The organism is Mesorhizobium sp. M0598 (assembly GCF_040320865.1).
GTDB lineage: Bacteria > Pseudomonadota > Alphaproteobacteria > Rhizobiales > Rhizobiaceae > Mesorhizobium.
Window position 1 is genome coordinate 111,898 of the sequence record NZ_JAMYQL010000012.1, and the last position, 55,389, is coordinate 167,286.

Sequence of the window (55,389 nt, forward strand, 5' to 3'; positions counted from 1 at the left end):
CAAAGCCGCATTCCGAGCTTGTCGGCGAGCTGGACGAGCTGGTTCTGCAGGCGGAAGAGGCAGGATTCGAGACTGCCTGGATCGGCGAGCATCACGGGATGGAATTCACCATCTCGCCGAACCCGTTCATCAACATCGCCTGGCTCGCCGCCAAAACCAGGCGCATCCGGCTCGGAACAGGAACCATCGTCGCGCCGTTCTGGCACCCGATCAAGCTTGCCGGCGAAGCAGCGATGGCCGACGTCGTCACCGGCGGCCGTCTCGACATCGGCATTGCGCGCGGCGCCTACGCTTACGAATACCAGCGACTTTTCCCAGGCCTCGAGGCCTGGGGTGCCGGCCAGCGTATGCGCGAGATGGTGCCGGCGATCCGGGGCCTTTGGGATGGTGATTTCGAACTCGCCGGCGAGTTCTGGTCGTTTCCTTCAACCACCTCGTCGCCCAAGCCGCTGCAAAAGCCTTATCCGCCGATCTGGGTGGCCGCACGCGATCCGAACTCGCACGACTTTGCGGTTTCCAGCGAATGCAACGTCCAGGTGACGCCGCTTGCCTCCGGCGATGGCGAAGTGGCCAGCCTGATGGAGCGTTTCAATGCAGCGTGTAATGCCCACTCCGACGTACCAAGGCCGGAGATCATGCTGCTGATGCATACTTTCGTCGCCGAGGATGCCGCGGAGGCTGACCGGCTCGCGCAGGATCTATCGCAGTTCTACTGCCAGTTCGGCGCCTGGTTCCAGAACAAGAAGCCGGTGCACCAGGGCATAATGGAGGCGCTGACCGAAGACGAGATCGCGGCCATGCCGCAATATGCGCCTGACAAGATCAAGCAGAACCTGGTCATTGGCGAAGCCGACGAGGTGATCGCCAGGCTGAAGGCCTACGAAGCGCTCGGCTACGATCAGTATTCGATCTGGATCGACAGCGGCCTTTCCCATCGGCGCAAGAAGAAATCGCTGCAGCTCTTCATCGACAGGGTGATGCCGGCCTTTTCCGAGCCGAAAGCTGGATTGCGATGAGCACCACTCAATTCAGGAACTATATTGACGGCAGCTTCGTCGAAGTGGCGGCGACCTTCGACAGCATCGATCCCTCGACGGGCGCGCCATGGGCGAAGATGCCCGCTGCATCGTCTGATGACGTCGACCGCGCCGTCGAAGCTGCTCACCGGGCGCTTGGCTCCGGCACGTGGCCGGCAATGACGGCAACGGCACGCGGCAAGCTTCTGGTGCGGCTCGGCGATCTGGTGGTCGCCAATGCCGACCGGCTGGCGGAACTCGAGACACGCGATACCGGCAAGATCATCCGCGAGACCCGCGCCCAAATCGCCTATGTCGGCGACTATTACCGCTATTATGGCGGGCTGGCTGACAAGCACGAGGGCTCGTTTGTCCCCATCGATAAGGCCGACATGGAAGTGACCATCCGGCCGGAGCCAATTGGCGTCGTCGCCGCCATTGTGCCGTGGAACTCGCAGCTCTTCCTGTCCGCCGTCAAGCTCGGGCCGGCGCTGGCGGCCGGCTGCACCATCGTTCTGAAAGCATCGGAAGACGGCCCTGCCCCGTTGCTGGCCTTCGCCGAACTCGTCCATGAGGCGGGATTTCCCGCCGGGACCGTGAACATCCTGACCGGCTTCGGCCACGATTGCGGTCACCGGCTGACCAGTCATCCGCTCGTCGCCCGCGTCGCCTTCACCGGCGGTCCCTCGACCGCTCGGCAGATCGTCAGGAATACGGCGGAAAACCTCGCCTTCACGACGCTCGAGCTCGGCGGCAAAAGCCCGGTCGTGGTGTTTGCCGATGCCGATCTGGACAGCGCCGCCAACGCGGTCGTTGCCGGCATCTTCGCTGCCACCGGCCAGAGCTGCGTCGCCGGCTCGCGGCTGCTGGTCCAGCGCTCCGTCAAGGACGAATTCCTCGCCGCGCTCAAGCGCAAGGCCGAGGCGATCAGGATTGGCGATCCGCAGGATCCCGCGATCGAAATGGGACCGCTCGCCACCTCGCGCCAGCGCGAATGGATAGAGAAGATCATTGCTGAAAGCCTGGCCGCGGGCGGGCAACTGGTCACCGGCGGCATTCGCCCCGCGGGCATGGCGGACGGCTTCTATTACGCGCCGACGATTATCGACGCGCCTGATCAGACCCTTGCCTGCGTGCGCGAAGAGCTCTTCGGCCCGGTGCTCTGTGTGCTAGCCTTCGACGGCGAAGCTGAAGCGCTTTCGCTCGCCAACGACACGAAGTTCGGTCTGGCGTCCGGCGTGTTCACCACCAATCTGGCAAAAGCCCACCGCATGGCGCGCGGCATCCATGCCGGCGTGGTCTGGATCAACACCTATCGGGCGGTCTCGCCGCTGGTTCCGTTTGGCGGCTACGGCCAATCCGGGCTCGGCCGCGAAGGGGGCCTCGATGCGATCCGCGACTACACGCGTTCGAAATCGGTGTGGATACGCACCTCCGACGACCCGATTCCCGATCCTTTTGTCATGCGGTAGCCGCCGCTGGCCGGAGATGCGCGATCAAGGCGAAAACGACCGATCGCGAACAGACAACAACGAAAACAACAGAGGAGAACGACATGAAACTGATCATCACCGGCTTCCTTGCCGGATTTATTGCAACGACAGTTCTGGCAACGACGGCCGCAAAGGCCGAGGACATGGTGTTCACCAGCTGGGGCGGGACGACCCAGGAAGCGCAGACCAAATCCTGGGCCGAGCCGTTCACCGCTGCATCCGGCATCAAGGTCATGCAGGACGGCCCGACCGACTACGGCAAGCTGAAGGCGATGATCGACAGCGGCAGTGTCAACTGGGACGTCGTCGACGTCGAGATGGATTTCGCCATCAAGGCGGCCAAGGACGGTCTGCTCGAGCCGATCGACTTCAAGACCGTGCCGAAGGCCGACCTCGATCCGCGCTTCACCACCGATCACGCCGTCGGCAGTTTCTACTATTCCTTCGTGCTCGCCTGGAACAAGGGCGCCGTTTCGGGTGAACCGGCCGGCTGGGCCGACATGTTCGACCTGACGAAGTTCCCGGGCAAGCGGACCTTCTACAAATGGTCGGCGCCCGGTGTCATCGAGATCGCGCTGCTGGCCGATGGTGTTCCGGCGGACAAGCTCTATCCGCTGGATCTCGATCGCGCCTTCAAGAAACTCGACACCATCAAGTCGGACATCGTCTGGTGGGGCGGCGGGGCGGAGTCGCAGCAATTGATCGCATCCGGCGAAGCAACGTTCGGCCAGCTGTGGAACGGCCGCGTCTTCGCACTGGACAAGGATGGCGCCGATGTCGGCGTCTCCTGGAACCAGAACCTGACCGCAGCCGACGTTCTGGTGGTACCGAAGGGTGCCAAGAACAAGGATACGGCGATGAAATTCCTCGCCGCGGCGAGCAGCCCCGCCGGTCAGGCCAAATTTGCCGAAGCCAGCGGTTATGCGCCGATCAACACCAAGGCCAAGGCAGAGATGCCGACCGATGCCGTGAAATCGCTGCCGGACGCTCATGTCGACGGACAGATCAATCTCGACATGAACTACTGGGCCGCCAATCGCGACACCATCGCCGCGCGCTGGTATGCCTGGCAGGCGAAATAAGCCCGCTCTTGAACCGCAATGGACGAGACGGTTCGCGCCGTCTCGTCCCGTAGCCGGGTCGCTGTCATGTCGGTCGAAACACGCCGGAACTTTGGAACGGTGCGGGTGCCGGCAGGTCTCAATGGCCTGCTGCCGGCCCTGATTCTGATTATGCTGTTCTTCGTCGTCCCCGTGCTGGCGCTGCTTTTGCGCAGTGTCACGGAGCCCGAGCCAGGCTTGCAGAACTATGCTGCCCTGCTTGGTGACGGCACCTATGCGCGGGTGTTCTTCAACACATTCCTGGTCGCGGCGTTGGTCACCATCGTCACGGTCCTTGTCGCCTTTCCGGTCGCCTGGATGCTGGCGATCATGCCTTCGGGACTGGCCTCGATCATCTTCGGCATCATCATTCTGTCGATGTGGACGAACCTACTCACCCGCACCTATGCCTGGATGGTGCTCCTGCAGCGTACCGGCGTGATCAACCGGACGCTGATGACCATCGGCGTCATCGACCAGCCGCTGCCGCTCATCAACAATCTCACCGGCGTCACTATCGGCATGGTCTATATCATGCTGCCCTTCATGATCCTGCCGCTGGTCGGCACGTTACGGGCGATCGATCCGATGACGCTGCGTGCGGCGTCGCTGTGCGGCGCAAGCCCTTTCCAGGCGTTCCGCCGCATCCTCGTGCCGCTGTCGCTGCCCGGCGTCGCGGCCGGCGGCCTGATGGTCTTCGTCATGTCGCTCGGCTACTTCGTAACGCCGGCACTGCTCGGCGGCACGTCGAACATGATGCTTGCCGAAATGATCGCGCAGATGGTTCAGTCGCTGCTCAACTGGGGGCTCGGCAGCGCCGCAGCCTTCATCCTGCTTGTCGTCACCATGGCTCTCTACGCGCTGCAGCTGCGCCTTGCCGGTGCCAGGCGCATGAGCGGAGGCATCTGAGATGCTGCTCGACTATGACCGCATGGGTGGACTGCGGGTTGCCCTGCTCGGCTTCACCGCGCTGGTCGCCGGCTTTCTTCTGTTGCCGGTGATCTTCATTGTCCTGCTCTCCTTCGGCTCGTCGCGCTGGCTGGCTTTTCCGCCGCCCGGCTGGACGCTCAAATGGTACCAGGAGCTTTTTGCCGATCCGGCCTGGCTCGACGCCGCGCTGACCAGCGCCCGGATCGCCACCATGACGGCGATCCTGGCAGTAGCGATCGGCCTACTCGCCTCCTTTGCCCTGGTTCGCGGAAGGTTTGCCGGACGTGAGATCCTGCGCGGCCTGCTGCTGACGCCGATGGTGCTGCCCGTCGTTGTCTTCGCCATCGCCATCTACGCCTTCTTCCTTCGCCTTGGCCTCGGCGGCACCACCATCGGCTTCGTCATCGCCCACACCGTGCTGGCGCTGCCCTTCGCCATCATTCCGATCGCCACCGCGCTCGAAGGATTCGACAAGTCGATCGAGGACGCGGCAATCGTCTGCGGGGCAAGCCCGCTCGAGGCCAGGCTCAGGATCACCTTGCCGTCGATCCGGATCGGCATCTTCTCCGCCGCGATCTTTTCCTTCCTCGCCTCGTGGGACGAAGTCGTGGTGGCGATCTTCATGGCCAGCCCCAGCTTGCAAACCTTGCCCGTCAAGATCTGGGGCAGTCTGCGGTCGGACCTCAGTCCGGTGATCGCCGCTGCCTCCAGCCTGCTGGTCGGGCTGACGCTCGCCCTGATGGTGATGACGGCGCTGCTGCAGCGAAAGTTCCGGACATGACCCACCCTTTCCTCTCCATCCGCAATCTGCGCAAGGCGTTCGGCGCGATCGTCGCCGTGCACGACGTCACGCTGGACATTCCCAGGGGCGAGTTCCTGACCTTCCTCGGGCCCTCCGGTTCGGGAAAATCGACGACGCTCTACGCGATCGCCGGCTTTCAGGACCCGACTTCCGGCGATGTCTTGCTGGAAGGAAAATCACTGCTTGCAGTGCCTTCGCACAAGCGCAACATCGGCATGGTCTTCCAGCGCTATACGCTGTTTCCGCATCTGACGGTGGCCGAAAACGTCGCTTTTCCGCTGCGGGTTCGCCGCCGGCCGGACGCCGAGGTGAAGAAAAAGGTCGCCGACATGCTGGCCCTGGTGCGGCTCGAAAGCTTTGCCGGACGCTTACCCGGTGCGCTGTCGGGCGGCCAGCAGCAGCGCGTCGCGCTGGCCCGGGCGCTGGCCTACGATCCTCCGATCCTTTTGATGGACGAGCCATTGTCGGCGCTCGACAAGAAGCTGCGCGAGGAAATCCAGGGCGAAATCCGCCGCATCCATCGCCAGACCGGCGTCACCATTCTCTACGTCACCCACGATCAGGAAGAGGCGCTGCATCTGTCGGACCGAATCGCCCTGTTCAAGGATGGCCGCATCGAGCAGACCGGCACCGGCGAGGATCTCTATCTCAGGCCGGCGACCGATTTCGTCGCCGGCTTCATCGGCAATTCGAATTTCCTCGCCGCCGAACATCTCGGCACCACCAACGGCACGACAACGATCCGCATGACAGACGGTTCGGTCATATCCGGAGTCAGGGCCAACGGCACGTTCGGCAAAGGCCAGAAGACCAGGCTGATGATCCGGCCCGAAGCCTTTAGCATGGAGCGGAGCCCGGCGAGCGCGGAACTGAATGTCGAGATCGTCGACATCGCATTTTACGGCGAGCGCCGGCGGATCGTCGCGCGCATCGCCGCTGGACAGGAGGTTGACATCAGGCCGACCTCCGCCGCCATGCAATCGCAGGATGTGTGGCCCTGCAGCCGGCAGGTCTTTTTCGATCCCGCTGCTGCATTCCTGTTTCCGGCCTGACCAAGCCGCGGTGGATCGCCGCCCTTCAACGCTTCGCAGCGATGGAAGCGTGCTTGGGAACAAGCTGCGGTTAGGTCCATCATCAGCTTCGGTCAGCAAGCGCGCAACGTGATCGACGCTGCAGTCGGCTGATTGGATGGCGGGCGCAACTCCCGTATCCATTGACAGTCGTCATGCTCGGTTGGAAGATGAAGAAGGTCAGCGGCGATAGCCATACGGGAAGGCAATGGTCCAACCGCCAGATACCGGACACCATCCTGGCAGCGTCGTCGCGGTCATCGTCATTTGTTTGATCATCGTTGCTTTGTTCTTCATAGGCTTCAGATACTCAAGGCCAGGCCAGGGTACCCTCGTTATTCCCGGCGGTACGCTGCAGCAACCGTGAATCCGACCCTTTGGCGCTGACGCGAAGCCGTTCTCAGGCTGCCAAACGTGCCCGGCGGGACTGGGGGACGCCGCAGAATGGGCCGGCGGTTCGCAGCCGGTCTTTTGCTTCTCGCCGCGGCATTCCTTTCCCACCTAAACAACCGAGCCTGACCGGTGTGAGGTCGACCATACTAGGAGACGACGAGCGCTCAGCCACTAGGCACTAGACGGCCCTGATCAGCCGGAGCAGAGAAAGCGCTTCGAAAAAGGTCCCCTTGCGAAAGGCAAGATAGGTCGGCTCTTCGACACCATGGAACCGGCGCTTGAAGGCCGCCTGCCCCTGCAGATTGAAGCGGGTGCGATTGACCCAGGGGGAGTCATAGGCACGCTGGAAGGCGTGCCGCCAGAAATCGCTTTCGGCAAACCCGCTAGGTCCGATTTCGACAAGCGGCGACAGGCCTAGGGTGACGACGGAAACACCTTCATCGCGAAAGCGGTCGACCGCGAACTTGGTCAGGCCGATCTCGGCATGCGCCGAGGCATCGATGTGCTTGCGCTTGAACGAGGTGGTGTAGCCGATGACCTTGCCGTCGCTGAACAGCGGATCGAAATCCAGCAAGGCCACGAGCCCCCCATCCGGACCGTGCAGGACGAAACGGCGCATATCGACGCCAAGGTGATCGGCAAAGGGCCTGTTGAGAAATTTCATCTCCCAGCGCTTGACGATGCGGTCGGCCCGCCAATTCTGGGAGAGTCTGGCAATCTCGTCGAGGAAGACAGTCCCGTTGTCCTCTGCGAAGGAAAAACCCTTCTTCAAGAGCCAGCGTTCGGAATAGCGCACTGTCTCATTGCGCTTTCCGGAAAAGTCGTGTCTGGGCAGGACAAGCCTGGTGTCGACGCCGAGGCGGTTGACCTGATAGCCAAACCCGGCAAGCACGCGCGCCGTCTGGTCGCCGATCTGCACGAACCACGGGCTGCCGGCAACCTCGATGAAACGTCTGATATAGTCGCGCCGATCGGCCGGGGCAGCCACTGGATCACCGAGCGCGAAATGATGTCGCGTTTTGCTGCCGTAAGCGATGTAGCCCTGGGCATCGCCGAAGTAGTGAAGCCCCTTCTGCACGGCGGTCGAATAGGCAAGGGAAAAATCACCATGGCGACGGACCAGCGCCAGGCGCTCGACATAGTTCAGCTGCAGCCGCGGTATTTTAGGCCCGCGGTTCTCCAGGAAACGATCGAGGCGTCTTCGCAGTGACGGCATGGTCGACTTTCGCGTGCCGGCTAAGCCGATGAAAGAGCTGACGGACCCCAAACCGATCATATTGCCGCGAGCTGATCCTTATCTCAGCGCGGCATGTTTACCCGGCCGGAGCCGCCAGATTCGTAGGCGCAATCTGCCCCGGTCCCGCCCCCAGACGGCAACACGCATTGTTATCGACGCCCAGCGCCTGACGGCTGGTTGCTGCGCCCTTGGCGACACGAAAATCAATGCCACTTTCGGAAGCACCCAGATCACCTGCCAAACACGATGTTCTTATCGAACGGCGCTCTGAGAAGATTCCGCTTGATCGGAAGCCAGGAACTCGTCGCGTTCTGCTATCCACAAATCGGCGTAGTCGACATTCTGCCATTCGGCAAACCACGGGCCGCCGCTGGTATAGTGGACCGCCTTAGGTGTGCCGACCGCAGGCTTTTCATTCCAACCTTCGAGCCAATTCCACTCTACCGGCAATGAGCCCAAATCTTTGTCGGCAACCCACTGCATTCGGTGAAGATAGGCGCCACTTTCCCGATTCACGACCTCTGGCGTGAGCGATCTGACCGAAGGATGCGCGCAATTGAACAGCATCAGCGACGACCAGTTTTTCCGAGGATAGGACGTCTGGACCACACCATCCATCTTGGTTGTGGCCTTCGGCGCATAGTCATGCTGGACGCAATAGACCGCCTTGTCCGAGTCCGTATATTTCAGCAGGCCTGCGACGTCACCAAGCCACAGGAAATCACAATCGCAAAACAGGGCCCAACCCGTGTAGTCGGCGAGAAAGGGCGTGAGGAAGCGCGTGTAGGTGAACTCCGTTGAGGCGAGCGGATCTTTTTCCCGCCAATATAGCCCGCGGGCACGCATCTCGTCCTGTTTGATCGGAATGACGGAGACAGGCGCCGACGCATGTTTGAGCAGCGAGTGTCGCGCGACGTCGTACGCGATCGGCTCACGGCTGTCCCATCCGATAAATACCCTAAACGCATCAGTCATATTCACTACCCTGGCTTTCGATTTTTACGGTCGTACACTAACTAGTTGGCGATGGCTCGGCAACAATTGCGGTCAACCAAGCCGGTTTCTCACAGATTTGTCCTGGCCTCAGCGTTGCTTTTTTGGGTGGACCGGGCCTCGCATTCCCAATGCGACACGGGCCCATTTCTGATAGGTGTAGCTGGCCGAATACGCGGCCACCATCGCACCAATGGAACCGTCCAGAAATCCCAGCCGGAAAATATAGCTGCGCACATAGGCCCAGACCGAGCGCAAAACCGCCTTGCCTATCGAGCTTTTTTTGCCCTCGGCAAGCAGTTGCGCGGCGGACGCTTCTGCGTACCGGCCGATCTTGTCGTGGGCATCTGCCAAGTCGGTAATGGAATCGTGCTCGATCGGCTGGGACAATCGGCTGACCTTCCCGTTCACCAATACCTTCTCGTGCACGGTGTCGTCGCTGAACCGCCCGGAGCGGCGACGGAAGAGCCTGAGCACCAGATCGGGCGACCAGCCGCTATGGCGGACAATGTGCCCGCAAAAGCGCGATCTTCTCGGTATTTCGAAGCCGTCATTGGCTTTTGGGTCGGCGATTGCGGCCCTTATTTCCGCGCCGAGCGGCGCCTCCACCCACTCATCGGCATCCAGCGAGAGGATCCAATCCCCCGTTGCCGCGGCCAGCGCACGGTTTTTTTGCGCGCCGAAACCGGGCCAATCAACGGTCATCAGAACCTTTGCCCCCAGAGCACCGGCAATCTCCCTGGTTCTGTCGCTGCTGTTGTTGTCGAGAACGACGATCTCATCGGCAAAATGGACCGACCGAAGGCACTGCGCGATGGATGCCTCCTCGTTGCGGGTGATGATAATGACCGAGAGCGCCGGCACGGTCAGAATGTTCCGGCATCAAAGCTGCCACTGTCATTCGAATGCATCTGCAGCATCGGCTCCCGCTCCGTTGGCACACTGAGGGTACTGACCTAATTCAACAAAGTCGAAAATCATTTCAGATCAAGGCTTTCATAAAGCGCCATCATTCGCTTGATCATGACATTGAAATCATAGTGTTCGGCGGCCGCTCTCACCCGGGCTGCGGTCTCAGGTCGTGACGACAACTGCAGCGCGTGCGCGAGCGCTGCAGCGAGGTCGCTTTCGCTGGCCGCATCGCAAACGAGCGTCGGCTCGAACCGCTCGACAAGCTCGCGCGCTCCACAGCCGGTGCTTACCAGGGCGGGCAAGCCGCTGGCCATCGCTTCGATGACCACTGTGCCGAAAGGATCATAGATGGAAGGCAGCACGGCAATATCGGCCGCGCCGTACCACGGCAGCATGTCTTTCTGCGGCCCCAGCATCTTGAGCCGTGCGCCGAGACCGAGCCTGTCACCGACCTGCCTGAAGGCGTTGGCGCGCGAATCATGGCCGATGACCCACAATTCAGGCTCGCCATCGAGCCTGGCGACCGCCTTCATCAGTGCAAGAAGTCCTTTTCGCGCAAAGCCCGAGCCGACAAACAGGACGACCGGCCTGTTTTCGTCAACGTCGAGCCGCGCGCGGATTGTCGCCCGATGCTGCTGGCGCAGCTGCGGGTTGAAGCGGTCGAGATCCACCCCGTTGGGAATATGGTGCACATTTTCCGCCGGATAATCGTAGTGACGGACAATGTCCTCTGCCACCATCTTCGAAATGGCAATGACAGCTTTGAGCCTCGGGCTGGCGTAGGTTGCACGTTCAAGGCGCAGCGTCTGGCGGTGAAAGGGGCTCAGCGCCATTGCCGCCCTGCCAAGCCGCGTCTCGAAACGCCGCCGCTCGGCAAGGTAGGCGGCATGAACGCCCTCCCCGGCCCGGAAGACATCGCAGCACGGGAGGCGATCGTTGCTCTGCACCAGCGCCGGCGGCATCTCGGCGATCTTGCGGCAGGCGGCTTGAGCAAAGGACGTCGCCCGCAGCGAACGCGGAAACCGGCGGCCGGCACAATGGATGAACTCGATGCCTTCATAACGCGGCCAGTCGCCGGACAGCACGGCCACCCGCCGCTGACGCGCGGCGAGTGCGGCCATGATGTTTTCCAACATGATCTCGCCGCCACCGAAAGGCGCATAACGCTGGCGCACGAACAGGAGCGGCCTGTCGAATTGATTTTCGGTGCCACGAATGCCGGCGTGCATGGGGTCTGGGCTCCGGCCTTGTTGCCATCTGACGATGTCTATAGAGGCCAGCGCGCATCGGCAACAGTTGGAAAGCTCACCCGCCGGAACTCAGAACAGGCCTGTGTCCATTGTCCGCAACTGCTTGCGATTTGCCTAACGGTGCTGCATGTAGAAATTAACTGCAAACAGCGGATCAGCGCCAGCTCCAGCCGGGCGGTGACCGCCATGAGGGGAATCGATGGCTTGAGCAAAGCAACCTGGCCCGCCATTGTCCGCCGGACGATTACCGACACCGCCATATATCGGCTGAGACACACTTTCGGAAGACGGGCAGAAGTGTCATCGCTGCGGCCGATAACGCCCCTTAAAGCGAATGACCTGCCTTTGATCCTCGTGATCCGCAACGAGGCGGACAGGCTACGCCCGTTCCTGAAGCACTATCGCGAACTCGGCGTCACCAGATTCGCCGTCCTCGATGATCGCTCGACAGACGGAACAGCTGAGCTTCTGGCCGAGCAGCCAGATGTCGATCTATTCAGCTCGCCGATCACCTATTCGCAGTCGGACCTGGGAAACCTTTGGCGTCAGGGGATTGTGCAGATCTATGGTCAGCCTCGCTGGTATCTGACCGTGGATGCCGACGAATATCTTGTCTATGACGGTATGGATCAGCATCCGCTCGGTGCGATGGCCGACTGGCTCAAGCGGCGCGGAATGACACGCCTGCTGGCGCCGATGATCGACATGTATCCGAGCGGAAACATCTGGGACGTACCCTTCGATCCCATCGTGCCGCCATGGCAAGTTGCGGACCATTTCGACGGCAGCGGCTATGAGGTGACGAGGAGCCCCCGGCATCTCAAGATCACAGGCGGCCCGAGAACCCGGCTTTTCGCCAGGCAGCACAAGTTGACCAAGTTTCCTCTGATATATGTTGATCGCCAGACGATTTTTACGTCGATTCACTCACCGCTGCCCTACTGGCGAAACTATATAAAGGGATTGGCTGGCCTGCTTCATTTCAAGTTCTTCGCCGATTTCAACGACAAGGCGCAGGTCGCGGTGGCGGAAGGTCAGTATTGGAACGGCGCTTCCAAATATCGCCAGTATCATGAGGTATCGAGCGGTAAAGCCGCTCTCAGCGCGATGAGCGAACAGTCAATGCGGTACGAAGGCGCTCACAGCCTGTTCAAAACGGGTTTGATCGACAAAATTGATTGGTAGACGGCATTTCAAGCAGATGCCGAACCGACATCATGCATAACCGAATGCTTTCATAAGCTGGGCACCTCGTCCTTGTACCAGGTCCTGTAGCTCGGCGTTTCCAAGTTCGGAGCGCCATCTTCCGCTCCCGTCATAGATCGGCTGATTGACCTGTTGGTTCCGGAGCACCGCATGTGGCGTCTCGCCGCTGGCGTCGGTCGGCTTGAACCACTGCTGCGGGTTCTTGTGATAGTCGAGGAGATCCGGGCTGAAGGTTACATCGAGAAAGCCGCATATCTGCTCGACGACTTTGGCCGGATTCTCGACCAGGTCCTCATAGCGATAGATCAGCACATCCGGCTTTCCCCGTTCCGCAAGAACCAGCGCGTTGTCGTTGATCCAGCGGTCGAGAGCCTCCGTTGGGTCGCCAAGTCGTTTGATCAGGGACGCTACGACGTCGCGCCCATCTCGCACCGGCATGACGAAACGCGCGCCGGGCACGAGCCGGCGAATGCGGGCGACACGGCGGATATGCCGCGGTGTCTTTTCAAGCAGCACGTTCTTTCCAGCATCGAGCGCCGCCCGCTTCAGTTTCCAGAAGCGGAACATCGCCAGTGGCGTCCACTTGAAGAAAATGTTGGTTTCCTGGAGCGGCAGGTAGACGTCGGGATTCGACGCAAGGATCGTCGCAATCAACGTCGTCCCGCTATGGCCGCAGCCGCAAATGAATCCGGTCCGCATCACCATGTCGGCAATGCTCCCTAACCCAAGGCGACCCGGGCGCGGTTATCGACGCGAGCGTAGCACAAGCCGTTCGTGCTAAAAACCTTGTCCAGCTTCTCCCAATATTCGAACTTAGCCAACTGCTCGTCACAATAGGCCACGTCGTCCTCGGAAAGATATTCGCCGTAACCGCCTATCTTGCCCTTGCGCACCTTGAAGCTTTCGGGATCATTCGCATCGCGCGGCTGTAATATCTTGCCGTATCGATCGGACAGATCACCGGTCGATTCACTCACTTTCATCTTGTCGAACGTTCGGTTGTTCGCCACCTCGACAAGCGTCCGATCGTCAGCCTGCTGGTTCAGGAATCCAAGGATCGCGCGAAGGACACCAGCCGTATCCCGATGCATATCTTCATATTGAAGATACCGGATTTCGCGCATCCGGGGCATGGCCGCGAACCAATGCAGATTAAATCTGATGATCTTTTCAATCCCATGATTGTCGCTTCTGATAAAATCGCTGAACGATCCCGCTGGAAGCATGTGGCGCTTCTGAACCTGAAAGTACCCTGAGACCACCGTATCTCTTGGATCGCGAACAAGCATTATTGTTCTTCTCTTCTTGTATCGGGATTTATTCTCCTTGAGGCCCGATATCGGTCGAAGTAACTTGTGGTCGGTTCCGTCGTGAATGTATTGAACTTCAACTCCGAGATCGTCCAGCATGACACGTAGCCACGTGCGCCCCGATTTTGGAAAGGATACGATAAGAGGAAGAGGCGGCGCTTTGGCCTGGAAAAATTTTAGAAAGGACATGTTTAGAAAGGACATGGAGAGACCTCCTTTAGATTATCAGAGCTGGCGCCCGAACCGCTGCCGGCCAGACCAACCCCATTACTGGGCGCCTAAGCCTACGGCTAATTCGAACACAAGGCAGAAATGCCAGCAAGAATTGCGATCCTCTGCGGGGCGAATTGGCCTTTACTATATCCCGGTTCGGAATGCCTTATGTTTTTTGGCCTGTTGCGACGACTGTTCGACACGGGCGCTCCATTCCGCGGTCCGTCGGCCGAACTCCTTAATGCGCATCGCGTCGAAGCGTATTCAGTGACGCGCTTTTGGACGACATGCATTAGCCACTCACTTTTGTGAGCCATGGCGCCAGAATGGACTCGGCCTCGCCCATCACCACGGACCAGGGGCGTTCCCGTTTCGAGACCAGCACGGCCGATGGATAGTAGGGCGTGCGGTCGCCCTCGACCGGCCAGGAGCGCTTGAAGCCGTCGCCCAGAATGAAAACCGAGGGGATGCCGAGCGCGCCGGCCAGATGCGCTCCGGTATTGCTGATGGTCACCACGGCGTCCATCGCGGCAACCTGCGCGGCGAAAAGATCCATGTCGACGAGCTGATCGACCGATCTGTCATGAAGAATTCGCTCCGGCTCACCGTCGGTCAGGATCTTCAGATCGGTCTCGATCTGGCCGTACTGCAGCGAGACGAACCGGAGGTCCGGTCGGCCGATCAGGTTTCGCCAGGCGGCAAGCGGCGGCAGGTCTTTGCCGGGATTGGAGCTGCCCCATGCGATACCGACCAACGGCCGTCCTTCCTTCCGGTAGCGGGCGCGAAGTTCAGCGACCCGGGCCGGATCCGGCTTAAGGGGCACGAAATGCTCGCGGATCGTCGCCTCGTCGGTTTCGAAAACGGCAGTCAGATGCTGGACGCCGGCGAAGGCCTGCGCCTCGGCATAGGCGGCCTTGCCGCCAGCGCCGACCGGCCGCACATCGGCGGTCGGAAAAGTGCGCTGAAAGAGCGGTACCAGGCGGCGCTCGACCAGCACGATCGAGCGGGCGGCGCGCGCCAGGGCACAGCCGACGGAACTCGCATGATGGATCGCGGTGGCCAGACCCTGCTTTTCGGTTTCCATCAGATCAATCAGCAGTGTCTGGCCAGAAATATCCTGGCCCAGCCACTCGCCATCGACGCGGCCGTTGACGATGTGGCGTCGGGCGATCCTGAGTTCGGCGGCTGCGCCATAGGCGCCCATCCGCATCAGCGCCTTGCTGAGCTCGTCGATCAGGTGGACCTCGCCCCTCGACTTCGCAATGGATCCAAGAGCCAGGGCTTTCGGCAGTGCCGCCGGCCAATCGCGGGACTCGACGCTCCGCCGATAATCCGCCATCTGATCGGCAATGTCGCCGTCGCGCCAGCGAAGGAAGAGCTGCCGCCGGTGACGTCGGAACCAGACCTTGTATTTGTAACCTGCAAGCGCGACAGCGCGGCGCAACCGGCCGAGAAGTTGGCTACCCTCCATCGCCAGCTCCGCTGATGATTTGCATGACCCGTCCGCCTGCTTCCTGCACTGCCGACGCCCAGGCTCGGCCGCCTTTTCGGACCAGTCGAACGCTCGGATATGCGGCGACGGTCTCACCGAAAGCAGGCCAGGACAGCCGAAATCCATCGTCGAGCATGACAATCGTCGGCACGCCGAGCGCTCCGGCGAGGTTGGCGCCGGTATTGCTGATCGTCACCACCGCGTCGAGCGCCGCAATTTGGGCGGCAAAGCGGTCCATGTCCGTCAACTGGTCGACGGAAGCGTCATGGATGATGCGCCCCGGCGCGTGGCGCTCGAACTCGGAGAGGGCCGGCCCGACATCGCCATATTGCAAGCTGACGAGGCGCCCCGGCAGGCTGCTGAACAGCGTCCGCCAATCGTCCAAGGCCGGCAGATCCTTGCTCTTGTTGAGGCTTCCCCAGGCAAATCCGATCAGGGGACCTGGGCCGCTATCGAGATAGGTGCCGCGCAGCTCGGCAACCAGTCGCCGGTCCGGCTCCAGCGGAACGAAGGGCGCGCGTGCCGCCGGGTCGTCCGGCCAGAAATGCTTTGCGAGTGTCTCGAAACCGGCAACGACATCGGCGTCCACCGCCGCCATGTCCTCTTCCCCTTCAATCCTGACATCGAGCGCAGGATATGTTCTGCGATAAAGCGGTGCCAGTCGCGGCTCGACGAAGACGATGCATCGACCGGCAGCCGCAGCTGCTGGACCAAGCAAAGACGCGAACTGGAAAAAGATCGCCAGGTCGCCTTCGCGACGATCGACGAGAAGCGTGCGACCCGCAAGATCACTGCCATCCCAATCGGGCCTGCCGCGCAGCTGCTTGCTCGCCGCCATCAACTGCCAGATGCGATTTCCTCCGTCGAGACGCCTCAGTCCGCGCCCCGCTTTCTTGATCAGGCCGAGATCGTCAAGCTGCTCACCAAGCGCGCCAAGCGCCAGTGCATGGTCGCGAGCAGTTTGCCAGTCACCACGCTGCACGCTTTCCTCCATCAGCCTCATATGCCGTTCGGCGCTTTCGTCGGCGTGGCGCGAGGGACGTCTAAGAAGTTCCTTTGCCCGCTCGAGGACCTTCTGCAGCCGCTTGCCGACGGCGCCCTGCGGGCGCAGGTCGGCGGTTTTTGCCTTCTGAAGGATGGTTCGTCTGTTCTGCACGGCGATGTTCTATCGTCCCCGGGGAGCGTCGGAAAGCGTCGTCAGGATCGACGAGAGCCGCCGGCCGGCCTCGTCGAGCACCAGCGACCAAGGGCGCCCCTCCTTGCGAATGACAATGCCCTTCGGATACCAGGGTGTCCGGTCGCCGGTCACTGGCCATGCCGTCTGAAAATTATCGTCGATGAGGAAAACAGTCGGCACGCCAAGGGCTCCGGCAAGATGGGCCGCCGTATTGCTGATCGTCACGACAGCATCGAGTGCGGCGAGCTGTGCGGCGAAACGGTCCATGTCGACCATCTGGTCGACGCTGTCGTCAAAGATCAGACGCGCGTCGTTGCCGTTGCGAAGGCGCCGCAACGCCGGCTTGATCTGTCCGTACTGGAGCGAAACGAATGTCGCTTGTGTCTGGGCGATGAACCGTGCCCATTCAGAAAAATCAGGCACGTCCTTGGTGTGGGATTTGCTGCCCCAGGAAAGACCTGCCAGCGGCAGATCCGTCATCGAGCGATAGCGCTTGCGGAATGTCTCGACGAGTTCAGGATCTGCCCGCAGCGGCACGAAGTCGGCAGCAAGTTTTTCGGCATCGCGTCCGAACACCCAGGCGAGATCTTCGAACGTCGCACGTTTGTTGCCGACCACATCCTGCTGCGCCGGGACCACGGTCGCCTTCGGGAACGTTCGCTGCAGAATTGATACCAGGCGCGGCTCGACCCGAATTGTTGCGCTTTGGGCATAGGCAGCGGCAGCGCCGGCCAGTCGCGCGTGGCGGATAACCCGACCAAGGCTGCGCGGGTCATCCTCCACAAGATCGATCAGCAGTGTATCCGATCCGAGATTCTCGCCGGTCCACTCGTTGGCGCTTTTCCCTTTCCGCAGCCGGCGAGCGGAAAGCCGAAGCTCAGCTGCCCGCGAAAAGTTGCCAAGGCGTTCGAACGCCTGGCCCGCCTTCTGCATCAGCTCCGGGTCGCGATTATGATCGGCCGTGACAGCCATCTCATTGGTACCGGCTTCAAGGCCTTTCCAGTCCCTGCGCACGATCAGGGCCTCAACCTTGGCCTGCAGATCAAGAATGGAACGAGGCTGCTTGGGACTAAAAAACAACCTGCGCACCGCCTTTTTGTACCGGCGCACCTGAAGGCCCAGTCCACCAATCACATACCGGACATAGGAACCGTGATAAAAGCTGGTCATCGGCCTTCAGCGCAATACGCTCTGCCGCAGCTTTTTGCCGCTTTCGACCATCGGATCGGGCGTCTCCAGGTGGAATATCGAACGATAGATCTCGCTGTGCTTGGCAAGCTGGTCATGCGTTCCAGCATCGACAAGCTGTCCGGCGTCAAACACGAGAATACGATCGGCCGCCTTGATTGTAGACAGCCTGTGCGCAATGCAGATCACCGTGCGCTGAAATGTGTTGTCGAAGGCTGCCTCCATAACCGCCCGTTCGTTTTCACCGTCAAGCGCGGATGTCGCTTCGTCATAGACGATTACCGCAGCATTCTTGAGCAGGGCGCGCGCGATGGCAACGCGTTGTTTCTGGCCGCCGGACAGGTTGGTGCCGCTTGGCCCGACAAGCGTGTCGAGCCCGTTTTCGAGCGCCGAAGCAAAGCTGGTGACCCGGGCGAGGTTTGCAGCGGACTCGATTTCCTGATCCGTGGCATTCGGGCGGCCGTCGCGAATGTTTTCGCGGATCGAGCCTTCGAACAGGAAGACGTCCTGGGATACCAGTGCGATGTTATCGCGAACGTCGGCCAGGCTGATCTTCGAAATGTCCTTTCCGTCGATCAGGATCCTGCCCTTGTCCGGCTCCATCAGGCGCAGGATCAGATTGACGATGGTGGTCTTGCCGGCGCCGGAGCGGCCGACGATCGCCAGCTTCTCACGAGGTCGCACGTCGAAGGAAACACCCTCGAGCGCGGGGCTGTTGCCGTCATAGGAAAAGGCCACATCTTCAAAGCGGATACCACCATCGACGTCGGTCAGACGCTCGCCCGCGATCGCGAGTCGCCGCTGCTCGGGCGTGTCGATCAAATCATACATCTGCTCGACGGCGACCATTTGCTTCTGGATGTCGACATTGACCCGGGCCAACCGCTTGGCAGGCTCATAGGCAAGCAGGAACGCGGTAATGAAGGCCATGAATTCGCCGGGCGTCTTGCCGTTGCCGAGGGTCTGCCAGCTGGCGTACATAACGAAAAGCCCGATGATCACGCCGCCGCCGGTCTCCATCAATGGGCTCATCAATGCTGACGTCCGGTTGATCTGGATGCCACGTCTTTCCATCTTGCGGACGGCCTTTGCAAAGCTGGCAACCGCCTTGTCCTCGAGCTGGAAGGACTTGATGGTGCGGATGCCTTCGACGGCTTCCGTGCCGATCGACTGGACTTGTGCGGCCAATTCCGTCTCGCCCCTCGCCAGCGCCTTGAGCTTCCTGGTTATCGCGCCGACTGACAGGAACAGCATCGGCAGAACCGCCACGGATATCAGCGACATCACCGGGTCCTGCTTGACCATGACGCTGGCCAAGGCAATCAGGGTCAGCAGATCAGAGACGGCGCTGCTCGTGAGGGTGAGAATAACGGTCGCCCCGGCGCGCGCGTTGAACATGATTTTGGAGATGAATTTTGCCGGATGCTGGTTCGCGAAACGGCTGATGTCGAAATACACCATTCGGGAAAATTGCCGGTTTTGCAGGTCCGAAACGATAGCCCGGCGAATCTTTCCCGTCGTGATGGTCTGGCAGTAGGCAGCTATGCCCTTGACCAGGAAAATGCCGATGATGACGGCGCTGATACCCGATACAGCGGCAGCGTCTCGCTCGACATAGATGGTGTTGATCATGACTTTCATGATCCAGGCCGCCGCGCCGGTCGCCGCAGCAGCGGCGATCGAGCACAGCAAACCTGTCACATACAGCATCTTGTGCGGCGGCAGATTTTCGCCAATCAGACGCTTGATCAGCGGATATGCTGGGGCCGTTGACACTCGTTTCTTTGTAATCATCTCGTCGCCGCCCGTTGCGATCCCGTCCGGTCTTCGCGTTATCTTGAAGCGCGAGACGGTTTCGATCACCTGTCTGTGGCTTCGTTCCCGACCGCAGTCAATGCCGAACCGGATCCTTGCACGTCATCGGCTTATGACCGTCGGTTCCTCGCATGCGAGCATAGCGGACCCCAGCCACGCGGCTCTTGCGCCATTCGTCGTCGGCCGCGCTATGCCTGGTCAGTGTTTCGCGAGGACCATGAGATGGCTTCCAAGAGGCGATGTGTGATTGCTTTTGATTGAAAAGCCCACATCCGAAAGCACCGCGATCATCTCCTTATCCTTGCCAGGAGGAACGCGGGCAACGATCGTTTGAGCACGCCCGGCGATATCGCACAGCACGCGTCGCGCCTTGTCCTCGCCGAGGCTCCACTGCATGTGATGGTAGACCGCCAGCAGCATGACGATGTCGTACTGCGGTTGGAGAACATTTTGCAGCTTCCGGCTGCCAAGATCGAGACAATCGAACCGGCTTTGGACCGGACAACCCAGGAAGATCATCTTGGCCGTCTCGATATGCGGCTTGAGAATGTCGATCCCATGGATCGAACTCGGTCCTAGCTTGGATATCTCATAGGCGACAACACCCATGTTGCAGCCAACATCGAGAATGGATTTCCCGGCGTAGTCGACCTCTGCTGAGAATAGGCCGTCCAGTCGGTCGTCCCACGTTCCCTTGAATCTCTTTTGCTTATTTGACCACCACAAATCATTGTTCTCCAAAAACGGCGCCGGACTGGTTTCCTTGACGGAGGGGGACTGTGCGCCCGGCCTAACTCGGTCCAGTTGCTGGCGCGCAAACGACACTGTCCTGAGCGTCCTGTAAACGCAACCGCGGGAGAAAGGAACTCCTGATCACAGCATCCTGCGAAGACGTTTCGGTAAGTTGACGAACACCCGGCCCGACAAATCGACATATTGGTTGGAAATGGCAACGTCGCTTGGCGCCCCCTACCCGTGCCTGCCCTCGAGTTCCTGAAACGCACGATAGCCCGGGCCGGCACACGCAGGGACATAAGTAATGCCCCGTCGGCAAGGCAAGCCATATTTGTTCTTGCTTTGTGCCGGCAGCTATGCTATTAATTTGCCTATGGTGCTGATTGCACCAACGACCGTCTTGCGCGACATGCGGTTTTTCAGCCAGGCTCGATCAAAGCTCGCCCGCATCGCCGGGCTTTTTGGCCAATCAAGGTCGAGCGCCGGCCTTTTCGGCAGCTTCCGAGAATGGAAATCGGAAAAGCAGCTTCCGGTTCTCGTCGCAGATTTCGAAGGAAAGGCCTGTCAGGACTGGGCCGCCGCTGAGCAAGCCCTCGGCCAGGATTTCCTTGGCCGAAGCCATTGCGTTATCCTGAGCCGCGGACAAACCGTCCAACTCCTGACCCTCGAAATCTTCCGTCAAGCGGCCGTCATTGTTTCGGAAATGAAAAAAATATCTCGGCATGCCTGCTCCGGTTGGTTGGTTTATCTAGTCGCAAGCGGTCTCAGGAACAGCGTCGGATTTGTGCACGACAGCACCGTGCGATTTTGGCGGTGGGACTCATGGCGTTCAGGCCTTCATGCGTCAGGTCGATCGAACAGCACCCCCAGCCCGTGTTCGAACGCACATGCCGCAATCATGTCGTCCAGGACTTTTCCGGAGGCCGGGCAATTCGGCATGACAGCCCTGATCGCGATCTCAGCCGCTGCGGTGGAAACCGCATCGTGGCGCCTCTTCCTGGTCTCCATGTACTGCTCGAGCAGAATTTTCAGGCGCCGCGCGGCAATCTCGTCAACGACCATCGTTCTCCCTCGATTCGGCACAATGTCCGTCTTCCGGGTCTGTCCTCCGGATGAAGGTCCGCTGCCATTGGGTAGCAGCGGACCACTCGGCTGGGTGAGCCAATGACCCGAGGCGGGGTGTCTCGGACCGCCACCACAATAGCTTCGGCAGGCCACTCGTTCCACAGAACGCTGTCGTTGGTAATTTTCGTACACTGAGCATTGCCGCAGACAGTCTGCGACCGTGGGATTTTTGCGCTATGCCCGTAGCCTGATAACCGGATCAGCTTCGGCTTCGATCGACATAGCTGTAGATGCCCGCGCCGATCGCGACCGCTCCTACAGTGATCAGAATCGATGGCACACCCGTCGACGTAGCGACGATCCCCCAGACAATGGCGACGGCAATTGCGCCGGCCGTTCCCAGCACCAGTCTAAGCCGTTTCGACATTTTCCATTCCCCCAAAAGTGCATCTTTGGCCTTTTCCGGTCGAAATACCGCAATGCGGCACCATTGTCTGCGCTTCGTCCAACTTTTTATGCCGCCCCTGAGCTCCGACCGCTGAGGCGTAAGCGATCCGTATACGGGCTTGTCGCAAACACCCACTCGACAACGAGGACGCTTGGGCGCGAGCCGAGAAGCGAGGCGTCAGAAAGCGAGGTATCTGTGCAAAATTTTCGGAATTTACTCCGGTTCACGATCACGGGCATGGCGGCCACGACAACCGCACTAGTCATCACGGGCCTTACCCCCGAGACAACCGAAGCGACGTTGATTTGCCATGGGTTGGTCTGCCAGAAGGCGAGCAATGAAGGCAGTGCCTTCGGCACCAAATATCAGCGCAAGTGCACCTGCGAAAATGTAAACGAGGGCGCTAACAACCATCCCTCCCCACGCAACGTCAACAAGAGGCCCATCGGCGGCTCAAGCGGCGGCAGCGGATCGAGCGGCGCCGGCAACTCAAGCGGCACTACCGGATAGTGCCGGACTACCGGCGTGGGTTTAACGCCCCCTACTGGGCAGCGCTTTACGACACCTTGCCGGCGCTGCTCGTCGGTCGCCGATCGGGCGCTCCGGCTGAATGCCACCCTTGCTCGGACCATCTGGGTAGTCGGCGCTATCGCCTCAAGGCGTGATCGCGATGCCGATCCTCGCCGCTCATCGGCAACGGCCGATCGCCCTCGAGCAGGCGGGTGATCCGGGCGAAGCCGGCAAAAGCCTTTCTCGCTTCCTCGGCCGACATCCGGCCGGCCATGGCCGCAGCGCAGCAATTCACGGCGCACTGGTAAACCGGCCCGCGCCGCCCGGCCGGCCATTTTCGCAAGAATGCCATTGCTTCGGCAACGCTGTCGATCTCCTCCACGGGCTGTCCCTGTCCGCGCAAAATCCGCACGGGCGAAAAGAATTGCAAACGGTCCATCACTTCCTCCCCGTCGACCGGATGCGTGCGATCGAACCCCACTAAACTCGCGAACCCGACTTTGGTTCCCGGCAAAAGAGGGCTTGGCCTGAAAAATGTTGGCTGGACCAGACGAGCAGCGGTGGACGCGCCCGGCAGCTCCAATTGGGTGACATCTTGCCCCAATTGGGTGACATCTTGCCATTGTACGGGAACGTTAGCGCGGCTGATGCATTTCGATGCCACGAGCAGTCTTTTTGAGGGAAATGCCAAAACATGAGAATAGCCCATGTGGCGCCGCTCCATGAATCCGTGCCACCCCGGTTCTATGGAGGGACGGAGCGCATCGTCTCCTATCTGACCGAAGGATTGGTCGAGCTTGGCCATGACGTGACCCTGTTCGCCAGCGGCGATACCAAGACGTCGGCGAAATTGGTGGCGTGTCGCGAGCGCGCGCTCCGTCTCGATCCGCGCCCGCACAAATCCGAAACCGCGGCGCATCTCTCGATGCTCGCCGAGGTGAGGAGCCGTGCGCAACAGTTCGACATCATCCATTTCCATCTCAGCCACTTCCTGCATTTTCCTTTCTTCGAACACCTGCCCGACCGGACGGTGACGACACCGCATGGCAGGCTCGACTATGTCGACCTGGCCCGGGCCTACGAACATTTTCCGCGCTTTCCGATGATCTCGATTTCGCGCAGCCAGAGAACCGGGCTACCCAGGGCCAATTGGCTGGCGACCATCCATCACGGGCTACCGATCAATATGTACGAGCCGACTTTCGAGACGGAGGTGGACGAGCCGTATCTGGCCTTTCTGGGCCGGCTGTCGCGCGACAAGCGCCCGGACCGTGCCATTGAGATCGCCTTGCGCTCCGGGCTGAAACTGAAGCTTGCGGCAAAGATCGGCGACGACGACCGCCCTTTTTTCCACGACACGGTCGAGCCGCTGATCGACGGCGACCGTGTCGACTATATCGGCGAGATCGAAGAGGACAGAAAAGCGGAATTCCTCGGCAAGGCGGCCGGCCTGCTGTTTCCGATCGATTGGCCGGAGCCGTTCGGTCTTGCCGCGATAGAGGCTATGGCCTGTGGCACGCCGGTAATCGCCTGGAAATGCGGTGCCCTGCCGGAGATCATCGACCACGGCGTGACCGGTTTCCTTGTCGATACGGTCGATGCTGCGGTCGCCTCGATACCGGAATTGCTGCGCCTCGACAGGCGACAGGTGAGAGCCGTGTTCGAAAACCGTTTTTCTGCCACGAGAATGGCCCACGACTATGTGGCTGCCTATGCGCGCCTGATCGGTACTCCCGGTGAAGCGAGAGCGTCCTGATCGGCGTCATTGTGGACGTTGGAACGAAACGACAGAGCTTGTGACGTATGAATCAACTCGACGAGCGTAAGCTTGATCCCGCCGTAGCCCTTGCCTCCCTCGACGAGGTTGCGCCCCGGGAGCCGCACCGGCTGTTCGCCCTCAAGCAAGCCGACTGCTTCGCGGTGGCCGACGCCTATGGCGACATCCGCGGCGCCGGCGATGGCTTTTTCCGAGACGACACGCGTGTGCTTTCGGAATTCCGGCTGACGGTCGGTGGCCGGCAAATGTCGTTGCTCGGCGCCTCGCTCAGCCAGGACAATGTGCTTTTCACCTCGAACCTGACCAATCTGCCGATCCAGAGTGTCGGTGGTCGCGACATTCCGCAGGGCGCGATCCACATAGAACGCGTCAGGCTGCTTTGGCAGGACCGGCTGTTCGAGCGCATCACCCTTTCCAACTACAGCCAGGAATCGTCGGCCATTCGGGTTTCCTTGCATTTCGCAGCAGATTTCCGCGACATGTTCGAGGTGCGCGGTTCGACCCGGCTCAAGCGCGGAATAGCCCACGCCGCCGAGACCAGTCCGACATCCGTGGTGCTTCGATATGACGGGCTGGACCAGCTCGTGCGCCTGTCAGCGATTTCGTTCTCGCAGGCGCCGGACAATTTGACCGCCAGCCGCGCGGATTTCCTGGTTGCGGTGACGAAGCGCAGCAGCGAGGTCCTCTATATCGAGGTCGGCCCGGAAGTGGCGGAGACACCCGACCGCGACCGTTTTCGGGCTGCCGCCGCCCGCGCTCGCTTCGGCATGCGCGCCAAACGCCGCCACGGCGCGACGGTGCATAGCTCCGGCCGCGTCTTCAACGACTGGATCGAACGCGCGCGCGCGGACGTGGCGTTGCTGACCACCGAGCTTTCAACCGGACCCTACCCCTATGCCGGCATACCCTGGTTCTCGACGGCATTTGGCCGTGACGGGGTGATTTCAGCACTGCAGATGCTGTGGTTGAATCCTGGGCTGGCGCGCGGCGTACTCGCCTTTCTCGCCCAGCATCAGGCGACCGAAACGTCGCCGTTCAGCGATTCGCAGCCCGGCAAGATCATGCACGAGACCCGCAAGGGCGAGATGGCGGCACTGCGGGAGCTCCCGTTCGGCCGCTATTACGGCGGCGTCGATACCACGCCGCTCTACATTCATCTCGCTTGCGCCTATGCGGATCGTACCGGCGACATGGCGTTCGTCGACAGCCTGTGGCCATCGCTCTGTGCAGCGGCCGAATGGACGGAGGAGACAAGCCGCGCGACCGGCTTCGTTACCTACCAGCGCGGCGCCGAGACCGGCCTTGCCAACCAGGGCTGGAAGGACAGTTTCGATTCCGTCTTCCATGCCGATGGCCGCATGCCCAAGGGGCCGATCGCCCTGGTCGAGGTGCAAGGCTACGTCTTTGCCGCTTTCCGTGGGCTGGCGGCGCTCGCCCGCCGCCGCGGCGAGGACGACAAGGCCGATCATTGGGAGGAACGCGCCGAAACCATGCGCGCCGCGGTGGAACGCCATTTCTGGATGGACGATCTCAATTTCTATGCACTGGCGATCGATGGTGCAGGCGAGCTCTGCAAGGTACGGACGTCGAATGCCGGCCACCTTCTCTTTGTCGGGCTGCCCGAGCCGGAACGGGCGCAGATGGTCGCCGATCAGCTGCTCTCTGCGTCGTTCCACTCTGGTTGGGGAGTGAGGACGCTGGCCGACGATGCGATATTCTTCAATCCGATGTCCTACCACAATGGTTCGATCTGGCCGCACGACACCGCCATGTGCGGTGCCGGCCTGGCACGTTATGGCGTGCGCGAGAGCGTAGTCAGGCTGATGAGCGGCACGTTCGAATCGGCTGTCCATTTCAACATGCGGCTGCCGGAACTGTTCTGCGGCTTTACCCGGTCGCCGGGCGAAGCGCCCATCGCCTATCCCGTCGCGTGCCTGCCGCAGGCCTGGTCGGCGGGATCGGCCTTCATGCTGATGCAGGCCTGCCTTGGGCTCGAAATCGACGGCTGGAACAGCGAAATCCGGGTCACCCGCCCAAGGCTGCCGATCGGCATCGACACGCTGACATTGCGGCATCTGGGTGTCGGCTCGACAGTGGTCGACCTCACATTCCAGCGTGTCGGCGACCGGGTCGTCGCCTTTCTCGCCGATCGGTATGAGGGGATGGTGCCGCTCATCGTGCGCACTTGATGCCGCCGCGCTGCGGCGCATCGAAAATGACGCGCGGCATTGCAATCGTCCGGAACCGATAGCCTCTTTGTGCGTTGCAAAAATGGGCGGCGCGGGGATGCTGTCGCTATCATACGGCGGCGAACCAGAAAACAAATAAAAACGGCTATCGGCCGGCCGGAGGCGAGATCACATTCCATGTCAGATTATACTGTAAACCTGCTCTGGGTTTTGCTGATTGCAAGTTTTGGCTTTTCTGCTTTTGCCATTCTCCTGTCGATATCCCGCCAGCGTCGCGGCCGCGCAACGGCGGCCGCATACACGCCGAGCGAGGATGTCGCGTCGGAAGCGGCACGCAAGGTGCTGCGCGAGTTCGAAAAGAACGGCCAGTCGGCCGATGCGGCACTGGTCACATGGTCGCCCGACACGTTGCGCAAGATCCTGGCCGACGACCTGCCGGACGCACAGGTCATCGTGGTGTCCAACCGCGAACCCTACATCCACAACATCAAGGACGACGGGGTCCAACTTTTGGTGCCGGCCAGCGGGCTGGTTTCGGCACTCGAGCCCATCACCCGCGCCTGTGCCGGCACCTGGATCGCCTATGGCGGCGGCACGGCAGACCGCCTCACCGTCGACAAGGACGACCGGGTGCAGGTGCCGCCAGGCAATCCGTCCTACACGCTACGCAGGGTCTGGCTGACGGAGGAGGAATATCAGGGCTATTATCTGGGCTTCGCTAATGAGGGCCTATGGCCGCTTTGCCATATCGCCTTCACCCGCCCCGTGTTTCGCGCCTCGGACTGGGACGCCTACGAGGCCGTCAACCGCAAATTCGCCGATACGGTGGTTGCCGAAGCCCGCAACGAACGGCCGATCGTGCTGGTGCAGGACTACCATTTCGCGCTGCTGCCGCGCATGATCCGCCAGCGCCTGCCGGACGCGATAGTCATCACCTTCTGGCATATCCCTTGGCCCAATTCGGAAGTATTCAGCATCTGTCCGTGGCGTGAGCGGATCCTGGAAGGACTGCTCGGCAGTTCGATCATCGGCTTTCATACCCAATTCCATGCCAACAACTTCACCGAAAGTGTCGACCGCTTTCTGGAGAGCCGGATCGAACGGGCAGACGCGGCAATCTCCTATGGTGGGCAGACCACATTGGTCCACGCCTATCCCATTTCCATAGAATGGCCGGCCCAATTGCTGGCAAAACTGCCGTCTGTGGAGGAGTGCCGCGCCAGCGTGCGCGACAGATTCGGCCTGTCTGCGGATACCAAACTATGCGTTGGCGTCGAGCGCCTCGACTACACGAAAGGCATTCTCGATCGCTTCCATGCCTTGGACGAATTGTTCACGAGATATCCCGAATGGATAGGCAAGGTGGTTTTCCTGCAGATCGCCGCGCCGAGCCGGGGGACATTGCCCGCCTACCAGCAACTCCACGACGAATGCCGCCGCTGTGCCGAGGAGCTCAACCGGCGCTATGGCAGCGAGACATACAGCCCTATCCTGATGGTCGCCGAACATCATCGGCAGGAGCAGGTCTACGAGGTCTATCGCGCCGCCGACATCTGTATGGTCACCAGTCTGCATGACGGCATGAACCTTGTCGCCAAGGAATTCGTCGCAGCGCGCGACGACGAACAGGGCGTGCTTTTGCTCAGCACCTTCGCCGGTGCCTCGCGCGAACTGCTGGAAGCACTGATCGTCAACCCCTACGATGCGGCCATGATGAGCGAGGCGCTGTTGCAGGCGCTGACGATGACGCCGGAAGAGCAGCGCGAACGTTTGCGGCCGATGCGCGAGATGGTCCGCGACAACAATGTCTACCGCTGGGCCGGCAGTATGCTGCTGGACGCCGCGCGCCTGCGCAAACGCGGCGATCTCGACAGGGTGACCGGAACCGGCGAGCGCCCGCCATCGAACACCAACAACGTCATCTCGATGTTCGAGCGGGCTCGGAAGGCAGCGTCGTGAAAAGCTTTGAACAACCGCCGGCGTTGAACCTGTCGGAAGGGCAATGGGCGCTGTTCCTCGATATCGACGGAACCCTGCTGGAACACGCTGCCCATCCCGACGCGGTGTTCGTCGGCGAGGAATTGCGCAATCTGCTCGAACGCATCGAGCGGCGGCTGGATGGTGCGGTCGCCTTCATCACCGGCCGATCGATTCCCGCCGTGGACAAACTGTTCCATCCGCTGAAGCTGCGGATCGCCGGACTGTATGGGCTGGAGCACCGGCTGACGCCGAGCGGTCCGATCGATGCCGCCGACGCGCCGGCCGACATCGCCGCCCTTGCGGACGAGATCGAGGCCGAACTGGGCAGCGGCAAGGTCTATGTCGAGCGCAAGGGGCCGGTCCTTGCCGTTCATACAAGAGCAGCACCGCAACTGCTTGCACCCGCAATCCAGCTCGTCGAACAGGCATTGGCCCGGCTTCCGAAGGGTTATCGGGTGCTTCCGGGAAACGCCGGCGTCGAGCTCATGCCTTTGGAAGCCGTCAAAGGTGCTGCCATCCGGCGTTTCATGGACATTCCGCCCTTTGTCGGCGGGCGGCCGATATTCCTCGGAGACGATACATCGGACGAACACGGTTTCGAGGCGATCAATAAAATTGGCGGCATCTCCATCCGCGTGAAGCCGAACGGACCGACGACCGCAAACTATGCCCTCGACGACGTGACCGGCGCAATAGCCTGGCTCGAGGCCAATTTCGAGGCCTTGCCGGTCTCTTGATCATCTGAATATCAACACGCCTTATTCGATCTTGCCGTCCACGATGTGAATGCGGCGATCCATGCGCGCCGCCATGTCGAGATCGTGCGTAACCGCCACGACGGTCTTGCCGCGCTCGCGCACCAGATTCTCCAGGATCGTGAAGACCTGCTCCGAGCTCTTGCTGTCGAGGCTCCCCGTCGGCTCGTCTGCCAGGATAAGCGGCGGGTCGTTGGCGAGCGAGCGTGCCACCGCGACGCGCTGACGCTGGCCTCCCGAAAGCTGGTCCGGCCGCTTGTCGAGATGTTCGCCGAGCCCCAGCGATGACAGCAACTCGCCCGCCCGTTCGCGCATCACGGGTCGGGCCAGCCGACCAAGCTTGCGCATTGGAATTTCTACATTTTCGCGCGCCGTGAATTCCGGCAGAAGGAAATGAAACTGGAAGACGAAGCCCAGCGTCGAAAGCCGTGTCTGCGCCCGCTCCCTTTCATTCATAGGCTCGCTATCGCGGCCGCCTATCCTCAAGGTCCCGCCTGTCGGCCGGTCGAGCAACCCAAGCAGATAGAGCAGCGAGGACTTACCGGAGCCGGAGGGACCGGTCACGGCGACGAATTCGTTGTCGTTGATCGTGAGCGTGATGTCCTTGACCAGCGTAACGGGGACCGTCTCGGGCAAGATGCGGGTCAGTCTCTCGGTCTCGATGAGTGCGCTCATGACGCGCCTCGGATAATCTCGACGGGGTTCAGGCGCGCCGCACGGCGCGCCGGCAGGTAGCCGGCCACTGCCGCTGAACCCAGCGCGAAAGCCGACGCGATGACGTAGTGCATCAAGCTCCAAGCGATCGGCAGCCGGGTCATCTCCTGGCCAGTCGCGGCGATCTCGAAACGCACCAGCGACAGTGCATAGGTCATGGAGAAGCCAAGCACCCCGCCGAGCACAGAGCCGGCAGCGCCGATCGCCACGCCTTCCAGCAAAAAAAGCCGGCGCATGTCGGACTCTGGGAAGCCAAGCGATTTCATGATGGCGATGTCGCGCGCCTTCTCATGCGTGATGGTGGAGATGATGTTGTAGATGCCGAAGCCAGCAACCAGCATGATCGCGCCGACGACGGTGTACATGATGACGTTGCGCACGACGAGTGCTTCGAGGATCGATTCATTGGCCTCCTGCCACGCCACGGCCTTGTAGCCCAGTTCGGCCTCTGCACGATGCGCCACCGCGGGAGCGCGGTTGGGGTCGTCGAGCTTGATGCGGATCTCGTTGATGGCATTCGGACGCGCGGAGAGGATTTGCGCGTTCTTCAGAAGCACATAGGCCTCACCTTCGTCGCGCGAGGTGGTGCCGGTGTGGAACAGGCCAGCGATCTTGAAGTTGCGCGTGAGCCCTTCGGAGGAAACCGCCGTTATCGTGTCGCCGAACCCGGCGCCGAGCCGGTTCGCCATCGTGTCGCCGATGAGCACGTTGTTGCCGCCCGCGGCAAGTGCCGAAAAGCTACCCTTGACGAACTTGCCGACGATCGGCGAGACACCGGATTCGCGCTCTGGTTCGACCCCGATGATCGCCGCGCCGATTTCGCGACTGGAATAGCGGATCACGCCCTGCGTCTTGAGGCTTGCTGCGAACCGGCCGGGAATCCAGCTCTCCAGCCAAGAGGTCGCGGCGGTCGGGTTGATAATGCCGCGTCGATCGTCGCGTGGCCGGAGCCCCGAGATGGCGGCGGTCTCGAAGTAGTCCTCGGCCGGCTGCCGGCGGGCGGTGCGCTGCTCGTCGGTGATGTCGACATGCGGCATCGTGTCGACGAGCTGCCTGACGAAATCGTCCTGCCCGCCCTGCATCAGCGCCGCCATCGCAATTGAGAAGCCGACACCCACCGCGACGCCGACTATGGCGACCAGCGTCTGGCGGCCGCGGCCGGCGATATGCGTTACGGCAATGTCGACGATCAGCGCCATCGTTGCCTATCTCTCCTGCGCGGCGGCGATGCTCACGCGCGCACCGTCGCCGAGGTCAGCGGGATAGGGCGAGACGATGCTGGCCTTCTCGTCGATGCCTGACCGTACCTCGACGCCATTGGTGCCACGAATGCCCGTGCGGATTTCACGGCGCCCGGCCTTGCCGCCTTCGACCATGAACACATTGTTCCCTTCGATCGCGACGGACGGGATCAGCAGCGCGTTTTTCGAGACGCGGATGACGATGTTCACGTCGGTCGACATGCCTATACGAAGCAGCGTATTGTCCGGCAGGCGGAAGCGGACGCGATAGGTCTTCGTCACCGGATCGCCCTTGGGCGTGATGCTATCGACCACCGCTTCCAGATTCTGCCGAGGGAACGCGTCGGATTTAAGCAGCGCGCGCTGGCCGATCTCGACCCGTGGAATGTCCTCCTCGTTGACCTCGGCGACCACCAGGAGCGGCTTCGGCTCGCCGACCCAGAACAACACCGTGCCGAGTTCGGCGACCTCACCCACCTCCCCGTCCTGCCTGAGCACGACGCCGGCGCTCGGCGCTCGTAAGACGTAGGTGTCGAGCCGCGCTTTCTGTCCGGCAACCAGCGCTTCGATCTGGCCAAGCTCGCTTTGCGCGCGATCGAGCGCCTGCTGGCTTGCCGCACGCCTTTCGGCAAGCACGGTCAGCCTCCGGAGCTCTTCCTGGGCAAGTGCTTGACGCGCCTCGAGTTCGCCAAGCGCCGCCCGCGCTTCACTGTCGTCGAGCCTGGCGAGTACGTCGCCCTGCCTAACTCGCGACCCCTCGCAATTGCATTGCTCGACGATCCGCTCGCGAACCACGGGAGCCACCTTGGCCCAGGTTCGCGGCTCGACGGAGCCGCTCGCATAGACAATTTCCGCCGCGTCGCCGCGTTGTGGCGTCACGACCGAAACCTTGGCCGGCTGCAACACATACCAAGCGCCGAAAGCAGCAGTCGCCGCGACAAGAACGATGCCGACAGTCCAACGTATCCGTCGCAAGAAGCTCTCCCTCCACCATCGAATGCGAACGTCGGAGCGGTGGCAGACATAGCATTAGACCGACCGTCGGTCTATAAAAGTTGCATAAAGAAACGGTTCGTGCTCCTCTTGCCCCCTGTACTTTTTGAGGTTGATTTTGCCCCGAGTAGTAAAGCCGCCGGAGATACGATCCGCCGAGCTCCTCGACTGTGCCCAGCGGCTTTTCTTCGAGCATGGCTACGACAACACGACGGTGAACGACATCATCCGCGAGGCCGGCTTGTCGAAGGGTGCGTTCTATCACTATTTCGCGTCGAAGGAGGCCCTGCTGGAGGCGCTCGCCAGACGTCTCGCACGTGACAGCCTTGCCGAGCTGCAACCCCTCCTCGACGACCCGTCACTCGATGGGATTGGCCGGCTCAATGCGCTCTTTGCCGGCTCGCGACGGCTGAACATCGAGCTTGCCCCGCAATTGCGAAAAACGTTCTTCGTCGTGTTCCGGCCCGAGAACCTTGCCCTCTTCCATCGGGTCGACCAGGCGGCCAGGGAACTGGCCGAGCCGATAATCACAAATCTGCTCAGGAAGGGAAGCGAGGAAGGCATTCTCGACGTGCCCGACCCGCAAGCTTTTGCCGAGATGTTCCTGCAACTCCGGCTGACCTTTCGGGACGTGATGCACCGCGCCCTGCTACAGGCCGAACAGGGTAATATCGACGAAGCAGCGCGGCTGCTCGAGGGCCGATTGCGGCTCTACGGCATCGCAATCGACCGGCTTTTGAAGTTGCCCGATGGAACGATAGAAGCCGTGCAGCCCGGTTTTGCCCGGGCTTTTCTCGAAGCCGGACCGTAAGCCGCTGACAGCGATGGAGGAGAGTTGATGAGTAGGAAATCGCGCGCTTCGACCGATGCCGTTCTCAAGGAACTGCGCGCCTTCGGCCTCACCTATCCGGGCGCCGAGACAAAGAGTCCGTGGCCTGGTCACGACGATCTCGCGGTGAAAGGCAAGACCTTTGCTTATTTGAGCCTGGAAGGCGAACCGTTCAGCATCTCCCTCAAACTCCCCTACAGCGGCGACGAGGCGAGAAAGCTCCACTATGCGTCGCCGGCGGAGTACGGCCTTGGCAAGAGCGGATGGGTGACATTCGAACCAGCACCGGACGAACTGCCACCGATCGGACAACTGAAGTCATGGCTCGATGAGAGTTATCGCGCACAAGCGCCCAAAAAGCTTGCCGCCCTGATCACGTACAAGGTGGACTCGGGAGCTTAGGTCGAGCGATCGGTGTCACCCCCCGAATCGTCGGCGCTAGAAGCTCAACGACGCCACGCCGATAAGCGCGTTTCTCATTGAATGACTTTAAGCCCACGCCGGCAAATCGTCTGCTTGCCGGTTCCCCTGCGTCAGGCTTAACCTGCGTGCCATGCGTGGAGGCGCGTGCGGTAACAAGGGGAGGACATAGCAATGACCATACAAGACGCATCACCGGACCTGTACAATGAGGATCTCGCACCGGCGAAGGTTCGAAACTGGGGACCGTTCTCGATCTTCAACGTCTGGACGTCGGACGTCCACAGCCTGTGGGGCTACTATCTCGCTGCCAGCCTGTTCCTGTTCTGCGGCGGCTTCGTCAACTTCATCATCGCCATCGGTATCGGCTCGCTGATCATCTATGCGTTAATGAACATGGTCGGCTATGCCGGCGTGAAGACCGGGGTGCCCTACCCTGTCCTGGCGCGTGCCTCCTTCGGCATCTGGGGCGCCAACATACCGGCGCTGGTGCGCGCCATCGTCGCCTGCTTCTGGTACGGCGCGCAGACGGCGGCGGCCTCCGGGGCGATCGTAGCCCTGCTGATCCGCTCGCAATGGTTCGCCGACTTCAACCAGAGCACCCATTTCCTCGGCCACTCCGGGCTCGAGGTGATCTGCTTCGCCGTCATCTGGGCGCTGCAGCTCCTGATCATCCAGAGAGGCATGGAAACGGTGCGCCGCTTCCAGGATTGGGCCGGACCGGCGGTGTGGGTGATGATGCTGATCCTGGCGATCTATCTTTGCATCAAGGCAGGCACTTTCGCTTTCACCAGCGACATCCCGATGGATGTGCTGCTGGAAAAGACAAAGGACGCGGGCGTGCCGGGCACGCCGGGCTCCTGGACCTCGCTGTTTGCGGTGGCCGCAATCTGGGTGACCTATTTCTCCGCGCTCTATCTCAACTTCTGCGATTTCGCGCGCTACGCCCCGGACAAGGCATCGCTGCGCAAGGGCAACATCTGGGGCCTGCCGGTCAATCTTATCCTGTTCTCGCTGGTCGCAGGCGTTACCACGATCGCCGCCTTCGACGTCTATGGCGAGGTGCTGCTGCATCCCGACCAGATTTCGGCGAAATTCGACAGCTGGTTCCTGGCGGCGCTCGCAGCCCTGACCTTTGCGGTGGCGACGCTCGGTATCAATGTGGTGGCGAACTTCGTGTCGCCGGCCTTCGACTTTTCCAATGTCTTTCCACGCCAGATCGACTTCAAGAAGGGCGGCTACATCGCGGCGCTGATCGCGCTGGTGCTCTATCCATTCGCGCCCTGGGAAGGCAGTGCCGCCTCCTTCGTCAACATCATTGGCGCGACGATGGGGCCGATCTTCGGCGTGATGATGGTCGACTATTACCTGATCCGGAAGGGCGAGGTCGACGTCGAGGCGCTCTACAGGGAGAATGGCGAATTCCGCTTTCAGGGCGGCTGGCATGTCAATGCCTTCATCGCCGCCGGTATCGGCGCGGTCTTCTCCTCGATCCTGCCCAACTTCACCAGCCTGCTGCCGTCCTGGTGGGGCGTCTATGGCTGGTTCTTCGGCGTGGCAATTGCCGGCGTCATCTATTACGTGCTGCGCACGATGGCACTCGGTGCCAGAGCCAGGATAGCCAAGGCCTGAACGGAGTCGGGGCGGCGCGAGCCGCCCCGTTCATTCTGCGATCATTTCGGCCAGGCGGCGCACGGTATTCCAGTTGCGCGAGGTGCCGATGCCGAGACGTTTGTGGCTCACCGCCGCAAGCAGCCGCGAACTCGGCATCTCGCGGGAAAAGACGATCCAGATGTCGCCGCCGACAATCCGCAGCTTCTCGTCCTTGCCGGCATATGCCTCAAGCGCCACGGCGGTCTCGGCGGGAACGGGCGCTCGCATCACGCGCACCGCCACCTGGTCCGCGGTCTCAGCCGATTCAGCTGGGAACGGATTGCCGGCCGCCAGCCTTAGCCAGCCGTCGGCGCGGCGCACGATGATGTCGACGTGGCGGCCGAAAGTCTTTGCGAACGCCGCCTCCAGCCGCTGCTCCAACGTCGCAAGTTCTGTTTCTTGCGCCTCGAAGACCAGATTGCCGGTCGCTACCAGCGTGCGCGGGTTATTCAGACCCAGGCCTTCGGCCATCGCCTTCAGATCGGACATGACGACCCGCTGCCCCTCGCCCAGGACAATGCTGTAGAGCAGCGCGACGTAAGTTTGCATGGGCGGCTAGTCTAGACCAGCCGCGACTGCTCTACCGCCGCCTCGATGAAGCTGGCAAACAGCGGGTGCGGATCGAGCGGCCGGCTTTTCAACTCGGGATGGTACTGCACGCCGATGAACCAGGGGTGGTCGGGATATTCGACCGTTTCCGGTAGCACGCCGTCCGGCGACATGCCGGCAAACACCAAGCCGCAATCCTCGAGCCGCTCCTTGTAGTCGACATTGACCTCGTAGCGGTGGCGATGGCGTTCGGAAATCTGCGTATCGCCATAGATCTCGGCGATCTTCGATCCCTTGGCGAGGTCGGCCTGGTAGGCACCGAGCCGCATGGTACCACCAAGGTCGCCGGTTTCCCTGCGCTTTTCCAGCATGTTGCCCTTCAGCCATTCGGTCATCAAGCCGACGACCGGCTCCTCGGTTGGACCGAACTCGGTCGATGATGCGCGCTCGACGCCAGCCAGCGAACGCGCCGCCTCGATGCAGGCCATCTGCATGCCGAAGCAGATGCCGAAATACGGCACCTTGCGCTCGCGCGCGAACTTCGCCGCCAGGATCTTGCCCTCCGAGCCGCGCTCGCCAAAACCGCCGGGGACGAGAATGCCATGGACCTTCTCCAGCCACGGCGCCGGGTCTTCCTTCTCGAATATCTCGCTTTCGATCCAGTCGAGCTTGACCTTGACCCGGTTGGCGAGGCCGCCATGCGACAGCGCCTCGATCAGCGATTTGTAGGCGTCCTTGAGGCCGGTATATTTGCCGACGACGGCAATGGTCACTTCGCCTTCCGGATTGTGGATGCGGTTGGACACCGCTTGCCACCGTTCCATGCGCGGCTTCGGCGCCGGATCGATGCCGAAGGCCGCCAGCACTTCCGAATCCAGCCCTTCATTGTGATAGGCCATCGGCACGTCGTAGATATGCGGGACGTCGAGCGCCTGGATGACGGCGCTTTCGCGGACATTGCAGAACAGCGACAGCTTTCTGCGCTCTTCCTTGGGGATCGGCCGGTCGGCGCGGACCAGCAGTATGTCGGGTGCAATGCCGATGCCGCGCAACTCCTTGACCGAATGCTGCGTCGGCTTGGTCTTCAGTTCGCCCGCCGTCGGAATGTAAGGCATCAAGGTCAGGTGGACGTAGACGGCGTTATTGCGCGGCAGGTCGTTGCCGAGCTGGCGGATCGCCTCCAGGAACGGCATCGCTTCGATGTCGCCGACGGTGCCGCCGATCTCGCACAGCACGAAATCGTAGTCGTCATTGCCGTTGAGGACGAAATTCTTGATCTCGTCGGTGACGTGCGGAATGACCTGCACGGTAGCGCCGAGATAGTCGCCGCGCCGCTCGCGCTCGATGATGTTCTTATAGATCCGGCCGGTGGTGATGTTGTCTTGCTGGTTGGCCGAGCGGCCGGTGAAGCGCTCATAATGGCCAAGATCGAGATCGGTCTCGGCCCCGTCATCGGTCACGAAGACTTCGCCGTGCTGATAGGGCGACATCGTGCCGGGATCGACATTGAGATAGGGATCGAGCTTTTTGATGCGTGCGCGATAGCCCCGCGCCTGCAAGAGAGCCCCAAGGGCCGCTGCAGCAATGCCTTTTCCAAGTGAGGAAACCACGCCGCCTGTGATGAATACATATCGCGCCATGGGAGTCATCGCTTAACGCGGCCGAATTGATTCCGCCAGAGAAAAAACCGCCGCGAAGGCTTTTTCCCAAGAAGGCGCTCTGGTCGTTGGCGTATCAAAACAAAAGGGCCGGCGAGGCCGGCCCTTTTTGGCACGATCTGTCAAAGCGTCAGATGATGACGACTTTGGTGCCTACTTTCACCCGGCGGTAAAGGTCCATGACGTGCTCGTTGATCATGCGGAAGCAGCCATTGGAGGCGCTGGTTCCGATCGACTGCGGCGCGATGGTGCCGTGAATGCGCAGGTGGGTATCTTTCTTGCCGTCGTAAAGATAGATGGCGCGCGCACCGAGCGGATTGTCGCCGCCGCCGGGCATGCCGTCCTTGTACTGGCCATAGTGCTTGGGTTCGCGCTTTTGCATATCCAGCGTCGGAATCCAGCGCGGCCATTCCTGCTTGTCCCCGACGGCAACCGTACCCTTGAACTGCAGGCCTTCCCGGCCGACCGCGATGGCATAACGGCGGGCGGTTGACGATGATTCGACGAGGTAGAGACGACGGGCGCTGGTATCGATGACGATGGTGCCGGGGTTGTAGCCGGTGAATTCGACCTCCTGCGGCACGAATTCCGCCTTGACCTTGAACTGCCGCTTGGCCTGCTTCCTTTCGAGCGCGGCGTCGAGCGCGCGTGTTTCCGGAAGCAGCGACATCGACGAAGAGGATGTGCCGCCGAACAGTCCCGCGAACAGCCCGACGCTCTGCGGCTTCTGCCCGACCGGTTCGCTGCGCAACTCGCCATTGTTGCCGGTCAGCGCAACGTTCATGGCCTCGGCCGGGATCGGCTCGGCCGACTGGATCGGCGCAATGGGCGTAATCGGTTCGATGATGTTGACGGTCTTCTTCTTGGCCGGCGTGGCGTCAGCCACCTTGGCCGTTGCGAGCGGCTGGCTCTTCTTGGCAAGGAACGCCTGCCGTTCCGCATCGGCTTTGGCTTTCGCCGCCTCACGCATCGCCAGCTTCCTGGCTTCGAGTGCCTTGGCGCGAGCGGCTTCCTTGTCGGCTGCGATCTTGGCTTCGATCTTGCGGATCTGCGCAAGGTCGTCCGGCGTCGGATCTTTCTTCTTCTTGAGAAGCTTCAATTGCGCTGCATCGCTTTTGGCAGCGACCTTGACGACGTCGGTTGTTGTTGCGGCTTTGTGGGCCGAGTTTGCCGTCGGCATGGCCGCGTAAGCGGGCGCACCTAGGCTGAGCACGGCACAAAGGCCGGCAAAAATGAAGCTGCGAAGCTGCATGGGGAAGATCCGATCGTTCAATGCTTGTTGCCCACGGCGTCGCCCGGCGCCCCCTAAGGACGCCGAGAATGCCGCGTGCAACGTATAATCGATTAGCCGGAAGCGCCTCAAGCGTGAGGCGCAGTCGAATCATCGTGATCGTGCGGCATTTGCCGCGACTGTGTTCAAACGACAACAGATCGCGGCATAAGTTGCCCTATTACTGGTTGGGGACCTGCGGCGTGGCCGGCGCGGTGGCGCCGTTTGTCGCTGGCGGCGTCGCCGGAGCGGTTGCCGGCGGCGTCGTTGCCGCGCCATTGCCGGACGGCGGGGTCGGCGCCGTGGTGCCCGACGGCGGCGTCGGCGTCGTGGTTCCAGGCAATTGGTTGAGTACGCCCTTGCCTGCTCCGTCCGAGGTCGCCGGCACGCGATCGAGAATGTCGATCGGCTTCTCGCCATAGCGCGCAACGATCGACAGTGTCAGCGAAGTGACGAAGAAAGCGGCAGCCAGGATCGCCGTCGCCCGCGTCAGCGCATTGGCGGCGCCACGCGCGGTCATGAAGCCCGATCCGCCGCCGATGCCGAGGCCGCCGCCTTCGGAGCGCTGCAGCAGCACCACGCCGACAAGCGCGAGCACGACCATGAGGTGGACGACGATCAGTACGGTTTCCATAATTTACCCTGGCAAGGCCTTGTGCGGCCGCTGATTTGGAGGCGGCTCAATACAATGCTTTGACGGCATTTCCAAGCCCGTGGCCGGAATATGGGAAGCAATGCGTCCTTTGCAACGATTTCGGCGCCGGCCGTCCGCTCAAATGCAGCAAGCAGCCCTTGTATCAAGCGATGTTTCGATAGGCTTCCGCGATGCCGAGGAAGTCCGCCGCCTTTAGGCTGGCGCCGCCGACCAGCGCGCCATCGACATTCCTGACGCCGAGCAACTCGACGGCGTTGGACGGCTTGACCGAGCCGCCGTAGAGAATGCGCATCTTGGCCGCCGTATTGCCGAGCTTCCGTGCCAGTTCTTCGCGGATATGCGCATGTGCCTCGGCGACGTCGGCGGCGGTCGGGGTCAAGCCGGTCCCAATCGCCCATATTGGCTCATAGGCAATGACGGTGTTGGAAGCCGTGGCGTTTGGCGGGACCGAGCCAGCGACCTGGCGCGACAGCACGTCGAGCGTGGCTCCTGCTTCTCGTTCGGCTCTTGTCTCACCAATGCAGATGATGGCCACCAGCCCGGCGCGCCATGCGGCGGAGGCCTTGGCCTGGACCAAGGCATCGTCCTCCTTGCGATCGGCGCGGCATTCGGAATGGCCGACGATGACATGGCTGGCACCTGCATCCTTCAGCATCTCGGCCGAAATGCAGCCGGTATAGGCGCCGCTTTCCTCGGTGTGGCAATCCTCTCCGCCGGCCCGCACCGGCGTGCGCGACAGAATCTCGGCGGCGTGCGCAAGCAAGGTCGCCGGCACGCAGACCACCGCTTCGGTCTCGGCGTCGAGCCCACTCATGAAGCCGTTGCCGATCATCCTGAGCTCGTTGAGCGAGGCGCTAGTGCCGTTCATTTTCCAGTTGCCGGCGACGAGCGGGCGGATTCCAGGCGTCATGGGATTTGTTTCTCCGGGCAATTTCCAGCTGGCCCTCACTATCAAAATCAGGCCACAAAGCAATCGACAGTGGGCAGGAAGGGCGCTATTGCGCTTGTTTCAGACTCGGCGCATGCGAAATGCGCAAAAATCGGAAGTACTCATGCTTGGTATGTTGAGAAGCGCGGCGGGGACCTGGGTCGCTAAACTGCTGCTGTCATTGTTGGTGTTGAGCTTCGCCGTCTGGGGCATCTCGGGCCGCCTGATGGGCGGTCTTGCCGGCCATGATGCCGTGATCACGGCCGGAGGCACCAAGGTCTCGATCAACGAATACCGCCTCGCCTACGATCGCCAGCTCAGCGTCATGTCGCAGCAATTCGGCCAGCGCATCAGCCGTGAGCAAGCGACGGCGCTCGGCATCGACAACCAGGTGCTGGCGCAACTCGTGTCGGGCGCTGTCCTCGACGAGCAGGCCCGCAAGCTCGGACTCGGCCTGTCAAAGGACCGGCTCGCCGAACTGACGCGTGAAGACCCGGCGTTCAAAGGGCCTGCCGGAAGCTTCGACAGGAGAACCTTCGAGTACCTGCTTCGGCAGATCGGCATGCGGCCGGAAGACTATTTGAAGAACCGCGCCCAGGTCGCGGTCCGCCAGCAGATCGTCGAGGCGGTTTCGGACGGCCTCAAGGCCCCGGATACATTCTTCAAGGCGGTCGCGCTCTATCGCGGCGAAGATCGCACCATCGACTACCTGACCTTGCCGAAATCGCTTGTCGAGCCGATAGAAGCGCCGTCCGACAGCGCGCTTTCGGCCTATTTCGAGGAAAACAAGAAAACCTACGCCGCGCCCGAATACCGCAAGTTCTTCTATGTCAGGCTCGAACCGGAAGACATCATGGATTTGAGCGCGGTGACCGACCAACAGGTCAGCGACGACTACAATAAGAACAAGGCGCGCTACACCACGCCGGAGATGCGCACCATCGAGCAGCTTGTGTTCAAGACACCTGATGCCGCAAAGGCGGCGCTCGATTCGCTCAGGACCGGCGCGACCTTCGACAAGATCGTCGCTGCCGAAGGCAAGACGCCGGCCGACACGCTGCTCGGCACGCTGGCCAAGGACAAGATCGCCGACAAGGCGGTCGCCGACGCTGCCTTCAAGCTCAACGTCAATGAGGTCAGCCCGGTCGTACAAGGCGCATTTGGTCCCGTTCTGCTGCGCGTCACCGAGATCAAGCCGGAAGTGGTGAAGCCGCTGGCCGAAGTATCCGAGCAGATCCGCAAGGACCTGGCACTGGGCGAGGCAAGCCGCATCTTGCTGGACGTGCACGACAATTACGAGGATACGCGCGCCTCGGGCAGTTCGCTCGCCGAGGCAGCCGCCAAATTGAAGCTGAAAGTCGTCACCATCGATGCCATCGACCGCACCGGCCAACGGCCGGATGGAAGCATCGTCAAAGACCTGCCGGAATCGCCGGCACTCATCAAGGCGGTGTTCGAATCCGAACCCGGAACCGACAATGAAGGCCTCACCACCGCCGATAACGGCTTCGTCTTCTACGACGTGAGCGCGATCACGCCTGCCCGCGACCGCACATTGGACGAAGTCCACCAGAAGGTCGTGGCCGACTGGACCGCGGCGGAGACCACCAAACGGCTCACCGCAAAAGCACAGGAGCTCGAGAAGCGTCTCAAGGCTGGCGCCACGCTCGAGGTGATCGCCGGTGAGCTCAAGCTCGAAAAGCAGACCAAGCGCGGCGTCAAGCGCGATGCGGACGACGTCGATTTCGGCAAGGAAGGCGCCGCCGCGATGTTCGGCGTCGGCGAAGGCGGCACCGGGCTGATCCCCTCACCTACGGGCGACGGACAGATCCTGTTCAAGGTTGCCGAGGTGTTCGAGCCCGCCGGGGCCGATGCCAGCTCAGTACCCGAGGACGCACAGAAGTCCTTCACATCCGGCATGTCCGACGACCTGCTCGACCAGTTGGTAGCGCAGTTGCAGACGCAATATGACGTCCGCATCGATCAGACGGCCGTAACCCAAGCCCTGGCCAGATGAGCGCGCTGAAGATCCACATCGCCAAGGTCGCCGCCGGCAGCGCTCTTTCTTTCGAGGAGGCGCGCGAGGCCTTCGACATTATCATGTCGGGCGATGCTACCCCCGGCCAGATCGGCGGCTTCTTGATGGCATTGCGCGTGCGCGGTGAGACCGTCAGCGAGATCGCCGGCGCCGTCGCCACCATGCGCGCCAAGATGCTGCGTGTCGAAGCCCCCGAGGGCGCCATCGACATTGTCGGCACCGGCGGCGACAATTCGCACAGCGTCAACATTTCGACCGCATCCGCCTTCGTCATCGCCGGCAGCGGCGTGCCCGTCGCCAAGCACGGCAATCGCGGACTGTCCTCGCTGACCGGCGCCGCCGATGTGCTGATCGCATTGGGCGTCAAGATCGACATCCCTCCGGAGACGATCGGCCGCTGCATCCACGAGGCCGGCGTTGGCTTCATGTTCGCGCCGGCGCATCACCCGGCGATGAAGCATGTCGGCCCGACCCGGGTCGAGCTCGGAACCCGCACCATCTTCAACCTGCTGGGCCCGCTTTCCAATCCGGCCAGTGTCAGACGGCAGATGGTCGGCGTGTTCCTGCCCGAATGGATCATGCCGGTGGCAGAAACGTTGAAGGAACTTGGTGCCGACCATGCCTGGATCGTCCATGGCGACGGCTATGACGAGATCACCACCACCGGCGAGACACTTGTCGCCGAACTGGCCGGCGGCGAGATCCGCAGCTTTACGCTGACCCCGGAAGCCGTCGGACTGAAGCGGCACACCAAGGACGAGTTGCGCGGCGGCGACGCCGCCCACAACGCCCAGGCACTGCGCGACATGCTGGGCGGCGCAGCCGGCGCCTTTCGCGATACGGTGCTGATGAATGCCGGCGCGGGGCTGGTGGTGGCCGGCAAAGCGACGACGCTTGCCGACGGCATGGTAACGGCGGCGCAGGCCATCGACAGCGGCCGCGCGCTGAAAGTGCTCGACAGGCTAATCGAGATTTCGAACGGTTAAAACCATGTCCGACATCCTGCGCAAGATCGAGGCTTACAAGCGCGACGAGATCGCGGCGGCCAAGGCACGCGTGCCGCTCGCCGAGATCAAGGCACGGGCGACGGATGCCGACGCGCCGCGCGGCTTTCTTTCCGCCCTTGAAGCAAAGCGCAAATCCGGCAGGTTCGCGCTGATTGCCGAAATCAAGAAGGCTAGCCCATCCAAAGGCCTGATCCGCGCCGATTTTGATCCGCCGATGCTGGCCAGGGCCTATGCGAAGGGCGGTGCAGCCTGCCTTTCGGTGCTGACCGACGCACCCTCCTTCCAAGGCGCGCCCGAATTCCTCACCACTGCGCGCGCTGCCGTCGAGCTGCCTGCATTGCGCAAGGATTTCCTGTTCGACCCCTATCAGGTCTACGAGGCTAGGGCATGGGGCGCCGATGCCATCCTGATCATCATGGCCAGCGTCGACGACGCGTTGGCAAGAGAACTCGAAGCGACAGCGTTCGGGCTCGGCATGGACGCGCTGGTCGAAGTGCATGACGAGGCTGAAATGGAACGCGCGCTGCAGCTGTCGTCGCGGCTGATCGGAATCAACAACCGCAATCTCCGGACCTTCGAAACCAGCCTACAGACCTCGGAGCGGCTGGTAGCGATGGTGCAGGCCGACCGCCATCTGGTCAGCGAGAGCGGTATCTTTTCGCACGACGATTGCCGCCGGCTGGAGCAGAGCGGCATTGCGACTTTCCTGGTCGGCGAGAGCCTGATGCGCCAGCAGGACGTGGCCGCGGCAACGCGCATGCTGTTGACGGGCAAGGCGCCGGCAGAGGCAGTTTGAGGATGGCGGCCGCCCTCACCCATCTTGGCGCGCAGGGCGAAGCCAACATGGTCGATGTCGGCGACAAGGCTGAGACGGTGCGCACGGCAGTCGCAGAAGGTTTTGTCGCGATGCGGCCCGAGACGCTGGACATGATCCTCGCCGGCGACGCCAAGAAGGGCGACGTGCTGGGCACCGCGCGCATTGCCGGCATCATGGCGGCCAAGAAGACGCATGAACTGATCCCGCTTTGCCATCCGCTGCTGCTAACCAGGATATCTGTCGATATCGAGGCGGACGCCGCGCTGCCCGGCCTGAAGGTGACAGCATTGACCCGCGTCACCGGCAAGACCGGCGTTGAGATGGAGGCTCTGAGTGCCGTCTCGGTCGCTTGCCTGACCATCTACGACATGGCCAAGGCGGTCGACCGCGCCATGGTCATCTCCGGCATCAGGCTGGTTGAAAAGACCGGCGGCAAATCCGGCGACTACAAGATCACCGGAGACGGGGCCACCGAGGCAGGCCGATAATGGCGCTGGTCCCAGTTGCCGAGGCGCTCGAGCGCCTGCTGGACGGCGCAGCAGCGCTGCCGGGCGAACGCGTCGCACTGCTGGATGCCGCCGACCGCGTGCTGGCGGAGCCGGTTGTGGCGCTCCGCACCCAGCCGCCGTTCAACGCCTCCGCCATGGACGGCTATGCCGTGCGGGCGGCCGATATCGCGTCCGTACCGGCAAGGCTTTCGGTGGTCGGCATGGCGCCGGCCGGACGCGGCTTTGCCGGAACGGTGCAGCAGCGGCAGGCCGTGCGCATCTTTACCGGCGCGCCGCTTCCCGAAGGCGCCGACACTATCGTCATCCAGGAGAACGTCCGCGATCTCGGTGGCGGCAGCGTCGAAGTGACGGAACCGACGGTGCAGGGGCGCAACATCCGCCGCCTCGGGCTCGATTTCGCCAAGAGCGATGTCCTGCTGCCCAAAGGCCGCCTGCTCGACCCGGCGGCCTTGTCGCTGGCGGCATCGGCCAATCACCCCGAGGTGCGCGTGGTCAAATGGCCGCTGGTCGCCATCATCGCCACCGGCGACGAATTGCTGCCGCCGGGCAGCGATCTTGGCCCCGACCAGATCATCTCCTCCAACGCCTATGGTGTCGCCGCTGCCGCACAGTCGGTCGGTGCGCGCGCGCTCGACCTTGGCATCGCGCCGGACCGCAGGGAGGCGATCGCTGCGCTGGTTGAAAAGGCCGTGAAGGCTGGCGCGAACGTCATCGTCACGCTGGGCGGTGCCTCGGTCGGTGACCACGACTTCGTGCATGACGTGCTGACCGGGCAAGGCATGACGCTCGATTTCTGGAAGATCGCCATGCGGCCGGGCAAGCCACTGATGTTCGGGCGGCTGGGAGACATTCGCTGCATCGGCCTGCCCGGCAATCCGGTGGCAAGCCTGGTCTGCACTCAGCTCTTCCTGAAGCCGCTGCTGGCGCGGCTCGGCGGCCGCGCCTTTCAGCAGGATATACGTCGGGCACGGCTCGGTGCCGCCATGCCGGCCAACGATCTCAGGCAAGATTATGTGCGGGCTGTTGTCATAGATGACGCCGGTACGCTCGTGGCGACGCCGTTCGGCATCCAGGACTCCTCGATGCTGAAAATGCTGGCCGATGCCAACGGGCTGATCGTTCGCGCGCCGTTCGCACCTGCCGCGGCGGCGGGCTCCCCCTGCGACGTGCTGATGTTACGCTGAACCTGCCTCACTCCGAGATCAAGGTCCGGGTCAGCGGATGGTCTGGATCGGCCAAACCGTCGATGATGTTGAAATGATGCCGGTCAGGCTCGACCACCGAGCTGGTCGCGGTACCCAGGCCGATCCAGATGTTGGCCAGCAACGCGCTCTGACGCAGGAATTCGGCGCGCTCGCCGCCGCCGGCCCAGCAGGTCAGGCGGGCCTTGTCCATCGGGCGCAGCAGCACCGGGCTTTCGGCCTGCGCCTCGGCCTCATCGATCGCGATCGTCTCGTTCATGCCGGTGCGCATGATCGGGCGCAAATCATGCACCCCCGAGATCGACACCACATGACGAACGCGCCGGACCACTTCGGGCGCCAGCGGCGTCGTCGCCGTAACCATCCGGCTAACAAGATGGCCGCCGGCCGAGTGCCCGGTCAGCATCAGCGGCCCTGCGACCATCGCCGCCGCCTGGCCGATCGCCGCGCCGACTTCCTTGACGATGCCGCCAATGCGTATCTGCGGACAGAGCGTGTAGGACGGCATCGCCACCGCATAGCCGCGATCAACAGGGCCAGTGGCAAGATGCGACCAGAAACTCTTGTCGAATGCCATCCAGTAGCCGCCATGAACGAACACCACGAGTCCCTTGGGCTTGATGGCCGGCAGGAAAAGATCGAGCCGGTTGCGTGGGTTGTCGCCATAGGCCATGTCGAGCCGCGCCCTGCCCTCGGTCGAAAGCACGTCGCGGAAAACCCGCGCGGGCTCGATCCAGGCCGCCGGCCAGCGATCGCTGCCGGCTATGTTGGCGCCGTTGGCATAGGCGTTGTCCCAATCGGCAATGTGACGTTCGAACACCCTGCGCCCTCCCTGGCAATATGGCCTTGCAACGTAGCCGTGAGCATCGCGCGGCGCGTCGTCGCCAGCCTCACGATTCCAGCTCTCGCATCAATCTCAAGTGACAGCTGCTTTGATTGCGAAGCGCGCATCCTTCCACGCACCGGTGCGGAGGATATCCTCAAGCACTTTGACGGCCTGCCAGACATCGGCATAGCTGACATAGAGCGGGGTGAAGCCGAAGCGCATGGTCGATGGCGCGCGAAAATCGCCGATCACGCCACGTTCGATCAGCGCGCGCATGACCTGGTAGCCATGCTCATGCATGAATGAAATCTGGCTGCCGCGTTTTTCCCCATCGCGCGTGCTTTCGAGCGTGAGCCCGTAAGTGCCGCACTTTGCCTCGACAAGCTCGATGAACAGATCCGCCAGCGCGATGCTCTTCTTGCGCACCGCCGTCATGTCGACATCGTTCCAGATGTCGAGCGCGCCCTTCAGCGTGCGCATCGACAGGACCGGCTGGGTGCCGCACAGAAACCGGCGGATGCCGGTGCCGGCCGCATAGCCTGGCTCGAAGGCGAAGGGCCGTGCATGGCCCCACCAGCCGGTGAGCGGCTGCTGGATGTCGGAAAGATGCCGCTCAGCCGCATAGATGAAGGCAGGCGCGCCCGGGCCGCCATTCAGATATTTGTAGGTGCAGCCAACGGCAAAATCGGCGTTTGCCTTGTCGAGCTCGACTGACATCGCGCCGGCGGTGTGGCAGAGATCCCAGACGATCATCGCCCCGGCTTCCTGAGCCCTGCGCGTCAGCGCCGGCATGTCGCGCAGTTCGCCCGACTTGTAGTTGACGTGGTTGACCAGCACCACGGCGGTGCGTTCGTCGATCAGCTCTTCGATGGTCGGCGCGTCGACCCCCGAGAGGCGCAGCAGCGTATCTTTTCGCGTCGAAACCACACCCTCAGCCATGTACAGGTCCGTCGGAAAACTATCGCCCTCGGCGACGATGACCTGCCGCTCCGGTCGCATGGCTATGGCGGCGTGCAGCAGCTTGTAGATGTTGACCGATGTCGTGTCGCAGACCACCGTCTGGCCGGCCGCGGCACCGATCAGGCGCCCGAGCTGGTCGCCAAGTTCAAGCGGCATGTTGAACCAGCCGGCCGTGTTCCATGCGCGGATGAGATCATGCGACCATTCTTCGGTCGCGGCCTTGTGCAGTTCATCGAATGCGGCACGTGAAGCAGCTCCTAGCGAATTGCCGTCGAGATAGATCACTCCTTGCGGCAACACAAAGCGGTCGCGCATCGCGCGCAGCGGATCCGCGGCATCCATCGCCTTTATGGCCACGAGATCGGGAATTCCTGTCATGATTTGTCTGCTCCCCCAAGATCCAACGCAACGCCGGACACGCATCGACTGTTCTTCCATTACCTGGTTGTGCGCAGCAAGGCTCCACCAGCGAGAAGCAGCCTGACCAGGCGGTGGAAACCGGGACTTTACCCGAGGTTGGCGTTTTGAGTTCGTTTCGTTCACGGTGCATTGACCAAACCGCACAGTCGATACGGGTTCAATTCCGTGCCTTTTGCCGACCGACGGCCGATGCCAGTGCCGCCTTCTAGGAGGCCAGAAGGGCGCAAACGAAAGCAGAATCAAGGCGATGAGGCTCGCGGCGGTGAAAATGCGGTACGCCGGTAGGGGACGTCGTTTGTTTCCCGAGCCTTAACGCATTCATTAAACTTTAAACAGTTGCGGAACACAACTGGAACAGATAGTGTTTGTTCTGGGTTTGTTTTTCTGATTCTGTTGGGGGTCGCTATGCTGACACGCAAACAACACGAACTGCTTATGTTCATCCACGAAAGGTTGAAGGAAAGCGGTATCCCGCCTTCCTTCGACGAGATGAAGGAAGCGCTCGACCTGGCTTCCAAATCCGGAATCCACCGGCTGATTACGGCGCTGGAGGAGCGCGGCTTCATTCGCCGTTTGCCCAACCGGGCCCGTGCGCTGGAGGTGCTGCGCCTGCCTGACTCGATCGCCCCCGGCCTCAATGCGGCACGCAAGTTCTCGCCGAGTGTCATCCAGGGCAGTCTTGGGCAAGGCGGTCCTCGGCAAGGCAAGCCGACATCGTCGCGCGTGCCCGCAGCCGGAAATGACGACGATGTCGTCGCCACCGTTTCGATCCCGGTGATGGGCCGCATCGCCGCCGGTGTGCCGATCGACGCCATCCAGCACCAGACGCATTCGATTTCGGTGCCGCCGGATATGATCATGGGCGGCGAGCATTATGCGCTCGAGGTCAAAGGCGATTCGATGATCGAGGCCGGCATTTTCGACGGCGACACGGTGATCATCCGCAATGCCGATACGGCGAGCCCCGGTGAGATCGTGGTGGCACTGGTCGACGAGGAGGAAGCGACGCTGAAGCGGTTCCGCCGCAAGGGCGCCTCGATCGCCCTGGAAGCCGCCAATCCGGCCTACGAGACGCGCATCTTCGGACCAGACAGGGTCAAGGTGCAGGGCAAGCTCGTCGGACTGATCCGCCGCTACTGAGCTCCGCCCTTGGCGCCGGCTTTGGGGTTGTCGGCCCTGCGGTATGGCGGCAGGCCCCGTGCCGCGCGTGAAAATTTCCGCTGCACGTGCCAGGGCCGGTATGATTTTTCGACCGCGAAACGGATTTCGGCGCGCGTTGCCGCTTGTGGATCGAAGTAGACGGCGGCACTTCCCGCGCGCGCCAGTTGCCGTTTGGTGACGACGAGGACCAGCCGGTCGTAGTAGCAGGGGTTATGGGCGGTGGCGTCGTCGATGACGATCAAGCTGGCAAAGGCGCAGGCTGGCCGCGCAGTATCGCGGTCCTTGGCTTGCGCGATGATCGCGCCGGATGGATGCCTGGCAAGGCAGAGGCCGTCCGTGCAAATGAACGGCATGCCCGGCGGTAGGTCGGCCGGATCGGCAATGTCGAATTGCGGGTCGTTCTTTCCAGGTGTTTCCGGCGCGACGATAGCCTCTGATGTGAGCGCGCGTTTCCAGTTGTCGATGGTGAACTCATTCGGGCGTGCCCGGTTGACCGCGAGTTCACCGCTGCCGATCGGCAGCGCGACCAGCCGTGCGTCCTCCGAGACCAATACGTCGGGTATGCGTGTCTGCGTTGTCGTCAGCAAGCCGGCGAGCGCAAAAGGAAGTGCCGCCAGCCGCAACCAGGTCGTCGCCATGCTGGCAATGACGAGGGCGATCGTCACCAGAAGGACGGATCTCAGCGAAATCAGCCCGACCGCATCGATCGGCGAGCGCTCCGAGATCCACCCGGACAGGGCGATCATCGCCGTCAGCCCCTTGCCCATGACATAGAGGAAAGGGCCATCCGCACCGAACGGCATCGCCAGCGCGCTGAGAACGGCGAAGGGCATGACGACCAGTGAGACGATGGGCATGATGGCCAGATTGGCGAACAGGCTGAGCGGCGCCACGCGCTGGAAATGCCATATGGCGAAAAGCGCCGTGGCGCTCCCTGCAATGATCGAGGTCATCGCCAGACCGCACATGCCCAGCAGGACCTTTCGAGTGGCAAAGCGTAGCGGCGACCGCCGCGGCGGCGGCGTGGTGGCCCTGCCGGCGCGGTAATCGGACCAGCCTGCATAGGCGCCGACAAGGGCGGCCGTCGCGGCGAAGGACATTTGGAAACTCGGACCGACCACCTCGTGCGGCGACACCAGGATGACCGCGATGGCCGAGATCGCCAGGTTGCGCATGGTGAGCGCGGCCCGGTCGAACAGCACGGCGATAAGCATCACCGCCAGCATGATGAAGCTGCGTTCGGCCGCCACGACAATGCCGGAAAAGACAAGGTAGGCCGCAATCGAAAAAAGCGCGGCGGCCGCGGCATATTTCTTGACCGGCCGTCGCGATGAGAAATCGGGAAACAGCGCAAAGGCACCCCGCAGCAGCGCCATGATGGTGCCGGCGACCAACGCCATATGCAGCCCCGAGATGGAGATGATGTGGTAGATGCCGGTGCGCCGCATCGCTTCGTTGATCTCCTCGGGAATGCCGGCGCGCACGCCGACGATCAGCGCAGCAGCAATCTCGCCCTCGGCACCGCCGATGCGGCTGCGGATATGGTCGGCGATGGATTCGCGCGCGTCTTCGATCGCGGAAGAAAGCTGCGCGGCAAGCGGCATGCTGCCCGACGACACGACTTTCGGATTGCCGAGAAAAAAGCCGCTGCCGCCGATACCGGCGAAATAGCTGTCGAAGGAGAAATCATAGCTGTCGGGCCGCACCGGGCCGGTCGGCGGCAGCAGCCGCACATAGCCGGTGATCTCGGAACCGGCGGTCAGCTCAGCCGGTATCTTCATCGCCGAAACGCGGACCCGTTCCGGCATGTAGCGCAGTGTCGGCCTGGCGGTTGAGATCACATCGATTGTCAGCCTGATGCGGCCGCTCGCCATGGGCTCGTACGATACGACGCGACCCGTCAGCCGCGTCGAGATTTCGGAACCGAGCATATGCGTTCCGACACGCCATGTCTCGAACTTGGCGGCAAGTACGCCAAGCGCGCAGAGCAGCGCCACCATGAAGCACAGGCGCGTCCTGGGCCACGACCGCGAGACGACGGCACAAAGGGCCGCGAGGAGCGCGATTGCGATCGGCTGTGGAAAGGCCGGCTCCACCGACAGCCCGAAATATATCACCACCCCGCATGCGAGGAACACCGGCACCAGCAGGAAGGCGATGCCGCGGTCGAGTTCCAGGCCGGCTGCCGAGGTTACGCTGTTGCGGATACGGGACGGTGACGGGAGGCGGAAACGCCTGGGCAGGCGTACGATGGGCTCGCCCGCGGGCACGAGAACCGTTGCTGGGTCTCTGGCCGGCCGCGACGGAGCATCGAAGCGCGGAGCGGGTAGCAATGCCGGTGCCGGCAGGACAGGCGGGAGAGCGGCAAACAGCAAGCGTTCGCTGACGCCGCTGCCAGCGTCCTCGCCCTCGCCCGCACCACGGCCTCGCACAGCCATCGGGTCTGCCCCTTGCGCCCTCGACCTCCTATGCTACATGAACGCGCAACGCGCGAAAGTCCGCAAACCCACTTCCTTCGCCCGCCTGAGAGTTCCATGCCCGATAAGGTCGTCACCCGTTTTGCCCCCTCGCCCACCGGCTATCTGCACATTGGCGGCGCGCGCACGGCGCTGTTCAACTGGCTGTACGCCAAGCACACGGGCGGCACGATGCTGCTGCGTATAGAGGATACCGACCGTGAGCGGTCGACGGATGCGGCGACGGCAGCCATTCTCGACGGACTTTCCTGGCTCGGACTCACCTGGGACGGCGCGCCTGTCTCGCAGTTCGAGCGCGCGCCGCGCCATCGCGAGGTGGCCGAGGAGCTGGTGCGCGTGGGCAAGGCCTATTACTGCTACGCGACGCCGGCGGAGCTGGAGGCGATGCGCGAGGCAGCGCGAGCCAAGGGGCTTCCGCCCCGCTATGATGGGCGCTGGCGCGACCGCGACCCGTCGGAGGCGCCGCCCGGCGCCAAGGGGGCGATCCGCATCAAGGCGCCGACAGACGGCGAGACGGTGGTGCATGACCGCGTCCAGGGCGACGTGCGCTTTCCCAACAAGGATCTCGACGATTTCATTATTCTGCGCTCGGACGGCAATCCCACCTACATGCATGCCGTCGTCGTCGACGATCACGACATGGGCATCACCCACATCATCCGCGGCGACGATCATTTGACCAACGCCGCACGCCAGACCGTAATCTATCAGGCCATGGGCTGGGAGGTGCCGTCGATGTCGCATATCCCGCTGATCCACGGTGCCGACGGCGCCAAGCTGTCGAAGCGGCACGGTGCGCTTGGCGTCGAAGCCTATCGCGCCATGGGCTACCTGCCGGAGGCGCTGCTCAACTATCTGGCGAGGCTTGGCTGGAGCCACGGCGACGATGAGATCATGTCGATCGCCGACATGATTGCATGGTTCGACATTGGCGACGTCAACAAGGGGGCCGCCCGTTTCGACTTCGCCAAGCTCGAGGCGCTTAACGGCGTGCATATGCGCCGGATGAACGACGCGGCGCTGCTCGACATCTTCATCGCCACTCTGCCCTATCTTGAAGGCGGCCCGGCAATCGCCGCGCGCCTCGACGACAGACGCAGGGCGCAACTGCTTGCCGCTTTGCCGGGCCTGAAGGAGCGCGCCAAGACGCTGGTCGAACTTGCTGAAGGGGCTGCATTCCTTTTCGTCGAGCGGCCGCTGCCGGTCGACGAGAAGGCGGCGGCGCTGCTCAGCGGTGAGGCGCGCGCGATCCTGCGGGGCGCTCATGCGGCACTAGCCACGGTTTCGGAGTGGTCTGCCGCCTCAGCCGAAGCCACGATCCGCGACTATGCGCAGGCCGCCGGCCATAAACTCGGCGCCGTGGCCCAACCTTTGCGCGCCGCGCTCACCGGCAAAAGTACCTCGCCAGGTGTCTTCGATGTGCTGGCCGTGCTTGGCCGCGAGGAAAGCCTGGCGCGGATCGCTGATCAAATCGATTAGCAAACTGGCCCAAGAAGATTGGCATTGAAAGGTGTGTTTCGCAGTGCAACATTGGGTCTTGGCCTAATCTGCCGCGCAGATTCAATTGCGGGCGCAAATGTGCGTATTCCGATGCTTTTGACGTGTTGGGTTCAGATATTTTGCCTTTGCCGGCCTGAGGAAACAAAAAGGAGTTTGCTATGACCGAACCTGCGACAAAAATGGAATTTGGCGGCAAAACCCAGGCATCGACGGCCAAGCTGGAATTCGCCGGCAAAACCCATGAATTCAAGATACGAAGTGGTTCGGTAGGACCTGACGTCATCGACATCGGTTCGCTCTACAACACCGCCGGCGTCTTTACCTACGATCCCGGTTTTACGTCGACGGCGAGCTGCGAATCGGAAATCACCTTCATCGATGGCGATGCCGGCATTCTTTTGCACCGCGGCTACCCGATCGACCAATTGGCCGAGCACGGCGACTTCCTGGAAGTCTGCTATCTCTTGCTCTATGGTGAACTACCGACCAAGGCGCAGAAGGACGATTTCGATTACCGGGTGACGCGCCACACCATGGTGCATGAGCAGATGTCGCGCTTTTTCACCGGCTTTCGCCGTGATGCGCATCCGATGGCGGTGATGTGCGGCGTGGTCGGCGCGCTGTCGGCCTTCTATCACGATTCCACCGATATCTCGGACCCCTATCAACGCATGGTCGCGTCAATGCGGCTGATCGCCAAGATGCCGACGATCGCGGCGATGGCCTATAAATACCACATCGGCCAGCCATTCATTTACCCGAAGAACGAGCTGAATTTCGCAGCCAATTTCCTGCATATGTGCTTCGCCGTGCCTTGCGAGGAATACAAGATCAATCCGGTGCTGGCCCGCGCGATGGAGCGCATCTTCATCCTGCACGCCGATCACGAACAGAACGCCTCGACTTCGACCGTCCGCCTGGCCGGCTCGTCGGGCGCCAATCCTTTTGCCTGTATCGCTGCCGGCATCGCCTGCCTGTGGGGTCCCGCACATGGCGGCGCCAACGAGGCAGCCCTGAACATGCTGGGCGAGATCGGTCATGTCGATCACATCCCGGAATTCATTGCGCGCGCCAAGGATAAGAACGATCCGTTCCGATTGATGGGATTTGGCCACCGCGTTTACAAGAATTACGATCCGCGCGCCAAGATCATGCAGAAGACCGCGCACGAGGTCCTGGGCGAGCTCGGCATCAAGGACGATCCACTGCTCGACATCGCCATGGAGCTGGAAAGGATCGCACTGACCGATTCCTATTTCATCGAGAAGAAGCTCTATCCGAACGTCGATTTCTATTCCGGCATCACGCTGAAGGCGCTGGGCTTTCCCACCACCATGTTCACCGTGCTGTTCGCGGTCGCCCGCACCGTCGGCTGGATCGCGCAGTGGAAGGAGATGATCGAGGACCCGCACCAGAAGATCGGTCGCCCGCGTCAGCTCTATACCGGCGCGCCGGAACGGGATTACGTGCCGATCGCAAAGCGGTGAAGGTGGTGAATGGTGAATGGTGAATGGGAGTAGCGAAGCGTCGCTCCCTGTCCATAGAAACCACTATTCACAATTCACAATTCACTATTCACCACTCACCCACTTCCTCACCATGCCCATCACCACCCCCGCCGCCATCTCGCCTGACGGCTTGGAGGTTGCCATACGCCCGGCAATGTCGGCAAAACCGTGCTTCTGCCAGGTGCGGTAGGCGGTATCGGAGAACAGCGCTTCCAACTGCCGCGCCAGATAATGCGGCCGCACATATTGATTGTAGTGTTCCGGCACAACCGGCCGGTCGGCAATGAGATTGGGCAAGGCTGCGCTCCATACTTTGATCAGCGGCTGCGCCATGCGCATGACCGGATCGAGCCGGTAGCAGGAGATCATCGGCACACCCGCCAGTGCCAGTTCCAGCGATACCGTCCCCGACGCGATCAGCGCCGCATCCGCCTTGCCGAAGGCCTGCCATTTGCGTTCGGCATCGAGTATGATCTCCGGCTTCTCGTCCCAGCTCGCGACCGAGGTCCTGACCAGGTCGGCGACGTGCGGCACCGTCGGCAACAGCAGGCGCAAGCGGTGCCCGCGCGCCCGCAGGATCGACAGCGTTTCGCCGAACGGCCCAACCAGGCGCCGCACCTCGCCGCGACGCGAACCGGGCAATACAAGCAACGTTTTCACACGGTCAGCGGAGAGGTTACGCGGCTGCGCCTGCGCCCTGGCGGCACTGACTATGCCCGGATCGTGTGCAAGGCGATGTCCGACATAGGTGCCGAGCGGCCCGCCCAGGCGAGCGAGTTCCTTCACCTCGAACGGCAGGATGCAAAGAATGTGATCGACATATGGCTTCATCGCCGCCGCCCTGCCCGGCCGCCAAGCCCACACGCTCGGGCAGACATAGTGGACGATCGGGATAGTCGGATCGGCGGCACGCACCTTCTTGGCGACGCGCAGCGAGAAATCCGGACTGTCGATGGTGATAAGGCAATCGGGCTTTTCACCGGCAATCGCGTTTGCCG

At 62.0% G+C, this 55,389-nt stretch carries 50 protein-coding genes (1 of these 50 only partly in view); 23 read left to right on the top strand and 27 right to left on the bottom strand.

Features of this window, described 5'->3' with window-relative positions; all coding sequences use genetic code 11:
• From NKI59_RS17410 to NKI59_RS17435, 6 genes are all read left to right on the top strand, one after another.
• Positions 1–1,016, top strand: the 3' portion of a protein-coding gene (locus NKI59_RS17410; protein ID WP_352705607.1) for an LLM class flavin-dependent oxidoreductase. It extends 43 nt beyond the left edge of the window; the window shows 1,016 of its 1,059 coding nt (coding positions 44–1,059); its start codon lies beyond the left edge, outside the window; the stop codon is at positions 1,014–1,016.
• Entirely contained in the window at positions 1,013–2,488 is a 1,476-nt protein-coding gene (locus NKI59_RS17415) for an aldehyde dehydrogenase (protein WP_352705609.1), read from the top strand. The genes NKI59_RS17410 and NKI59_RS17415 overlap by 4 nt, the downstream gene beginning before the upstream one ends.
• 83 nt (positions 2,489–2,571) lie before the next feature.
• Entirely contained in the window at positions 2,572–3,591 is a 1,020-nt protein-coding gene (locus NKI59_RS17420) for an ABC transporter substrate-binding protein (RefSeq protein ID WP_352698992.1), read from the top strand.
• A gap of 66 nt (positions 3,592–3,657) precedes the next feature.
• A complete protein-coding gene (locus tag NKI59_RS17425) occupies positions 3,658–4,518 on the top strand; it encodes an ABC transporter permease (RefSeq protein ID WP_502901075.1) in 861 nt (286 codons plus the stop codon).
• A gap of 1 nt (position 4,519) precedes the next feature.
• Complete coding sequence (locus NKI59_RS17430) at positions 4,520–5,320, top strand: ABC transporter permease (protein ID WP_352705611.1); 801 nt, start codon at positions 4,520–4,522, stop codon at positions 5,318–5,320.
• Entirely contained in the window at positions 5,317–6,393 is a 1,077-nt protein-coding gene (locus tag NKI59_RS17435; protein ID WP_352575042.1) for an ABC transporter ATP-binding protein, read from the top strand. Before NKI59_RS17430 ends, NKI59_RS17435 begins: the two co-directional genes overlap by 4 nt.
• A gap of 589 nt (positions 6,394–6,982) precedes the next feature.
• On the opposite strand, the gene NKI59_RS17440 is transcribed toward NKI59_RS17435, so the two are convergent.
• From NKI59_RS17440 to NKI59_RS17455, 4 genes are all read right to left on the bottom strand, one after another.
• On the bottom strand, positions 6,983–8,020 hold the full coding sequence (locus NKI59_RS17440) for a phosphatidylglycerol lysyltransferase domain-containing protein (RefSeq protein ID WP_352705614.1): 1,038 nt from the start codon (positions 8,018–8,020) through the stop codon (positions 6,983–6,985).
• 273 nt (positions 8,021–8,293) lie between these two features.
• Entirely contained in the window at positions 8,294–9,016 is a 723-nt protein-coding gene (locus tag NKI59_RS17445; protein ID WP_352705616.1) for a glycosyltransferase, read from the bottom strand.
• Positions 9,017–9,124: 108 nt separating this feature from the next.
• Positions 9,125–9,898, bottom strand: coding sequence for a glycosyltransferase family 2 protein (locus tag NKI59_RS17450; protein WP_352471919.1), 774 nt, complete (start codon positions 9,896–9,898; stop codon positions 9,125–9,127).
• 113 nt (positions 9,899–10,011) lie between these two features.
• The gene (locus NKI59_RS17455; protein WP_352705619.1) at positions 10,012–11,175 is read right to left on the bottom strand and encodes a glycosyltransferase family 4 protein; all 1,164 of its coding nucleotides are present in this window, start codon (positions 11,173–11,175) and stop codon (positions 10,012–10,014) included.
• Here NKI59_RS17455 and NKI59_RS17460 point away from each other — a divergent pair.
• Positions 11,143–12,381 (top strand): glycosyltransferase family 2 protein, encoded by a 1,239-nt coding sequence (locus tag NKI59_RS17460; protein WP_352616090.1) that lies wholly within the window; start codon positions 11,143–11,145, stop codon positions 12,379–12,381. The two genes, NKI59_RS17455 and NKI59_RS17460, sit on opposite strands and share 33 nt — an antisense overlap.
• A 30-nt stretch (positions 12,382–12,411) precedes the next feature.
• Here NKI59_RS17460 and NKI59_RS17465 read toward each other — a convergent pair whose 3' ends face one another.
• From NKI59_RS17465 to NKI59_RS17510, 10 genes are all read right to left on the bottom strand, one after another.
• Positions 12,412–13,107, bottom strand: a complete 696-nt coding sequence (locus NKI59_RS17465) for a sulfotransferase family protein (RefSeq protein ID WP_352705621.1) — start codon at positions 13,105–13,107, stop codon at positions 12,412–12,414.
• A 14-nt stretch (positions 13,108–13,121) separates the two neighbouring features.
• Positions 13,122–13,916, bottom strand: a complete 795-nt coding sequence (locus NKI59_RS17470) for a sulfotransferase domain-containing protein (protein WP_352616093.1) — start codon at positions 13,914–13,916, stop codon at positions 13,122–13,124.
• Between the two features lie 301 nt (positions 13,917–14,217).
• Positions 14,218–15,396, bottom strand: a complete 1,179-nt coding sequence (locus NKI59_RS17475) for a glycosyltransferase family 9 protein (protein ID WP_352705624.1) — start codon at positions 15,394–15,396, stop codon at positions 14,218–14,220.
• Entirely contained in the window at positions 15,386–16,573 is a 1,188-nt protein-coding gene (locus NKI59_RS17480; RefSeq protein WP_352705626.1) for a glycosyltransferase family 9 protein, read from the bottom strand. The genes NKI59_RS17475 and NKI59_RS17480 overlap by 11 nt, the downstream gene beginning before the upstream one ends.
• A 9-nt stretch (positions 16,574–16,582) precedes the next feature.
• A complete protein-coding gene (locus tag NKI59_RS17485; protein ID WP_352705628.1) occupies positions 16,583–17,764 on the bottom strand; it encodes a glycosyltransferase family 9 protein in 1,182 nt (393 codons plus the stop codon).
• A 6-nt stretch (positions 17,765–17,770) separates the two neighbouring features.
• Positions 17,771–19,558, bottom strand: a complete 1,788-nt coding sequence (locus NKI59_RS17490; protein ID WP_352705630.1) for an ABC transporter ATP-binding protein — start codon at positions 19,556–19,558, stop codon at positions 17,771–17,773.
• Between the two features lie 237 nt (positions 19,559–19,795).
• A complete protein-coding gene (locus tag NKI59_RS17495; protein ID WP_352705632.1) occupies positions 19,796–20,422 on the bottom strand; it encodes a class I SAM-dependent methyltransferase in 627 nt (208 codons plus the stop codon).
• Positions 20,423–20,801: 379 nt separating this feature from the next.
• The gene (locus NKI59_RS35100) at positions 20,802–21,056 is read right to left on the bottom strand and encodes a DUF6894 family protein (RefSeq protein ID WP_502901072.1); all 255 of its coding nucleotides are present in this window, start codon (positions 21,054–21,056) and stop codon (positions 20,802–20,804) included.
• A gap of 113 nt (positions 21,057–21,169) precedes the next feature.
• Positions 21,170–21,394, bottom strand: a complete 225-nt coding sequence (locus NKI59_RS17505; RefSeq protein ID WP_352502409.1) for a hypothetical protein — start codon at positions 21,392–21,394, stop codon at positions 21,170–21,172.
• A 262-nt stretch (positions 21,395–21,656) separates the two neighbouring features.
• Positions 21,657–21,824, bottom strand: coding sequence for a hypothetical protein (locus NKI59_RS17510; protein ID WP_352705634.1), 168 nt, complete (start codon positions 21,822–21,824; stop codon positions 21,657–21,659).
• Positions 21,825–22,082: 258 nt separating this feature from the next.
• On the opposite strand from NKI59_RS17510, the gene NKI59_RS17515 reads away from it, so the two are divergent.
• The gene (locus NKI59_RS17515) at positions 22,083–22,355 is read left to right on the top strand and encodes a hypothetical protein (RefSeq protein ID WP_352705636.1); all 273 of its coding nucleotides are present in this window, start codon (positions 22,083–22,085) and stop codon (positions 22,353–22,355) included.
• 136 nt (positions 22,356–22,491) lie between these two features.
• Here the strand turns inward: NKI59_RS17515 and NKI59_RS35105 are convergent, their stop codons facing one another.
• Entirely contained in the window at positions 22,492–23,064 is a 573-nt protein-coding gene (locus NKI59_RS35105) for a DUF982 domain-containing protein (RefSeq protein WP_502901073.1), read from the bottom strand.
• Here NKI59_RS35105 and NKI59_RS17525 point away from each other — a divergent pair.
• From NKI59_RS17525 to otsB, 4 genes are all read left to right on the top strand, one after another.
• On the top strand, positions 23,050–24,111 hold the full coding sequence (locus NKI59_RS17525) for a glycosyltransferase family 4 protein (protein WP_352705639.1): 1,062 nt from the start codon (positions 23,050–23,052) through the stop codon (positions 24,109–24,111). The genes NKI59_RS35105 and NKI59_RS17525 overlap by 15 nt on opposite strands.
• A 47-nt stretch (positions 24,112–24,158) precedes the next feature.
• Entirely contained in the window at positions 24,159–26,321 is a 2,163-nt protein-coding gene (locus NKI59_RS17530) for an amylo-alpha-1,6-glucosidase (RefSeq protein ID WP_352646123.1), read from the top strand.
• A gap of 177 nt (positions 26,322–26,498) precedes the next feature.
• A complete protein-coding gene (locus NKI59_RS17535) occupies positions 26,499–28,280 on the top strand; it encodes an alpha,alpha-trehalose-phosphate synthase (UDP-forming) (RefSeq protein ID WP_023674969.1) in 1,782 nt (593 codons plus the stop codon).
• Positions 28,277–29,038 (top strand): trehalose-phosphatase, encoded by a 762-nt coding sequence (gene otsB, locus NKI59_RS17540; RefSeq protein WP_352448846.1) that lies wholly within the window; start codon positions 28,277–28,279, stop codon positions 29,036–29,038. The genes NKI59_RS17535 and otsB overlap by 4 nt, the downstream gene beginning before the upstream one ends.
• A 21-nt stretch (positions 29,039–29,059) precedes the next feature.
• On the opposite strand, the gene NKI59_RS17545 is transcribed toward otsB, so the two are convergent.
• The 3 genes from NKI59_RS17545 to NKI59_RS17555 are packed head-to-tail and all read right to left on the bottom strand — an operon-like array spanning position 29,060 to position 31,986.
• Positions 29,060–29,731, bottom strand: coding sequence for an ABC transporter ATP-binding protein (locus NKI59_RS17545; protein ID WP_352705641.1), 672 nt, complete (start codon positions 29,729–29,731; stop codon positions 29,060–29,062).
• Complete coding sequence (locus tag NKI59_RS17550) at positions 29,728–30,969, bottom strand: ABC transporter permease (protein ID WP_352705643.1); 1,242 nt, start codon at positions 30,967–30,969, stop codon at positions 29,728–29,730. The genes NKI59_RS17545 and NKI59_RS17550 overlap by 4 nt, the downstream gene beginning before the upstream one ends.
• Before the next feature lie 6 nt (positions 30,970–30,975).
• On the bottom strand, positions 30,976–31,986 hold the full coding sequence (locus NKI59_RS17555; protein WP_502894916.1) for an efflux RND transporter periplasmic adaptor subunit: 1,011 nt from the start codon (positions 31,984–31,986) through the stop codon (positions 30,976–30,978).
• Positions 31,987–32,122: 136 nt separating this feature from the next.
• On the opposite strand from NKI59_RS17555, the gene NKI59_RS17560 reads away from it, so the two are divergent.
• From NKI59_RS17560 to NKI59_RS17570, 3 genes are all read left to right on the top strand, one after another.
• Positions 32,123–32,815 (top strand): TetR/AcrR family transcriptional regulator, encoded by a 693-nt coding sequence (locus NKI59_RS17560; RefSeq protein WP_352705645.1) that lies wholly within the window; start codon positions 32,123–32,125, stop codon positions 32,813–32,815.
• Between the two features lie 27 nt (positions 32,816–32,842).
• Positions 32,843–33,235 carry an MmcQ/YjbR family DNA-binding protein gene (locus tag NKI59_RS17565; protein WP_352705647.1) on the top strand — a complete coding sequence of 131 codons (393 nt, stop codon included), beginning with the start codon at positions 32,843–32,845 and terminating at the stop codon, positions 33,233–33,235.
• 192 nt (positions 33,236–33,427) lie between these two features.
• Complete coding sequence (locus tag NKI59_RS17570; RefSeq protein ID WP_352448841.1) at positions 33,428–34,885, top strand: NCS1 family nucleobase:cation symporter-1; 1,458 nt, start codon at positions 33,428–33,430, stop codon at positions 34,883–34,885.
• A 30-nt stretch (positions 34,886–34,915) separates the two neighbouring features.
• Here the strand turns inward: NKI59_RS17570 and NKI59_RS17575 are convergent, their stop codons facing one another.
• From NKI59_RS17575 to tpiA, 5 genes are all read right to left on the bottom strand, one after another.
• Positions 34,916–35,455: a DUF1697 domain-containing protein gene (locus NKI59_RS17575; protein ID WP_352705649.1), complete on the bottom strand. Its 540-nt coding sequence runs from the start codon at positions 35,453–35,455 to the stop codon at positions 34,916–34,918.
• Between the two features lie 11 nt (positions 35,456–35,466).
• On the bottom strand, positions 35,467–37,095 hold the full coding sequence (gene pyrG / locus NKI59_RS17580) for a CTP synthase (RefSeq protein ID WP_023674960.1): 1,629 nt from the start codon (positions 37,093–37,095) through the stop codon (positions 35,467–35,469).
• A gap of 148 nt (positions 37,096–37,243) precedes the next feature.
• The gene (locus NKI59_RS17585; RefSeq protein ID WP_352448838.1) at positions 37,244–38,365 is read right to left on the bottom strand and encodes a L,D-transpeptidase; all 1,122 of its coding nucleotides are present in this window, start codon (positions 38,363–38,365) and stop codon (positions 37,244–37,246) included.
• A 199-nt stretch (positions 38,366–38,564) separates the two neighbouring features.
• Complete coding sequence (secG, locus tag NKI59_RS17590; RefSeq protein WP_254817294.1) at positions 38,565–39,017, bottom strand: preprotein translocase subunit SecG; 453 nt, start codon at positions 39,015–39,017, stop codon at positions 38,565–38,567.
• 163 nt (positions 39,018–39,180) lie between these two features.
• Positions 39,181–39,948: a triose-phosphate isomerase gene (gene tpiA, locus NKI59_RS17595; RefSeq protein WP_023674957.1), complete on the bottom strand. Its 768-nt coding sequence runs from the start codon at positions 39,946–39,948 to the stop codon at positions 39,181–39,183.
• Between the two features lie 142 nt (positions 39,949–40,090).
• Here tpiA and NKI59_RS17600 point away from each other — a divergent pair, with 142 nt between their 5' ends.
• Genes NKI59_RS17600 through NKI59_RS17620 form a run of 5 tightly spaced genes read left to right on the top strand, consistent with a single transcriptional unit; the run spans position 40,091 to position 45,521 of the window.
• Complete coding sequence (locus tag NKI59_RS17600; protein ID WP_352705652.1) at positions 40,091–41,983, top strand: SurA N-terminal domain-containing protein; 1,893 nt, start codon at positions 40,091–40,093, stop codon at positions 41,981–41,983.
• On the top strand, positions 41,980–42,990 hold the full coding sequence (gene trpD, locus NKI59_RS17605) for an anthranilate phosphoribosyltransferase (protein WP_352616138.1): 1,011 nt from the start codon (positions 41,980–41,982) through the stop codon (positions 42,988–42,990). Before NKI59_RS17600 ends, trpD begins: the two co-directional genes overlap by 4 nt.
• A 4-nt stretch (positions 42,991–42,994) precedes the next feature.
• Positions 42,995–43,807: an indole-3-glycerol phosphate synthase TrpC gene (gene trpC / locus NKI59_RS17610; protein ID WP_352705654.1), complete on the top strand. Its 813-nt coding sequence runs from the start codon at positions 42,995–42,997 to the stop codon at positions 43,805–43,807.
• Positions 43,808–43,809: 2 nt separating this feature from the next.
• Positions 43,810–44,316, top strand: coding sequence for a cyclic pyranopterin monophosphate synthase MoaC (gene moaC / locus NKI59_RS17615; RefSeq protein ID WP_352448833.1), 507 nt, complete (start codon positions 43,810–43,812; stop codon positions 44,314–44,316).
• Positions 44,316–45,521, top strand: coding sequence for a molybdopterin molybdotransferase MoeA (locus NKI59_RS17620; RefSeq protein ID WP_352705657.1), 1,206 nt, complete (start codon positions 44,316–44,318; stop codon positions 45,519–45,521). Before moaC ends, NKI59_RS17620 begins: the two co-directional genes overlap by 1 nt.
• Before the next feature lie 7 nt (positions 45,522–45,528).
• Here the strand turns inward: NKI59_RS17620 and NKI59_RS17625 are convergent, their stop codons facing one another.
• Together NKI59_RS17625 and kynU are read right to left on the bottom strand one after the other, a co-directional pair.
• Positions 45,529–46,359, bottom strand: a complete 831-nt coding sequence (locus NKI59_RS17625) for a hormone-sensitive lipase (RefSeq protein ID WP_352705659.1) — start codon at positions 46,357–46,359, stop codon at positions 45,529–45,531.
• A gap of 96 nt (positions 46,360–46,455) precedes the next feature.
• Positions 46,456–47,703 (bottom strand): kynureninase, encoded by a 1,248-nt coding sequence (gene kynU / locus NKI59_RS17630; protein WP_352705662.1) that lies wholly within the window; start codon positions 47,701–47,703, stop codon positions 46,456–46,458.
• A gap of 447 nt (positions 47,704–48,150) precedes the next feature.
• Here kynU and lexA point away from each other — a divergent pair, with 447 nt between their 5' ends.
• Positions 48,151–48,885 (top strand): transcriptional repressor LexA, encoded by a 735-nt coding sequence (gene lexA / locus NKI59_RS17635; RefSeq protein ID WP_352705665.1) that lies wholly within the window; start codon positions 48,151–48,153, stop codon positions 48,883–48,885.
• Here the strand turns inward: lexA and NKI59_RS17640 are convergent.
• Positions 48,879–51,344, bottom strand: a complete 2,466-nt coding sequence (locus tag NKI59_RS17640) for a ComEC/Rec2 family competence protein (protein ID WP_352705667.1) — start codon at positions 51,342–51,344, stop codon at positions 48,879–48,881. The two genes, lexA and NKI59_RS17640, sit on opposite strands and share 7 nt — an antisense overlap.
• Before the next feature lie 96 nt (positions 51,345–51,440).
• On the opposite strand from NKI59_RS17640, the gene gltX reads away from it, so the two are divergent.
• Both gltX and gltA read left to right on the top strand, forming a co-directional pair.
• Positions 51,441–52,862: a glutamate--tRNA ligase gene (gene gltX, locus NKI59_RS17645; RefSeq protein WP_352705669.1), complete on the top strand. Its 1,422-nt coding sequence runs from the start codon at positions 51,441–51,443 to the stop codon at positions 52,860–52,862.
• 179 nt (positions 52,863–53,041) lie between these two features.
• Positions 53,042–54,370: a citrate synthase gene (gene gltA, locus NKI59_RS17650; RefSeq protein ID WP_352705671.1), complete on the top strand. Its 1,329-nt coding sequence runs from the start codon at positions 53,042–53,044 to the stop codon at positions 54,368–54,370.
• Positions 54,371–54,454: 84 nt separating this feature from the next.
• Here the strand turns inward: gltA and NKI59_RS17655 are convergent.
• Positions 54,455–55,389 (bottom strand): lipid-A-disaccharide synthase (locus NKI59_RS17655; protein ID WP_352705673.1); only part of this gene is annotated, 935 nt, incomplete at its 5' end.

Coding starts and splice junctions, on each gene's coding strand:
- NKI59_RS35100 (WP_502901072.1), bottom strand. CDS start 21,056: ATGCCGAGATATTTTTTTCATTTCCGAAACAATGACGGCCGCTTGACG.
- gltX (WP_352705669.1), top strand. CDS start 51,441: ATGCCCGATAAGGTCGTCACCCGTTTTGCCCCCTCGCCCACCGGCTAT.
- NKI59_RS17545 (WP_352705641.1), bottom strand. CDS start 29,731: ATGAGCGCACTCATCGAGACCGAGAGACTGACCCGCATCTTGCCCGAG.
- NKI59_RS17475 (WP_352705624.1), bottom strand. CDS start 15,396: ATGGAGGGTAGCCAACTTCTCGGCCGGTTGCGCCGCGCTGTCGCGCTT.
- NKI59_RS17430 (WP_352705611.1), top strand. CDS start 4,520: ATGCTGCTCGACTATGACCGCATGGGTGGACTGCGGGTTGCCCTGCTC.
- pyrG (WP_023674960.1), bottom strand. CDS start 37,095: ATGGCGCGATATGTATTCATCACAGGCGGCGTGGTTTCCTCACTTGGA.
- NKI59_RS17525 (WP_352705639.1), top strand. CDS start 23,050: ATGAGAATAGCCCATGTGGCGCCGCTCCATGAATCCGTGCCACCCCGG.
- NKI59_RS17570 (WP_352448841.1), top strand. CDS start 33,428: ATGACCATACAAGACGCATCACCGGACCTGTACAATGAGGATCTCGCA.
- trpC (WP_352705654.1), top strand. CDS start 42,995: ATGTCCGACATCCTGCGCAAGATCGAGGCTTACAAGCGCGACGAGATC.
- NKI59_RS17510 (WP_352705634.1), bottom strand. CDS start 21,824: ATGTCGAAACGGCTTAGACTGGTGCTGGGAACGGCCGGCGCAATTGCC.
- NKI59_RS17565 (WP_352705647.1), top strand. CDS start 32,843: ATGAGTAGGAAATCGCGCGCTTCGACCGATGCCGTTCTCAAGGAACTG.
- NKI59_RS17620 (WP_352705657.1), top strand. CDS start 44,316: ATGGCGCTGGTCCCAGTTGCCGAGGCGCTCGAGCGCCTGCTGGACGGC.
- NKI59_RS17600 (WP_352705652.1), top strand. CDS start 40,091: ATGCTTGGTATGTTGAGAAGCGCGGCGGGGACCTGGGTCGCTAAACTG.
- moaC (WP_352448833.1), top strand. CDS start 43,810: ATGGCGGCCGCCCTCACCCATCTTGGCGCGCAGGGCGAAGCCAACATG.
- NKI59_RS17485 (WP_352705628.1), bottom strand. CDS start 17,764: ATGACCAGCTTTTATCACGGTTCCTATGTCCGGTATGTGATTGGTGGA.
- NKI59_RS35105 (WP_502901073.1), bottom strand. CDS start 23,064: ATGGGCTATTCTCATGTTTTGGCATTTCCCTCAAAAAGACTGCTCGTG.
- NKI59_RS17465 (WP_352705621.1), bottom strand. CDS start 13,107: ATGGTGATGCGGACCGGATTCATTTGCGGCTGCGGCCATAGCGGGACG.
- tpiA (WP_023674957.1), bottom strand. CDS start 39,948: ATGACGCCTGGAATCCGCCCGCTCGTCGCCGGCAACTGGAAAATGAAC.
- gltA (WP_352705671.1), top strand. CDS start 53,042: ATGACCGAACCTGCGACAAAAATGGAATTTGGCGGCAAAACCCAGGCA.
- NKI59_RS17550 (WP_352705643.1), bottom strand. CDS start 30,969: ATGGCGCTGATCGTCGACATTGCCGTAACGCATATCGCCGGCCGCGGC.
- NKI59_RS17530 (WP_352646123.1), top strand. CDS start 24,159: ATGAATCAACTCGACGAGCGTAAGCTTGATCCCGCCGTAGCCCTTGCC.
- NKI59_RS17470 (WP_352616093.1), bottom strand. CDS start 13,916: ATGTCCTTTCTAAACATGTCCTTTCTAAAATTTTTCCAGGCCAAAGCG.
- NKI59_RS17440 (WP_352705614.1), bottom strand. CDS start 8,020: ATGCCGTCACTGCGAAGACGCCTCGATCGTTTCCTGGAGAACCGCGGG.
- NKI59_RS17505 (WP_352502409.1), bottom strand. CDS start 21,394: ATGGTCGTTGACGAGATTGCCGCGCGGCGCCTGAAAATTCTGCTCGAG.
- NKI59_RS17445 (WP_352705616.1), bottom strand. CDS start 9,016: ATGACTGATGCGTTTAGGGTATTTATCGGATGGGACAGCCGTGAGCCG.
- NKI59_RS17575 (WP_352705649.1), bottom strand. CDS start 35,455: ATGCAAACTTACGTCGCGCTGCTCTACAGCATTGTCCTGGGCGAGGGG.
- NKI59_RS17425 (WP_502901075.1), top strand. CDS start 3,658: ATGTCGGTCGAAACACGCCGGAACTTTGGAACGGTGCGGGTGCCGGCA.
- trpD (WP_352616138.1), top strand. CDS start 41,980: ATGAGCGCGCTGAAGATCCACATCGCCAAGGTCGCCGCCGGCAGCGCT.
- secG (WP_254817294.1), bottom strand. CDS start 39,017: ATGGAAACCGTACTGATCGTCGTCCACCTCATGGTCGTGCTCGCGCTT.
- NKI59_RS17515 (WP_352705636.1), top strand. CDS start 22,083: ATGGCGGCCACGACAACCGCACTAGTCATCACGGGCCTTACCCCCGAG.
- kynU (WP_352705662.1), bottom strand. CDS start 47,703: ATGACAGGAATTCCCGATCTCGTGGCCATAAAGGCGATGGATGCCGCG.
- lexA (WP_352705665.1), top strand. CDS start 48,151: ATGCTGACACGCAAACAACACGAACTGCTTATGTTCATCCACGAAAGG.
- NKI59_RS17455 (WP_352705619.1), bottom strand. CDS start 11,175: ATGCACGCCGGCATTCGTGGCACCGAAAATCAATTCGACAGGCCGCTC.
- NKI59_RS17535 (WP_023674969.1), top strand. CDS start 26,499: ATGTCAGATTATACTGTAAACCTGCTCTGGGTTTTGCTGATTGCAAGT.
- NKI59_RS17585 (WP_352448838.1), bottom strand. CDS start 38,365: ATGCAGCTTCGCAGCTTCATTTTTGCCGGCCTTTGTGCCGTGCTCAGC.
- NKI59_RS17435 (WP_352575042.1), top strand. CDS start 5,317: ATGACCCACCCTTTCCTCTCCATCCGCAATCTGCGCAAGGCGTTCGGC.
- NKI59_RS17415 (WP_352705609.1), top strand. CDS start 1,013: ATGAGCACCACTCAATTCAGGAACTATATTGACGGCAGCTTCGTCGAA.
- NKI59_RS17640 (WP_352705667.1), bottom strand. CDS start 51,344: ATGGCTGTGCGAGGCCGTGGTGCGGGCGAGGGCGAGGACGCTGGCAGC.
- NKI59_RS17420 (WP_352698992.1), top strand. CDS start 2,572: ATGAAACTGATCATCACCGGCTTCCTTGCCGGATTTATTGCAACGACA.